General features: G+C 70.4%; 58 protein-coding genes and 1 pseudogene (1 of these 59 only partly in view). 31 read left to right on the forward strand and 28 right to left on the reverse strand.

The genetic code is table 11. From position 1 onward, the window contains the following. Positions 1-227: 227 nt before the first annotated feature. The 6 genes from ACFY2K_RS07870 to ACFY2K_RS07895 form a co-directional block, all read right to left on the reverse strand. Complete coding sequence (locus ACFY2K_RS07870) at positions 228-452, reverse strand: hypothetical protein (protein ID WP_387710203.1); 225 nt, start codon at positions 450-452, stop codon at positions 228-230. A gap of 81 nt (positions 453-533) precedes the next feature. After that, the gene (locus ACFY2K_RS07875; RefSeq protein ID WP_387710204.1) at positions 534-1,598 is read right to left on the reverse strand and encodes a DUF2637 domain-containing protein; all 1,065 of its coding nucleotides are present in this window, start codon (positions 1,596-1,598) and stop codon (positions 534-536) included. Then, complete coding sequence (locus ACFY2K_RS07880; protein WP_387710206.1) at positions 1,595-2,167, reverse strand: WhiB family transcriptional regulator; 573 nt, start codon at positions 2,165-2,167, stop codon at positions 1,595-1,597. The genes ACFY2K_RS07875 and ACFY2K_RS07880 overlap by 4 nt, the downstream gene beginning before the upstream one ends. Positions 2,168-2,277: 110 nt before the next feature. Then, positions 2,278-2,985, reverse strand: a complete 708-nt coding sequence (locus tag ACFY2K_RS07885; protein ID WP_387710208.1) for an ATP-binding protein — start codon at positions 2,983-2,985, stop codon at positions 2,278-2,280. Continuing rightward, positions 2,985-4,034 (reverse strand): hypothetical protein, encoded by a 1,050-nt coding sequence (locus ACFY2K_RS07890; protein ID WP_387710210.1) that lies wholly within the window; start codon positions 4,032-4,034, stop codon positions 2,985-2,987. The genes ACFY2K_RS07885 and ACFY2K_RS07890 overlap by 1 nt, the downstream gene beginning before the upstream one ends. A 1-nt stretch (position 4,035) precedes the next feature. After that, positions 4,036-4,350 carry a transcriptional regulator gene (locus tag ACFY2K_RS07895; protein WP_387710212.1) on the reverse strand — a complete coding sequence of 105 codons (315 nt, stop codon included), beginning with the start codon at positions 4,348-4,350 and terminating at the stop codon, positions 4,036-4,038. 556 nt (positions 4,351-4,906) lie between these two features. On the opposite strand from ACFY2K_RS07895, the gene ACFY2K_RS07900 reads away from it, so the two are divergent. Further along, positions 4,907-5,779 carry a helix-turn-helix domain-containing protein gene (locus tag ACFY2K_RS07900; protein WP_387710214.1) on the forward strand — a complete coding sequence of 291 codons (873 nt, stop codon included), beginning with the start codon at positions 4,907-4,909 and terminating at the stop codon, positions 5,777-5,779. A gap of 338 nt (positions 5,780-6,117) precedes the next feature. Here the strand turns inward: ACFY2K_RS07900 and ACFY2K_RS07905 are convergent, their stop codons facing one another. From ACFY2K_RS07905 to ACFY2K_RS07915, 3 genes are all read right to left on the reverse strand, one after another. After that, positions 6,118-6,741, reverse strand: coding sequence for an HAD-IA family hydrolase (locus tag ACFY2K_RS07905; RefSeq protein WP_387710216.1), 624 nt, complete (start codon positions 6,739-6,741; stop codon positions 6,118-6,120). Between the two features lie 279 nt (positions 6,742-7,020). Beyond that, positions 7,021-8,262 (reverse strand): MAB_1171c family putative transporter, encoded by a 1,242-nt coding sequence (locus ACFY2K_RS07910; protein ID WP_387710218.1) that lies wholly within the window; start codon positions 8,260-8,262, stop codon positions 7,021-7,023. A 149-nt stretch (positions 8,263-8,411) separates the two neighbouring features. Then, the gene (locus ACFY2K_RS07915) at positions 8,412-8,822 is read right to left on the reverse strand and encodes a hypothetical protein (protein ID WP_387710220.1); all 411 of its coding nucleotides are present in this window, start codon (positions 8,820-8,822) and stop codon (positions 8,412-8,414) included. A 573-nt stretch (positions 8,823-9,395) separates the two neighbouring features. Here ACFY2K_RS07915 and ACFY2K_RS07920 point away from each other — a divergent pair. Next, the gene (locus ACFY2K_RS07920; RefSeq protein ID WP_380639905.1) at positions 9,396-10,232 is read left to right on the forward strand and encodes a TrmH family RNA methyltransferase; all 837 of its coding nucleotides are present in this window, start codon (positions 9,396-9,398) and stop codon (positions 10,230-10,232) included. A gap of 7 nt (positions 10,233-10,239) precedes the next feature. Here ACFY2K_RS07920 and ACFY2K_RS07925 read toward each other — a convergent pair whose 3' ends face one another. Genes ACFY2K_RS07925 through ACFY2K_RS07965 form a run of 9 tightly spaced genes read right to left on the reverse strand, consistent with a single transcriptional unit; the run spans position 10,240 to position 18,796 of the window. Beyond that, positions 10,240-11,241 (reverse strand): glycosyltransferase, encoded by a 1,002-nt coding sequence (locus ACFY2K_RS07925; RefSeq protein WP_387710222.1) that lies wholly within the window; start codon positions 11,239-11,241, stop codon positions 10,240-10,242. Next, positions 11,238-12,089, reverse strand: a complete 852-nt coding sequence (locus ACFY2K_RS07930; protein WP_387710224.1) for a glycosyltransferase family 2 protein — start codon at positions 12,087-12,089, stop codon at positions 11,238-11,240. The genes ACFY2K_RS07925 and ACFY2K_RS07930 overlap by 4 nt, the downstream gene beginning before the upstream one ends. Beyond that, entirely contained in the window at positions 12,086-12,853 is a 768-nt protein-coding gene (locus tag ACFY2K_RS07935) for an HAD family hydrolase (protein ID WP_387710226.1), read from the reverse strand. The genes ACFY2K_RS07930 and ACFY2K_RS07935 overlap by 4 nt, the downstream gene beginning before the upstream one ends. Beyond that, positions 12,850-13,881 (reverse strand): NAD-dependent epimerase/dehydratase family protein, encoded by a 1,032-nt coding sequence (locus ACFY2K_RS07940; RefSeq protein WP_387710228.1) that lies wholly within the window; start codon positions 13,879-13,881, stop codon positions 12,850-12,852. The genes ACFY2K_RS07935 and ACFY2K_RS07940 overlap by 4 nt, the downstream gene beginning before the upstream one ends. Before the next feature lie 26 nt (positions 13,882-13,907). Continuing rightward, positions 13,908-15,110, reverse strand: a complete 1,203-nt coding sequence (locus ACFY2K_RS07945; protein WP_387710230.1) for a polysaccharide pyruvyl transferase family protein — start codon at positions 15,108-15,110, stop codon at positions 13,908-13,910. Positions 15,111-15,124: 14 nt separating this feature from the next. Continuing rightward, entirely contained in the window at positions 15,125-16,165 is a 1,041-nt protein-coding gene (locus ACFY2K_RS07950; RefSeq protein WP_387710232.1) for a hypothetical protein, read from the reverse strand. Further along, entirely contained in the window at positions 16,162-17,187 is a 1,026-nt protein-coding gene (locus ACFY2K_RS07955) for a glycosyltransferase family 2 protein (RefSeq protein WP_387710234.1), read from the reverse strand. The genes ACFY2K_RS07950 and ACFY2K_RS07955 overlap by 4 nt, the downstream gene beginning before the upstream one ends. After that, complete coding sequence (locus ACFY2K_RS07960) at positions 17,184-17,843, reverse strand: phytanoyl-CoA dioxygenase family protein (RefSeq protein ID WP_387710236.1); 660 nt, start codon at positions 17,841-17,843, stop codon at positions 17,184-17,186. The genes ACFY2K_RS07955 and ACFY2K_RS07960 overlap by 4 nt, the downstream gene beginning before the upstream one ends. Beyond that, on the reverse strand, positions 17,840-18,796 hold the full coding sequence (locus tag ACFY2K_RS07965) for a UDP-glucuronic acid decarboxylase family protein (RefSeq protein ID WP_387710238.1): 957 nt from the start codon (positions 18,794-18,796) through the stop codon (positions 17,840-17,842). The genes ACFY2K_RS07960 and ACFY2K_RS07965 overlap by 4 nt, the downstream gene beginning before the upstream one ends. A gap of 445 nt (positions 18,797-19,241) precedes the next feature. Between ACFY2K_RS07965 and ACFY2K_RS07970 the strand changes: the two genes are divergently transcribed. The 4 genes from ACFY2K_RS07970 (at position 19,242) to ACFY2K_RS07985 (ending at position 24,074) form a co-directional block, all read left to right on the forward strand. Next, entirely contained in the window at positions 19,242-20,540 is a 1,299-nt protein-coding gene (locus ACFY2K_RS07970) for a hypothetical protein (protein WP_387710239.1), read from the forward strand. Continuing rightward, on the forward strand, positions 20,537-21,250 hold the full coding sequence (locus tag ACFY2K_RS07975; RefSeq protein ID WP_387710241.1) for an SDR family NAD(P)-dependent oxidoreductase: 714 nt from the start codon (positions 20,537-20,539) through the stop codon (positions 21,248-21,250). The genes ACFY2K_RS07970 and ACFY2K_RS07975 overlap by 4 nt, the downstream gene beginning before the upstream one ends. Before the next feature lie 187 nt (positions 21,251-21,437). Then, on the forward strand, positions 21,438-23,204 hold the full coding sequence (gene argS / locus ACFY2K_RS07980; RefSeq protein ID WP_387710243.1) for an arginine--tRNA ligase: 1,767 nt from the start codon (positions 21,438-21,440) through the stop codon (positions 23,202-23,204). A 111-nt stretch (positions 23,205-23,315) separates the two neighbouring features. After that, positions 23,316-24,074: a methyltransferase domain-containing protein gene (locus tag ACFY2K_RS07985; RefSeq protein ID WP_387710245.1), complete on the forward strand. Its 759-nt coding sequence runs from the start codon at positions 23,316-23,318 to the stop codon at positions 24,072-24,074. Between the two features lie 116 nt (positions 24,075-24,190). Here the strand turns inward: ACFY2K_RS07985 and ACFY2K_RS07990 are convergent, their stop codons facing one another. The 8 genes from ACFY2K_RS07990 to ACFY2K_RS08025 form a co-directional block, all read right to left on the reverse strand. Next, on the reverse strand, positions 24,191-24,709 hold the full coding sequence (locus ACFY2K_RS07990) for a GNAT family N-acetyltransferase (protein ID WP_387710247.1): 519 nt from the start codon (positions 24,707-24,709) through the stop codon (positions 24,191-24,193). A gap of 349 nt (positions 24,710-25,058) precedes the next feature. Continuing rightward, the gene (locus ACFY2K_RS07995) at positions 25,059-25,778 is read right to left on the reverse strand and encodes a class I SAM-dependent methyltransferase (RefSeq protein WP_387710249.1); all 720 of its coding nucleotides are present in this window, start codon (positions 25,776-25,778) and stop codon (positions 25,059-25,061) included. Positions 25,779-25,830: 52 nt separating this feature from the next. Continuing rightward, positions 25,831-26,661, reverse strand: a complete 831-nt coding sequence (locus ACFY2K_RS08000) for a hypothetical protein (protein WP_387710251.1) — start codon at positions 26,659-26,661, stop codon at positions 25,831-25,833. Positions 26,662-26,664: 3 nt separating this feature from the next. After that, a complete protein-coding gene (locus tag ACFY2K_RS08005) occupies positions 26,665-27,510 on the reverse strand; it encodes a hypothetical protein (protein WP_387710255.1) in 846 nt (281 codons plus the stop codon). Then, positions 27,497-28,312: a hypothetical protein gene (locus ACFY2K_RS08010; protein WP_387710257.1), complete on the reverse strand. Its 816-nt coding sequence runs from the start codon at positions 28,310-28,312 to the stop codon at positions 27,497-27,499. The genes ACFY2K_RS08005 and ACFY2K_RS08010 overlap by 14 nt, the downstream gene beginning before the upstream one ends. A 19-nt stretch (positions 28,313-28,331) precedes the next feature. After that, a complete protein-coding gene (locus tag ACFY2K_RS08015) occupies positions 28,332-29,228 on the reverse strand; it encodes an aldo/keto reductase (protein WP_387710259.1) in 897 nt (298 codons plus the stop codon). After that, positions 29,225-30,412 carry a cupin domain-containing protein gene (locus ACFY2K_RS08020; protein WP_387710261.1) on the reverse strand — a complete coding sequence of 396 codons (1,188 nt, stop codon included), beginning with the start codon at positions 30,410-30,412 and terminating at the stop codon, positions 29,225-29,227. Before ACFY2K_RS08020 ends, ACFY2K_RS08015 begins: the two co-directional genes overlap by 4 nt. A gap of 9 nt (positions 30,413-30,421) precedes the next feature. Then, complete coding sequence (locus ACFY2K_RS08025) at positions 30,422-30,553, reverse strand: hypothetical protein (protein WP_387710263.1); 132 nt, start codon at positions 30,551-30,553, stop codon at positions 30,422-30,424. A 175-nt stretch (positions 30,554-30,728) separates the two neighbouring features. On the opposite strand from ACFY2K_RS08025, the pseudogene ACFY2K_RS08030 reads away from it, so the two are divergent. From ACFY2K_RS08030 to ACFY2K_RS08040, 3 genes and pseudogenes are all read left to right on the forward strand, one after another. Then, a pseudogene (locus tag ACFY2K_RS08030) lies at positions 30,729-30,905 on the forward strand (helix-turn-helix transcriptional regulator); the annotation flags it as partial. 132 nt (positions 30,906-31,037) lie between these two features. Beyond that, the gene (locus ACFY2K_RS08035) at positions 31,038-32,123 is read left to right on the forward strand and encodes a DNA-binding protein (protein ID WP_387710433.1); all 1,086 of its coding nucleotides are present in this window, start codon (positions 31,038-31,040) and stop codon (positions 32,121-32,123) included. 35 nt (positions 32,124-32,158) lie between these two features. Continuing rightward, a complete protein-coding gene (locus ACFY2K_RS08040) occupies positions 32,159-32,845 on the forward strand; it encodes a RibD family protein (protein ID WP_387710265.1) in 687 nt (228 codons plus the stop codon). Positions 32,846-32,945: 100 nt separating this feature from the next. Here ACFY2K_RS08040 and ACFY2K_RS08045 read toward each other — a convergent pair whose 3' ends face one another. After that, positions 32,946-33,671: a 5-formyltetrahydrofolate cyclo-ligase gene (locus ACFY2K_RS08045; protein WP_387710267.1), complete on the reverse strand. Its 726-nt coding sequence runs from the start codon at positions 33,669-33,671 to the stop codon at positions 32,946-32,948. Between the two features lie 21 nt (positions 33,672-33,692). Continuing rightward, a complete protein-coding gene (locus tag ACFY2K_RS08050) occupies positions 33,693-34,829 on the reverse strand; it encodes a helix-turn-helix domain-containing protein (protein WP_387710269.1) in 1,137 nt (378 codons plus the stop codon). Positions 34,830-35,148: 319 nt separating this feature from the next. Between ACFY2K_RS08050 and ACFY2K_RS08055 the strand changes: the two genes are divergently transcribed. The 22 genes from ACFY2K_RS08055 to ACFY2K_RS08160 form a co-directional block, all read left to right on the forward strand. Continuing rightward, positions 35,149-36,126 carry a hypothetical protein gene (locus tag ACFY2K_RS08055; protein WP_387710271.1) on the forward strand — a complete coding sequence of 326 codons (978 nt, stop codon included), beginning with the start codon at positions 35,149-35,151 and terminating at the stop codon, positions 36,124-36,126. A gap of 58 nt (positions 36,127-36,184) precedes the next feature. After that, positions 36,185-37,684, forward strand: coding sequence for an amino acid permease (locus tag ACFY2K_RS08060; protein ID WP_387710273.1), 1,500 nt, complete (start codon positions 36,185-36,187; stop codon positions 37,682-37,684). Then, a complete protein-coding gene (locus ACFY2K_RS08065; RefSeq protein ID WP_387710275.1) occupies positions 37,681-39,117 on the forward strand; it encodes a glutamine synthetase family protein in 1,437 nt (478 codons plus the stop codon). The genes ACFY2K_RS08060 and ACFY2K_RS08065 overlap by 4 nt, the downstream gene beginning before the upstream one ends. 96 nt (positions 39,118-39,213) lie before the next feature. Continuing rightward, positions 39,214-40,722, forward strand: a complete 1,509-nt coding sequence (locus tag ACFY2K_RS08070) for a glutamate ligase domain-containing protein (RefSeq protein WP_387710277.1) — start codon at positions 39,214-39,216, stop codon at positions 40,720-40,722. A 32-nt stretch (positions 40,723-40,754) separates the two neighbouring features. Further along, entirely contained in the window at positions 40,755-41,273 is a 519-nt protein-coding gene (locus ACFY2K_RS08075; protein ID WP_387710279.1) for a LuxR C-terminal-related transcriptional regulator, read from the forward strand. Continuing rightward, positions 41,270-41,515 (forward strand): hypothetical protein, encoded by a 246-nt coding sequence (locus ACFY2K_RS08080; RefSeq protein ID WP_387710281.1) that lies wholly within the window; start codon positions 41,270-41,272, stop codon positions 41,513-41,515. Before ACFY2K_RS08075 ends, ACFY2K_RS08080 begins: the two co-directional genes overlap by 4 nt. Positions 41,516-41,634: 119 nt before the next feature. Beyond that, positions 41,635-42,108: a hypothetical protein gene (locus ACFY2K_RS08085; RefSeq protein ID WP_387710283.1), complete on the forward strand. Its 474-nt coding sequence runs from the start codon at positions 41,635-41,637 to the stop codon at positions 42,106-42,108. A 31-nt stretch (positions 42,109-42,139) separates the two neighbouring features. Then, positions 42,140-44,035 (forward strand): glycoside hydrolase family 15 protein, encoded by a 1,896-nt coding sequence (locus tag ACFY2K_RS08090; RefSeq protein WP_387710285.1) that lies wholly within the window; start codon positions 42,140-42,142, stop codon positions 44,033-44,035. Positions 44,036-44,534: 499 nt separating this feature from the next. Further along, complete coding sequence (locus ACFY2K_RS08095) at positions 44,535-44,975, forward strand: NUDIX domain-containing protein (protein WP_387710287.1); 441 nt, start codon at positions 44,535-44,537, stop codon at positions 44,973-44,975. Next, on the forward strand, positions 44,972-45,556 hold the full coding sequence (locus tag ACFY2K_RS08100) for an AAA family ATPase (RefSeq protein WP_387710288.1): 585 nt from the start codon (positions 44,972-44,974) through the stop codon (positions 45,554-45,556). Before ACFY2K_RS08095 ends, ACFY2K_RS08100 begins: the two co-directional genes overlap by 4 nt. 64 nt (positions 45,557-45,620) lie before the next feature. Beyond that, positions 45,621-46,109 carry an NUDIX domain-containing protein gene (locus ACFY2K_RS08105; protein WP_387710290.1) on the forward strand — a complete coding sequence of 163 codons (489 nt, stop codon included), beginning with the start codon at positions 45,621-45,623 and terminating at the stop codon, positions 46,107-46,109. A 432-nt stretch (positions 46,110-46,541) separates the two neighbouring features. Further along, on the forward strand, positions 46,542-47,144 hold the full coding sequence (locus ACFY2K_RS08110) for an exonuclease domain-containing protein (RefSeq protein WP_387710292.1): 603 nt from the start codon (positions 46,542-46,544) through the stop codon (positions 47,142-47,144). Between the two features lie 119 nt (positions 47,145-47,263). Continuing rightward, positions 47,264-47,590: a MazG-like family protein gene (locus ACFY2K_RS08115; protein WP_387710294.1), complete on the forward strand. Its 327-nt coding sequence runs from the start codon at positions 47,264-47,266 to the stop codon at positions 47,588-47,590. Further along, entirely contained in the window at positions 47,587-49,545 is a 1,959-nt protein-coding gene (locus ACFY2K_RS08120; protein ID WP_387710295.1) for an ATP-binding cassette domain-containing protein, read from the forward strand. Before ACFY2K_RS08115 ends, ACFY2K_RS08120 begins: the two co-directional genes overlap by 4 nt. Next, positions 49,542-50,786 carry a methyltransferase, FxLD system gene (gene fxlM / locus ACFY2K_RS08125; RefSeq protein WP_387710297.1) on the forward strand — a complete coding sequence of 415 codons (1,245 nt, stop codon included), beginning with the start codon at positions 49,542-49,544 and terminating at the stop codon, positions 50,784-50,786. The genes ACFY2K_RS08120 and fxlM overlap by 4 nt, the downstream gene beginning before the upstream one ends. Further along, positions 50,783-51,154, forward strand: a complete 372-nt coding sequence (locus ACFY2K_RS08130) for a glutamate ligase domain-containing protein (protein WP_387710299.1) — start codon at positions 50,783-50,785, stop codon at positions 51,152-51,154. The genes fxlM and ACFY2K_RS08130 overlap by 4 nt, the downstream gene beginning before the upstream one ends. Continuing rightward, on the forward strand, positions 51,151-52,491 hold the full coding sequence (locus ACFY2K_RS08135) for an NUDIX domain-containing protein (RefSeq protein ID WP_387710301.1): 1,341 nt from the start codon (positions 51,151-51,153) through the stop codon (positions 52,489-52,491). The genes ACFY2K_RS08130 and ACFY2K_RS08135 overlap by 4 nt, the downstream gene beginning before the upstream one ends. 2 nt (positions 52,492-52,493) lie before the next feature. Then, positions 52,494-52,832, forward strand: a complete 339-nt coding sequence (locus ACFY2K_RS08140; RefSeq protein ID WP_387710303.1) for an HIT domain-containing protein — start codon at positions 52,494-52,496, stop codon at positions 52,830-52,832. A 35-nt stretch (positions 52,833-52,867) separates the two neighbouring features. Beyond that, entirely contained in the window at positions 52,868-53,380 is a 513-nt protein-coding gene (locus ACFY2K_RS08145; RefSeq protein ID WP_387710305.1) for an NUDIX domain-containing protein, read from the forward strand. Between the two features lie 36 nt (positions 53,381-53,416). Beyond that, the gene (locus ACFY2K_RS08150; RefSeq protein WP_387710306.1) at positions 53,417-54,397 is read left to right on the forward strand and encodes an endonuclease/exonuclease/phosphatase family protein; all 981 of its coding nucleotides are present in this window, start codon (positions 53,417-53,419) and stop codon (positions 54,395-54,397) included. Positions 54,398-54,405: 8 nt separating this feature from the next. Next, complete coding sequence (locus ACFY2K_RS08155) at positions 54,406-55,068, forward strand: 2'-5' RNA ligase family protein (RefSeq protein ID WP_387710307.1); 663 nt, start codon at positions 54,406-54,408, stop codon at positions 55,066-55,068. A gap of 67 nt (positions 55,069-55,135) precedes the next feature. Beyond that, a protein-coding gene (locus tag ACFY2K_RS08160) for a hypothetical protein (protein ID WP_387710309.1) crosses the window boundary here: on the forward strand, positions 55,136-55,719 show its 5' portion. 97 nt of this gene lie beyond the right edge of the window; 584 of the gene's 681 nt are visible here — the first part of the coding sequence; its start codon is at positions 55,136-55,138; the stop codon falls past the right edge of the window.

Below are 55,719 nucleotides of genomic sequence, written 5' to 3' on the forward strand. Positions count from 1 at the left end.
CTGTCTCCCCAGCCCCCCCCCCCCCCCCCCCGCCCGCGCGCCCCCCCCCCGGGGCCCCCCCCCGGGGGGGGGGGGGGGCCCCGGGGGGCCCCCCCCCGACCGGGATGCCACCGTCCCGTTCGGGGCGGTGGCGGGGTAAGCATGGCTTACCCCACAACTTGCTCCGCCAGGAGCCTGATCACGGTCACTCTCCGGTGCCTGCGTGGTGCCGTCCTGGTCGGAGGCGGTCACCTGCTGGCCTCGCTGTCGCGCTGGCGGATTTCGAGGAGGAGGTCCTCGACGAAGTCGAGGGCGAGGACGGGGTGGTGGAGGGTCCAGGGGCGGGAGTGCCGGCCGCGCTGGACGCTGCGGGCACCGTCCGGACCGGTTTCGACGCGGTGGACGTGGCCGCGCTGGGTGAGGACGGCGAGCCAGGAGTCCGCCTCGGCCCAGGTGGCGGGGGTGATGCGCATGGTGGGTGCTCCCGTTCGGCGGTTGGGCGGGTGGGTGACCGCCGGGGTGACCTGGTCGTCACCCCGGCGGTCAGTGGTAGGTCAGTTCCGGTCAGCGGTGACCGGCTGACCGTGCTGTTCGCGCAGCTGGGCCATCAGCTGGGTCAGGGTGTCGGAGGACAGGGGGATCTGCTGACCGCGGATCGCCTGCGCGACGACCTTGCGGGTCAGCTTGTCCTCCTGGCTGACCGCCTGCCGTGCGATCTTCAGCAGGTCCTCGGTGTCCAGGTCAGGGCGGCGGTCAGCGTCCCGGTCAGTGACCGGCGGGGCGGTGACCGGCGGCTTGACCGGCTGTCCGGTGGCCTTGGTGGGGCTGACCGGCGGGGCGGTGACCGGCGGCTCGACTGGCGGTCGGTCAGTGACCGGCTGGTCGGTGTCCGGGTGACCGCCCAGGTCAAAGGGCTTGGTCAGGCTGACCGCGCTGACCGGGGTCAGCTGTGGCTGCGGGGTCAGGTCGGTGACCGGGCGGCTGACCGTGGCGGTGACCGGGCGGTTGTCCGGCTGACCGGGGGCGGGATGACCGGCGCTGTCCTGACCGGCGGTCAGTGCCACCGGCCGCTCGGTCAGTCCGGTCTCCTCGGTGGTGACCTGGCCGGGGTCCGGGGTGACCTGACCCCGGTCAGTCTCGGCCTGTCGGTCAGCGTGGCCGTCCCGGTCGGTGGGGCTGACCGGTCCTCGGGCGATGAGGATGTAGAGGTGGACGGCCCCGGCCAGGGCGAGGGGAGCGATGGTGGACAGCACCGCGACCACCGTGTCGCCCAGCCGGAGGCCGGCGGTCGTGTTCTGCTCGTTCAGCCGGACTGCGTGCAGGGCGTTGGCCCACAGGCTCGTCCCGGTGGCCGCGCCGAAGAGCGTCCACACGTAGATCCGGGCCCTCAGCGGTGCGGTGCGCAGGACCAGCAGCGCGCGGACCCCGTAGGCGATGAAGCCGTCGACGATGATCGGGAAGAGGTAGGTGAGGAAGCCCCGGACGTGGATGGCGACGGCCATCTGCTGGAGGGCGGAGAAGCTCAGCGCGCAGCCGGAGGCGCCGAGGGCGATGACGACGGCCCGGTCCCAGGCGGTGACGTGGGCGGTGGTCGGGGTGGTCGCGGTGGTGGTGCTCATGCGGCCGTCCCGAAGTCGGCGCAGGTCAGCTGCGCGGTGCTGGTAGTGCCGTGGGCGGCCGAGGCGGCGCGGGTGGCTTCCTCGGCGATCTGGCGGTGGCGGATCGCGCGGCGGGTTTCGCGGTAGAGCTTGAGGGCGTGCTCCGGGCTGATCTTGAGGAGCCAGGCAAGGCGGTCGACGGGGACGCCCTGGCGGTACCCGGCGAGGACGACCGCGCGGCGCTCGGCCTTCGTGAGGGAGATGTCGCGCCCGGCGAGAGTGGCGTTGACGCGGCTGTAGTCGAGGCGGTCGTTGATCTTGGCGTGCAGGGGTTCGCGCTCCTCCTCGGTGTAGCCGCCCCGGATGCCATGGGTGTCGCCCGTCTCCAGGGCGGCGTCCAGGCAGACGCGGGCGACCGGGCACTGGGCGCACAGCGCCTTGGCGGTGGCGATCTTGTCGGCTTCTTCCGGCCCGGGGAAGAAGGTCTCCGGGTCGACGGGGTTGTACTCGGTCGGGGTGCAGACGGCCTGGTCCTGCCAGGTGTGGTCGCCGAGCGAGCGGTGGCGGGCAGGGCTGGTCGTGGTGGTCATGAGGAGTTGCTCCGATCGCTCTCCGCGCGCGAGGTCGGCGTCGGCGGAGAGGGCGCTGGGTCGGTGAAGGTCTGGCGGCGCGCCGTGGGGCGGCCGGGCTCGGCGGGCCGTCAGGCGGCGCGCTGGAGGCGTCTGCGGTCGACCAGCTCGAACTCGACCCGGGTGGTCATCTGAGCGAGCCGGGAGGTGACGCGATCACCGAGGTATGACTTGAGGTCGCTGATCTGCAGGTTCGTGGTGATCAGGGTCGGGAGCACGTGGTTGTACCGGCGGTTGATCAGCCGGTACGTCTGCTCTTCGACGAACTCCGAGCTCTTGGCAGCGCCGAGGTCATCGAGAATCAGCAGCGGCACCCGGCTGTAGGCGGCGAGGACCCGCTCGGCGTCGGTGTCCGAGCTGGGCCGAAGCTCCGCGTAGAGGTCGGCGGCGGTGGTGGCGCGCCAGCGCACGCCGATGCCGGCCTGTACCAGGGCGCGGACCGCGCCGTACGCCTCGTGGGTCTTGCCCGCGCCGACGACTCCGGCCATCAGCAGGCTGGGGCCGGTGGCGACCTGGCGGCGGGCGCCGGTGCTCGGAGCGGTGGCCTGGGCGGCGACCTGCCGCACCCAGGCCAGGACCTGCGGGTGCGTGGCGAGCGCGTCGCGGTAGCGCGGCGGCAGCCCGGCCGACAGCGCCTCCTCCGCCGAGTAGGGCTCCGGCTCGTCCGGCAGGGCGTCGACCGTGGCCTGGTCGATGCCCCGGGCGGCGAGGATGCGGGCCATCCGGTCGAGCACCGAGGGGGCGTCGGCGAGGGTCTGCGGGTCGCGGTGGGTGCGCATCACAGCTCCTCGGCGTAGGCGGTGGCAGCGTCGACCGGGTTGGTCCACGCCTGGTGGGCAGGCACGTTAGGCCGGAATCCCGGCCGCGCCAAACCGGCGCCTCGTGCGTTCATGGCGTCGTTGACCAGGCTCGGCAGCCGGGAGGGGTGGCCCTGGATCTCGGCGAAGCGCCGCAGCCCGGCGCGGACGTGATCGGCTGCGATGCCCTCGTCCAGCAGGGTCTTGACGACCTTGCCGAGGTGGCCGATCACGCTGCCCGGCGGTCGCTCGGCGCAGGCGGCGACGTACTCGCCGACCAGCTGGCCTGCCGAGACGGTGTCCGCGTCGGGCGCCTGGCGCCCCGTAGGGAAAGAAGATCCAGGATCCAAGATCCTAGATCCAGGCGCCGAGGGCTCCGGGAGGCTTCGGCGAGCCTTCGGGGAGGCTTCGCCGAAGGCCGCCTGACCTGCGGCTTTCTGTGAGGCCGGGACCGGCTGCGGCTCGGCGTCGATCGTCGGGGCGACTGCTCCGGCGGCGGCGGGAACCGTCAGCGCGGCGAGCGCAGGGATGGGCTCGTTCGGCTGCTGGAGGGCGGCCCGAGTGTTCGCCGAGGTTTCGGCGAACACTCGGGGAGCGTTCGCGGCAGCCTCGGCTGCTGTTGCCGGGGCGGCGGCGAGGGCCGCCCGCTGGATGCAGGGGCCCTTGCAGACGCCGCACCGCTCCGGCTCGCAGTGCGGGCAGGCCGGCAGACGGCTCAGCGACGGCTTGTCGATCTTCTGGTGGTTGCGCCAGGTCGGGTAGTGGAAGTACCGCCGCCCGTCGCAGCCGGTGTATCGGCAGACCGCTCCAGCAGTGGCGAGCTGCCGCAGGTGGTCCTCGACGTCTGCGCGGCTGATCTCCTCGCGCATCGGCCAGACGAGGCCGTAGACGATCGCCGCGTTGTCGCGGTGGCGCCCGTGGTCGTCGGCGTGGTTGGTCATCCCGAGAAAGGTGACCATGGCCGGGATCGACACCTCGGCCAGCGTCTCGGAGACCCAGGTCTCCGGCTTGACCGATCGGATGCGGGCCATGTCAGCGGCCCCGGACCGCGGTGACAGCGAGCTGCCCGGTGGCGAGGTCGAGGCTGTGCGGGCGCGTCCAGTTCGCCTCCGGCCAGGTCCGCTGCACCCAGCGGGCGGCGACCTTGGTGGTGGTGCGGCTCAGCTCGAGCTGCTCGCCGTGCTCGTCGATCGCCACCGTGTAGGGGTGGGGCCACTGGCGCTTGGGGTCGGCGAGGCTGACGTGGACGCTGACCGCGCCGGGGATCATGTCCGCGAGCTGGACGCCGAGCCGCTGCTGGCTCGGGCTGGGCGCCGCGTAGCGGGCTTCCCCTGAAAGGCTGGGCATGCGATACTCCTGGATTCGTAGGAGCGCGCGCGGCGGTCTCTCGTGCAAAAGAAGTCCCGCCGCTCGCGAGTTGTGATTCGGCACTCTTCGGGGTGCCGGCCCGGCGTCCAGGAGTTGGTAGCTCCCGGGCGCCGGTCTCATTTCGCCGTGATTCGTGCAGGGCTCGCCCTCTGCGGCACTGCGTTCCCCCTCTGCTCGTTCCGTCCCCTAGGGCGCCGCCCGGCGGGGACGACGAACATACGTAGACACCTGCGGCAAGTCCATCCCTTACGCCGCAGAGCACTACGGGTCGGACATGGCTCGCGACGGCTGGTATCGGGAGTCGTTCCACGACCGGTCGGCGCCGCCTCGATGCCGAATCCAACGGCACGTTGCGCAAGCGACCGCAACAAGGCAGCATGCACACGGGTCGCCAGAGGCTGGCACCATGGAGAGGCGGAGCCCTCCGGCGGTGCGATACAGAAACGTACGTTAGTTGTGCAGATGTATCAAGCCTGGACTACAGTGGTCTCAACACCGCCCCGACCTGCCCGCTCATCACCCCGCAGGAGTTCATGTGCCACGTCAGTTCGACGGCAGACGCGTACGCGCTGTCCGGCGGGGCAAGAACCTCAACCAGGATGAGTTGGGTGCCAAGGTGGGCGTCAGCGGCCCCACCGTCGCGCGATGGGAGAACGGCGAGGACCACCCCAAGGGTGAGAAACTCCCCGTGATTGCAGCGGCGCTCGACCAGCCGCTCGACGTTCTCTTCCCCTACGACGGCCCGGCGGACCTGCAGCTCCTGCGATGCGATGCCGGCCTCAGCGTGGCGCAGGCCGCCGCGATCATCGGCACGAGCCGCGCGCCGGTGAGCAACGCGGAGTCCGGTCGGCGCAGGCTCAGCGATGCCTACGTGCTACCGCTCGCCGGGGCGTACGGGGTGACCGAGGCGGTCTTGCTGGCCGCGCAGGACTGCTCGTTCGGTCTTCGGCCCGCGGCCTCCCGTGACGAGCAGGCGTCGGCACCCCGCACCATCGGCGAGAAGATCAACTATCTCCTGCAGCACGGGTACGCGGACCAGGAGGCACCTTCCGACGAGGATCTCGCGCGCGCCGTGAATGCTCACGCGGGCGAGACACTCGTTGTAGTCGAGGACATCGTCGCCCTCCGCACGGGCGCCACGACCGACGCTTCCGACGTAGTGCGCGCGGGCCTGGCCGAGGCGCTACAGGTCGACGTCGCTCTCTTCCAGGACGATGCCGAAGTCAGCGCGGAGGCCCGTGAATTCCTGGAGGCGCTCCGCTTCCTCAGCTCGATCCAACGGGGACAGATCCTCGGTCTGGCTGCACGCGGTAACGGCGGGGGCCTGTCCACCGAGATGATGGCCACGATCAACAATCTCGTCGGGGAGCTGAAGCACAAGCTGCCCGAGGTGCAAGACGGGGACTGACGCCGAGCTGCACCCGCCCACGCCGGGCGACCCCGGAGCACCCCCCACGCGCGTGCGCCGTCGGCGCCCTCCGAGTACCTCGGTCGGGCTCCCGCCTCGCCATGCCGACCAACGGGCGCGACCCCGCTGAGCCCTGCAGCAGTACGCGGACAACGGGCTGGTCCCGGAAACGAACATGCCGCCCGATCATCATCCGGGCGGCGCGTTCCAACACGGCGATCGATGCTGCTGCGGCACCAGCGCTGACAAGCAGCGAAGGGACTGCGGCTCTGCCCCGGCAGGGGAGAGCAGCAGTCCCTTCGCTGTTCTTGGCCTCGGGCCTCCGAGGCGCTGGCCTACTACGCGGTAAGGTCCACGCCGAGCAGGTCAGAGAGAGTGGCGACCGTCCGCGTGGGGTCCTGGTTGTGCACCCCTGCGAGGCCGAGCTGCTCCGCTGCCTGCACGTACGCTTCGGTGTCGTCGACGAAGATGCACTGCTCGGCCGGCAGGTCCATGAGCTTGAGCGTGATCTCGAAGAGCGCCGGGTCGGGCTTGCGCATCAGGTGCTGCTCAGAGATCACCACGACGTCGTACAGCCGCTCAAGCTCGTAGCCGTCGTACAGGTCCCAGGGGGCGAGTCCCACACTGTTGGACAGGATGCCCACCTTGATCCCCGCGCGCCTCGCCGCAGCAGCCGCGTTGATCAGCCGCGGCTCGGGGCGAAGGTCACCGAAGATGCGGCCCATCAGGTTGTCGCTCGGGACGCCCAACATCTTGCCGGCGAACTCGTTCCACTCGGTCTGGCTCACCGCGCCGCGCTCCAGGTCGGAGGTGATCCGGACGCCCGTCTCGTCCTTGTACAGGGCCGTGAGGCAGGCGCCCTGCGGAAGGCCCTCTCGCTGCTCGAACGCCAGCACGGCGGGCAGGAGCGGGGTGGTGAGCACTCCGCCGAAATCGAGGATGAGGCCAGTGCGGTTGGACATGCGGGAACTCCATTGATTGCTGAGAATTCGGACGCCCATCCAGAGAGGAGGGCGTCACGACCCCGGCTACATATGGTGACGACAGCAACTGTGCGTCGCAGGCCAGGGTGCACCTACGGGCGGATCAAGACCTATCAGTCCGCAAAACCCACGGTACCAAATCAGCCCGCGCAGCGGATCGTGCTAAATCTCACTCGCTGGCTCGATATCAAGATCGCCACGTCCCGACCCAGCGCGCCGATACGGGGGCTACCCCGGGGAATAAATCTGCGGCATGCATCAAACGGGCGACTGATCCGCTTCGAACTCCACTCTTGCCGCGTACACGAGAAGCTCCTGCGCCTGATCCTCGGAGATATCCGAATAGGCCGCGCTGACGCGTGCGAGCCACGCCGCTTCACTTTCAGTATCAACGAAGGGCTTCTCTCGCAGTGGGGCTGAGGCGTCTACCCTTGCTGGTGTTGCGTCAACGGCCTTGAGCGCGGCCTTAATCCAGTACGCCTCTGCAGCTGGTTCGGGATTGGAATACGAGGCGGTAACATCCTCTGCCGCGAATACCAGATCTCGTGGAGCGTAATAGCGAAGCCGCTCACATGCGTCGGCAATATCCTGGGTCCACCGGTCGAGGCGGACGTCGATGGGGACGCGCTGCAAGAGTTCCGTGAGGCGCCTCCCCGGTGGATAAAGGCTCGTCCCCGGAAACGCCTCCGCCAGGTCGAACCAGAGCGGATAGATCCTGTTCAGGGTCCGCCACGTCTTCCACCGTGCCGCCACCGCACGGGTGGTGGGAATGCTCGCGCCCACCGCGACGATCAGGAAAAGCAGGTCCATCCATATCGATTCGGCGTCTACGGCAAACCTCACTGCTGAGGGGCTCAAAGGGAAGGCCACCGCGACCCACAGGAGGCCGGGACGGGCCAGTGAATGAACCAACCCCATCCACATCGCGATCCCCATCAAGCCCAGCCCGATTCGCATGCTCGTGCACTCAGCCTGTCGCGCCGCCCTCGTCCACTGGTAACCGCAAACCGCGGCCGTGACAAGCGGAAAGAAGTAGAACACGGTCATGTAGACCGCGACTCCCCACTGTCCAGCGTGGTCGATGAGGAAATCTTGGCTTTGCACCCTTCGGTCCACCACGGTGAAAAATAGAACCGTGAGCAGGGTGACGCCTACAGCCCCCGCTTTATAGGATGCGCGAGCGATCCAGCGGGAGACTGCTACGTGACGGGGCACAACTGCCTCCGTGCTCTTCCCGTAGCTGGTGGCGACGTAGGTCAGGGCTGCGATGGTCGCTGCAGTGCTGGCGAAGTGTCTCAGCAGGGCGTCCAGGTCCACCACTGGAATGCGATCTACGGCGTCCATTACTGCCGGTGTATAGAGCCACAGGGCTACAGCGAATCCTGCATAGCCACCCCAGAGCGCCCGGCGGTGAAAGTCGCCATAGCGAACTGCAGGGAATCGCCATACGGCGATTGCGGTCATCACTATCGCAGTCAGGTACTTAGAGTAGTCGAACATGTAACCAGTGGTTATCTATGCAGGCTACGTCTTTTTGCCGCCCGGGAGGTCGGCTGACGGCAGCCTTAATTGCCAGCAGGTGGACTGTTTGATGCGTGGTGAGTCGTGGGGCCGTAATTTTCGCCTCGGCGGTCGCTGTACAATCGCGGCTAACGTCTGAACCGCGGCGGAGCAACTGGGTGGGCGAGCGAGGATTCCAGGAGACTGACCATGTCATCTCCCGCGATCGGCTGACGGCGCGCCAGCCGCTTTATCAGTGAAGCCGAAAGCTCGGCCTGCTTCTCCTCGGGGCTGTCAAAATCTACGCGCCCCTGGACCAGAGTCGACGGGAAACGGCGGATCACTTCCTGGCGGATACGTTCAGGGACGTATCGCTCAACCTCGGCGGCCGTCAGGGTGGTCCCGTGGTCCAGCCATTCGTGCGCGAGCTCATGGAGGATGATGTGCTCGGTTTGATTTCGGCTTGAGCGGCGACGATAGAGAATGATTGTGAACTCCGGCGCTTTGACTCGGAGGCCACATGCAGTGCCCAGTCCCCCATTGGGGTCATCCAGTGGCACTAGCCGAATCTGGCGACCCAGCGCTCCCTCCATATTTCGCACCAGCGCCTCGACACTGAAAGGAGCGGGGGTAGGGAGGTCGGCGAGCAGTTTCTCGCATTCCTTCACAAGTGCGCGCCGTGAAGGGTCTCTGCGCCAACGCATAGTCGCTCCATTGAAATGCCACTGATGTTCACCGCCAGCCCCATCCCGATACTCGTACGCGAGGCGCTAGTAGCCAGGAGCCTGTGTTTGAGGTGCGCGGCGGCCGGTCGATCGGCGGCCACGCTTAATCGTACAAGGAGGGAAGTGTGATACATCCGGACTGGTGTGTTGTGAACGTCACCCAAGCGCAATAGTGATTCTCGTAACTGATTCCAAGATCGAAACTGGGCAGCGGCGCCGTAGTTGATCTTTCGGGGGCCCTGCCAGCGCCGCCGGTGGCGGGGTCGCCGAAGGTGCCAAGGTGCAGCTGCCTCGGCGGTAACTGAAACGGGCTGACACATGGTGCCGGTGTAGGCTTGCGAGCTGCGCTGGTGCGGACTCCGCCATGGTCGGAACGCATCGTGGAAGTCGGCTCACCTTGGAGGACAGGTGCCAGCGGTACAGCGGATCACCTCTCGCAACGCCCGGTTCCAGCAGTGGGAAGCGCTGCTCACCAACCGGAAGAAGCGGAGCCAGCTGCGCGAGTTCCTGGTCCAGGGGGTTCGGCCGATCTCGCTGGCCGTGGAGTACGGCTGGCCGATCACCGCGCTGCTCTACGACGACCGGCGGAAGCTGTCGGGCTGGGCGCAGGAGCTGCTTCGGACGACCCGGGCCGAGCGGATCGTGATGGCGCCGGAGCTGCTGGCGGAGCTGGGCGAGAAGACCGAGGGCGCGCCCGAGGTGATCGCGGTAGTCGGCATGCCGGCTGACGACCTGGGACGGATCGAGGTCGGGCCGGACTTCCTCGGTGTCCTCTTCGACCGGCCGACCACGCCGGGCAACATCGGGAGCATCATCCGGTCAGCGGACGCCTTCGGCGCGCACGGGATGATCGTTTCGGGCCATGCTGCCGACGTCTACGACCCGAAGGCCGTACGGGCGACCACGGGCAGCCTGTTCTCGCTGCCGTCCGTCCGGGTGCCAGGGCCGAACGAGGTGATGGCCTGGGTGGAGCACCAGCGCGCCGCCGGTCACCCGCTGGTCCTGGTGGGCACGGACGAGAAGGGCGACGCCGATGTCTTCGACTTCGACCTGACCCAGCCGGTGCTGCTGCTGGTGGGCAACGAGACGACCGGGTTGTCCAGCACGTGGCGGGAGCTGTGCGACTTCACGGTGAGCATCCCGATGACGGGGGCGGCAAGTTCGCTGAACGCGGCGAACGCTGCGACCGCAGTGCTGTACGAGGCTTCCCGGCAGCGGATCGCGGCCGGGAAGCGTTCGCGCTGATCTCGGGTCAGGTCCAGGTGCCGCCTGCGGCGGCGCGGCGGTAGACCTCCAGGTACTTCGCGACGACCACGTGGTGGCCCCAGCGCTCGACCGCGGTGGCGCGAAGCTGTTCCGGGGCCGGGAGGCTGGCAAGGATCTTGGCGGCCTCCTCCCCGGTGGGCGTCTGCTCGACCGGTAGGGCGATGCCGACGTGCGGGGCGATCTCGGCGAGGCACCCGTTATCGGTGGCGATGACTGGGGTTCCGCTGGCGGCGGCCTCGGCGACGACGGTGGCCCCGGGCTCGATCCACTCGCCTCCGAAGGGGCCGCCGAAGGGCTGGGAGAGGACGAGCAGGGCCCGGGCGGCGGCGAGGAGTTCGGTGCGGTGGCTGCCTCCGACCTCTCCGATGTACTCCGCGGTGCCGGGGTAGTCGGTGAGGATGCCGTGCAGGTAGTCCGGCTCCCAGGCCGGTCCGGCGAGTTTCAGCGGGAGGCCGGCGGCCTGGGCGAAGGCGGCGGCGTCCCGCGCGCCCTTGTGGGCGGAGACCCGGCCGAGGAACAGCAGGAAGTCGTCCTTCTTCTCGCGGTAGGTGCAGCGGTCGGGGTTGACCGGGAGCCGGATGATGGGCGCCTCCGCGGACCCGGCGGCGCGGCGCTGGGCGTGGGAGAGGTAGACGCCGTTCGCTCGGTGCTCGGGCACGCCGTTGAGGTGATGGGTACGCACTGCCGGCCAGGACGGCTCGGCGGGCAGCAACTGGCCGTTGGTGTGATCGTGCACGACGTCCGGGCGGAACTCGCTGAGCGCGGCCAGGGTGGTGTCGAAGGTGGTGGCGTCAGAGACGGTCAGACCCGGCCGGGGGGTGGTGCCGGGGGCACCGACGAGGAGGATCTGGCACCCGGCTTCGAGGAGCCCGTCGATGAGGGTGGCGACCACCCACTGGATGCCGCCGTATCCCTGTGGCGGGATGGTGATCCACTGGGTGGTGTCCTGTCCGTACCGGTGGGGCGGGTTGAGCATGGCGATCTTCACGAGTGCCTCCCGGCCCGGTCGAGGAGTTCGCGGCCGATACCGGTCAGCACCGCCGTGGTGTAGAGGAGGGCGAGGGCGGCGCTCCGGACGCCCCGGCCACCGGACCGGTTGCGGTTCCACTCCTTATGCAGGCCACCTCGGGCGGTGCCCCGGCGAACCTCGCTGCGGCCTTGCCAATAGGCGCGGCGGGTGAGGTATCCGGGCCGGAGCCGTTGAGCGGGTATCAGGTGATGGACCTGCGTGGTGTCGAGGACGGTAGCGGTGGCGCCCAGGGCCGCGAGCCGGCGGACGAACGTGGTGTCCTCGGCGGAGGCGAGGCTGGTGCCGACGCGGCCGAGGTGGTCGTCGAAGGCGACTCCGAGCAGGCGGGCGTGGTCGCGGTCGAGGGCGAAGCAACCGCCCCAAATGCTGGCGGGCCGGGCGGGGTGGTGAGAGCCGAGGTAGTGCAGCTGACCGCTGGTCAGCCACCAGGGCGCCCGGCGGCCCTGGAGGTCGGCGGTGATCCGGGTACCGGCCACATGGGCTCCCGCTTCCAGTTCAGCGCGGAGGTCGTCGATCGCGGCGACGGTGGGGACGATGTCGTCGTCGAGGAACACGACGTGCCGGGTCAGCGACTCTTTCAGCACGAGGTTGCGGCTGCAGGACAGGCCGATCGTGCCGCGGTTGAACAGCAGCGCCGCTCGGGTGGTGGTCTGGGTGAGCGAGTGCGCGGTGGCGGCGTCCACGGTGGTGTCGACGACGGCCAGGAGCCGGTCGTCGGGGCCGAGGACGTGATCGAGCCGGAGGAGGGCGGCCCGCAGCTGCCTGGGGCGGTTACTGCAGACCGCCAGGGTCAGGGGCAAGGTCACCTGCTGGGCTCCTTCGTGGTGGGGCGCCGCCGGCCGGTGAGCTGCTCGGCAAGGTCGGCGAGGTCCAGCAGGTGGAGGCTGTGCTCCGCGGCGGGGTGCTGGCGGTTCTCCAGGCGTTCGGCCCGTACGGCAATGTAAGCGGTGACGAGGGCCGGGTCGGTGCCGGGCGGGGCGGTCCAGCCGGTGGGCGGGGCGACGAGGGCGGTGGGGATGCCGAGTTGCTGGGCGGGCGCGGCGTCGTGGTCGGGGCGGTCGCCGACCATCAGGGTGGTGGCGGGCTGCCATCCGAGCCGGTCCATCGCCCAGCGGAGGAGCCCAGGGTCGGGCTTGGCGACGCCGACCGCGGAGTCGAGGGCGATCAGAGCCAGGCTGTCGGCCACTCCGGTGTCGCGCAGGACCTCCTCGCACTCGGGCGGCTGGTTGGCCACGATGCACACGGGGCGGTCGGAGTAGAGGGCATCGAAGGCGTCGAAGGAGCCGGGGATCAGCTGGACATGGTCGTGCCAGGTGCGGCGGACCTGGTTCCAGCTGTGGGCGCCGGCCGGGGTGAAGAGGCCGGGGCCGGCGGTGGTGTCGGCCTTGTGGAGGTAGAAGCGGCGCATATCGGCGGTGAAGCGCTCGATGGTCAGCGTCGGGTCGTCTTCGCCAGCGCGTTCCAGGACGCCTTGCAGCCAGGCGAGTTCGAACGGCTCGTCGTAGTAAAGGACGCCGCCGACGTCCGTGGCGATGGTCTCGGCCGGGGGCAGGGTGATGGTCCGGTTCACGGCTGGGTGTCCTCTCGGGAGGTGGCTGTGGCGTTGGTGTACCACTCGGGCTGGGTGTCGGCGCCGACTTCGAGGGTGAGCGTGCTGCAGGGGTTGACGGGGCCGTGGTTCCTGGCCCAGGCGGCGGTGGCGGCCAGGCCCTCGGCGAGCGGGGTGTCCTTCCAACCGCCGAGCAGCAGGCGAGCGAGTTCGCTGCTGGTGTAGGCGGCGTGGACCTCCTCGCGGGTGGCCAGGTGGAGGATCGGGTGGTCCGGGACGCCCATCGCCGTGCGCACTGCGTGTGCCATCTCCAGGACGGTACAGGGCTGTTGGCTGCCGATGTTGATCGCCCGGTTCCAGTGACGAGGCGTGTCGGCGGCGTCGAGGAAGCAGCCGACGATGTCGTGGACGTAGGTGAAGGAGCGGCGCTGGCTGCCGTCGCCGTACACGGTGATCGGCTCGCCGCGCATGATCTGGTTGAGGAAGATCGCCACCGCGTTGCGCAGGGGGTCTGCCATGTTCTGCCGCTCGCCGTAGACGTTGTGCATCCGCAGGGCGGTGAACGGCAACCCTTGGAGGTGTGCGGTGATGGCGAGTTCGCGCTCGATGGTGAGCTTGGCGTTGCCGTAGCTGTCGGCGGGCTGCGGGTGGTCGTCCTCGTGCATCGGGACGCGGCCGGTGCCGTAGACGGCGACGGAGGAGGCGTAGGAGAAGTACCGGACGTTGGTGCGCAGGGCAGCGTTGATCAGGTGGATGCTGCCGAGGACGTTGACCTCGTAGTTGTGGGCCTTGACGGCGTGGCTGATGCCCTCGGCGGCGAACGCGGCCAGGTGGAAGACGCTGTCGAAGGTGTGGCCTGCGAACAGCTCGTCCACGGCGGCGCGGTCGGCGATGGAGCCGGTGACGAGGGTCGCGCCGTGGGGGACGTTCTCTCGCTTGCCGCCGTCGAGGTTGTCGAGGACGACGACGTCATGTCCGGCGGCCAGGAGGCGGTCGGTGAGGTGTGAGCCGATGAATCCGGCGCCGCCGGTCACCAGGTGCAGGGCCATGCTGTGCTCCGATCGGGTTGGCGTGGTCAGGACTTGAGGAGTGCGCGCACGCGGGCGAGGTCGGCTGCGGCGAGTGCCGTGATGGCCGGGAGCCTGGTGGCCAGGTGGTCGCGGAGCTTGTCGATGTCCAGGCTGGCGAGCTGCTCGGCGCCGGCCGGGTCGGTGGTGAACGCGGCGACGTCGCGGTGGATGTCCGTGGCCGGGATGTCGGGTCCGTAGGTGTCGGCGAGGACGCCGTGGAACTTCGGGCTGTGGCCGATGGCGACGGCGGGAGTGCCGCTGGACAGGGCGCCGATCGAGGCGTGCAGGCGCTCGGAGACGACCAGTTCGGCGCCACCGAGGACCGCCTTGTAGTCGCCGGCCCCGGTGCCGTCACGGTCCAGGACGTGCACGGGTGACTCGGACAGGCGGTCGGCGATCTGCCGGGCCAGGATGCGGTCGTCGTTGTGCGCTCGGGAGTCGTGGCAGTGCGGGACGAGCACCAGCGGTCGGCGGCGTACACGCCACAGGGTGTCGGCGAGGCGGGTCAGCGCCTCCAGGTGGTCAGCGTCACTGATGGTGCTGTAGCGGGTGACGCCGCGGCTCGGCACCAGGCACACGTACGGCTGGTGGCTGGCCAGGCCGGAGTCGGCGAGCAGTTGCTCGGCGCGTTGCGGGGAGGAGGGCTGGAGGAGGAAGGCGGGGTCGGCGGACAGCACCACCCGCGCTGCGGGGAGGCCGAGTTGGTCGGTGAGGTAGCTCATGCTGGTGGTCTCGCGGACGGTCAGCAGGTCGAGCCTCTTGGCGGTGGCAGTGAACGCCGCGGTCTCGGCGGGGTCGGTGAAGGGGCCGATGGACTGGCCGATCATCGCGGTGGGGACGCCGAGCTGCTGGGCGCGGTCGAGGACCGCGAGGTAGGAGGTGGAGACGCCGTAGTCGGAGGTGTGTAGGTCGCCGCCGGTGGCGAGGACCAGGTCGGCGTGCTGGAGGAGGCGCTGCTCGCGGGCGCGGCGGTTCGGGTCCGTCTCGACCGGGCGCATCGTGGCCCAGGAGCGGGAGACGACGAACGGGTCGGCGGTGCAGTTCGCTCCGGTGCCCCTGAGCGCTTCGGCGTCGAGGTCGGGGGTCTGGGTGAGCACGGTGACGGTGGTGTCCGGTGCCGTGGTCAGTTCGGTGGCGAGTGAGCGGGCAAGCGCCTCGACTCCGCGGCTCTCGCAGCTGGTGATCCCGGTGATCAGGATGTTGGGCACGGTGGTTCTCCCGGCTAGTTGGTGAAGGCGAGGAGTTGGCCCAGGACGCGCCGGTAGTTGAAGCGGCGGCGCAGGTCGTCCTGGAGGCGGCCCAGGCGGCGGCGGTTGGCGGTGGCGTCGCGCAGCAGCCGGGCGAGGTCCTCGGCGGGGTGGTCGCCGAGGAGGAAGGGGGCGATGTTCTCGCCGTAGAAGTCGGTGGTGTAGGCGAGTTCGGGCGGCAGGGCTGGCATGGTGCCGGCCGCGATGGTCTCGAACATACGGGGGGTGAGTAGGTGTTGACGGGCGAGCAGGGGACGGGCCAGGACCGGGGTGATCTCGGCCTTGGCCATTTGGGTCAGGACCGTGCCGAAGGGAACGGGGCCGGTGACGTGGACCCCGCGTTCGGCCAGCCATCTGGGCTGGTTGGTTGTGGCGGCGAGGTGGTCGGGGTGGGGGTCGCCGGTCCACCAGCGGCCGGCCACCCGCAGGCGGGTCAGCGGTGGGCGGGCCGTCCGGGCGGCTTCGATGAGGCGGGCCAGGGCGTCCCATCGCCACCAGTTCGCGCCGACGTACTGCATCTCGTATGGCAGTTGCGCGGGGGCGTGCTCGGGTCGACGTACCGGCTTGGGCATCCCGAAGTAGGGGAAGAACCGGGCGCCGTCCGGGAGGGGGCCCAGTCGAGGTTGGAGGACGAGGTCGCTGAGGTGCTGGTACAGCTGCTGCCACTGCTCGTGGCCGTAGGTTCCGGCGGAGTCGTCGGCGGCGAGCACGGTGTGCTCACCCCAGTGGGCGTCTGGGTCGAGGACGATCCGGCGCTCGCGGGGGAAGCGCTCGCACAGCTCCAGGCGCTTCTCGTCGAGGAACTGGCGCCCTTCGAAGACCAGGACGAGGTGGGTGCCCCAGTGGAGGTCGTCGACGACCGGCAGCAGCAGGGGGACCTGCTCGTCCATCCGGCACAGGGGACCGGCGAGGGCGACCTCGCAGTCGAGCGCGGGCGCAGCCGTCACGTACTCGGCGATCATGTGGGCTGACCCGGCCTGCCAGTGGAAGTCCCCGGCGATCAGCAGCCTGGTCACGGTGCCCCCTTACTGCGGGCACCCGGGTGGGTAGCGCGCAGGCTGCGGTGGGTCCGGCGGCGACGGGCGATGGTCGGGGCGAGCCGCAGCAGCCACCAGGTGGCGGCTGCCGTCTCCGCCCACCCGCGCAAGGGGGTGGTGGTGCCGCCAACGGAACGGCCGAGCAGGTCCTCGCGAAGCCATCGCCCGGCCAGGCTCACTGCGGCCGGCCAGCTCCAGGTGATGTCGGTGAAGAGGAAGTAGTACCGGTTGCGGCGCATCTGCACCCGGCGGTAGGTGCTCGCTCCAGTCCCGCCTCCGCCGAAGTGCTGGATGCCGAGGCCGAGGTTGAGCGCGACGCGCCAGCCCGCCCAGCGGGCCCGGCGGCACAGGTCGGTCTCCTCGTAGTAGGTGTGGAAGACGCGGTCGAACAGCCCAACGGAACGCAGGAGTTCAGCGCGGACGAAGAACGCGGCGCCCTGGACGTAGGCGTGCTCCAGCGTGTCGGGGGCGCGGCCTGCGGCGGGCCCGGCCGGCGAGGGGCGGCCGGGCCGGTCTGCGGCGAAGCCGTCCGCCTCCCCGCAGCGCTCGGCGGTGCGCGACCAATCGTTGTACTCGTCCAGGACGACTGGCCCGTCTTCGCTGTAGGAGTACTGCATGGGGCCGCAGATGCCGTACTCGGGCCAGCGCTCCATGAAGTCGGTCAGCTGCTGGATCAGGTCCGGCGGGGTGCGGGTGTCCGGGTTGACGAGGAAGACGAAGTCGGCGCCGTCCGCCAGCGCCGCGCGCATGCCGACGTTGTTGGCCTGGGCGAAGCCGAGGTTGCTGTCGTTCTGGATGATCCGCGTCTGCGGGTGGTTGTCGCGGACGAGTTCGGTGCTGCGGTCGGTGGAGGCGTTGTCGACGTACCAGACGGCGAGGTCGAGGTCGGGGGTGTTGCTGGAGAGCAGGGTGGACAGGCAGGCGGGCAGCCACCGGGACTCGTTGGTGCCGACCGTGATGGTGGCGACCTTCGGGCGGCGCGCGGGTGCGGGGCTGGTCACGATGACTCCGTGTCGGCGGGGACGAATTCGATGACGATGCTGCGGCGGGGGCGGGCTGAGGAGTTGGGGCGCGACGCGTGGACGACCCGTACGTCGTGCGCAGCGACGTCGCCGGCCTTCGCGGCCACCGGCAGGACCGGCCCGGCGTCGCGGACCTGGTCGATATCCGCCTCGTCGTCGCGGAGGTGGCTGCCGGGGACGAACTCCAGGCAGCCGTTGTCGGCGTCCGAGTCGTCCAGAAACAGGCTCAGGTTGATCGCGGTGCCTGGGGCGACGTCGGTGCGGTCGCGGTGCCAGGGCACGGCGGCGGCCACGTGCGGCATCTTGACGATCATCGCGATGACCCGGGCCGTGGCCGGGCGGCCGAGCAGCGTCTCGGCGAGGTGGTGGAGCGGGCCGGTGGCGAACAGGCCGGCCGCGAGCGGGGCGCCGGGCTGACGCTGGAGGTTGTGGACGCGGTAGAGCACCGGGGCGCTCTCGCCCTCGCGGGTGAAGTGCCAGAAGTCCTCCGCTCGGTGGCCGTCCTCGAAGGAGGCCACCAGGGCGTCGGCCTCCGCGCGCAGCCGCTCCAGCAGCGCGTCGGTGACCACGGCGGGGACCACCGTGAATCCGCGCGTCCGCAGTCGGTCGAGCCTGGTGGCCGCCGGGGCGCTCACCGCACCGCTCCGGAGGTCAGCTGGCGGGTGAACCAGGCGATGGTGGCGGCCAGGCCGTCCTCGGCCGTGGTCCGGGGCTCCCACCCGAACGCCTCGCGGGCCACGGTGGTGTCGGGACGGCGGCGCACCGGATCGTCCTGCGGCAGATCGACGAACTCGATGCCGGCGGTGGAGCCGGTAAGGCCGAGGACGAGCTGGGCGATGTCCAGCACGGTGCGCTCGTCCTCGGTGCCCAGGTTGACCGGCCCCGGGTGGCTGTTCTCAGCGACGGCCAGCAGCCCGGCTACGGTGTCGTCGACGTAGCAGAGCGAGCGGCTCTGGCTGCCATCCCCGGCGACCTGGAGGGGCTGCCCGGCCAGGGCCCGGGTGACGAAGGCCGGCACAGCGCGGCCGTCGTCGGTGCGCATTCGGGGGCCGTAGGTGTTGAAGATCCGCGTGATCGCGGTGTTGGTGCCGTACTCGCGGCGGTAGGCGGCGGTGGCGGCCTCGGCGAAGCGCTTGGCCTCGTCGTAGACGCTGCGCGGGCCGATCGGGTTGACGTTGCCCCAGTACGACTCGGTCTGCGGGTGTTGGTGGGGGTCGCCGTACACCTCGGAGGTGGAGGCGAGGACGAACCGGGCGCCGCGTTCCTTGGCCAGCTCCAGCGCGTTCAGCGTGCCGATGGAGCCGACCGACAGGGTCGGGATGGGGTAGCGCAGATAGTCGGCGGGGGAAGCCGGGGAGGCCAGGTGGAACACCACGTCCACCTCGTCGGCGACGGCGAGCTTGTCGTTGACGTCCTGCTCGATCAGCTCGAAGTGCTCCGTGCCGCGCAGGTGCTCGATGTTGCTGCGGCTGCCGGTCAGGAAGTTGTCCACGCAGACGACGGCGAACCCAGTGCGGGTCAGCGCGTCGCACAGGTGGGAGCCGATGAATCCGGCCCCGCCCGTCACGACGGCGGTCCTTCGGGACATGAGGCTCCTCAAGGGGTTGGGCACGTCGGCCTCGCCCGGCGGCGCGGCGGCGCACGGCGGACGGATCGGTGTGCGGGTGAGCGGGTGAGCGAGTTCGAGCACGGCTGGCGTGCCGTGCTCTCGGCAATCAGTGCGAGTGGTCCGTCTACGCGACGTCTTCTCGCTGCCGGCCGGGTCATCAGGTGGTCCCCGCCGCACCCCGGGTGCCCAGCCGTAGACCAGCGGCCGGGCACCCTTCAGGGGGAGCACTAGCTAACTCCCGCCCAACTCCCCTTGTGAAGAGCACTTTTGTCGTCTCCGTGTCGTATTCCGACCCCAGCCGCCCCAGGAGAAACATCAGCACACAGTTGTCAAACGGCTACAATCCGGTGAACAAATCAGGGAGTTGCTGATGGGTCGATCAAACGGCTTACGCGCAGATATACGGCTGGTCCACCCGCTCAGCGTGGTCCGGGACGAGCAGGGCTGGACCTTCCAGGACGTCGTCGACATCGTCGCCAAGTCCACCAAGCGGTCGGCCGACCGCCGCAAGGCGTGGAAGTGGGAGAACTGGGGTGTCGAGCCGGACGCCGAGAGCCAGGAGTCCCTCGCGGCGGCGCTCGGCGTGCCACTGCGGGAGGTGCACCGGCTCGGCTGGCCGGGGTGGCTGCCGGACGGTGGGCCGGTTCGCACGGATTTCCCCTGGACCACGGCGGGGACGCTCGATGCACTGGACGACACTCTGGAGCACGCGATGCCCGACCGGCGCGGATTCATGAAGCTCGGCGGACAGGCACTCACCCTTCTCGCCAACCAGTGGCTTACCCAGGAGCCTGGCGCCCTGGCTGCCGCGCTGGCCGGCGGCAAGGTTGACGACCGGCTCCTCGAAGATCTGGAGGGCGGGCTCCCCCGGCTGCGACGGCTGGAGGCCGCCCTCGGCGGACAACGAGCCCGCCGCCTCCTCCACACCGAGCTGGCCACGGTCACCAACCTCCTCAAGGAGTCGTCCTACACCGAGAAGGTCGGCCAACGCCTTCTTCGCCTCGACGCCGAGCTCGCCCGCCTCGCCGGCTTCGCCAGCTTCGACGCCGGACTCGATAGCGCCGCCCAGCGCTACTGGACCACCGGACTGCGAGCCGCCCACGCCGCCGATGACCGAGCATTGGGCGCCAACATCCTCAAATCGCTCAGCCTCCAGTGCTACGACCACGGCCTCACCGGCGCCGCGCTCGCGCTCGCAAGCGCCGCCGTCGAAGGCGCCGGTGACGTCACCCCCAGAACCCGGGCCATGCTGCTGCTGCGACAGGCCCGCGCCGAAGCCGCCTGCAACAACCGAGCCGCCTGCGAACGTCTGCTATCCGAAGCCGAAACCTTGATGGCCCGCTCCGCCACCACCGACGACGACCCAGCCTGGACTGGCTACTTCGACACAGCGGACTTCTATGCCCAGACCGCCACCTGCTACGCGGACCTGCGCCTCCCCTGGCACGCCGAGACCTACTTCACCACCGCGCTGGATCTCATGCCCTCCTCCAAGGCACGCGACCTGGCCACCTACACGATCCAGAGCGCCCGCACCCACATCGCCCTAGGCCACGCCGACCACGCCGTCCATCTCCTGGAAACTGCTCTCGAGTTAGCCGCCGACGCCCCATCCCAGCGCAACACGGCTCGAGCGCTCGCAGCCCGAGCCGAACTCCCGATGGCCAAGAAGCACCCGAAAGTCCAGCGCCTCGACCAACTGCTCGCCACACTGTCCGCATGACCACACACCGCGACCAGCGAGTCGCCCTCGTCTCCGGCGGAAACCGCGGACTCGGACTCGCCATCGCCGCCCGACTCGCTGAACACGGCATGCACGTCGTCCTCGGCGTGCGCGACCGCCTCGCCGGTCGCGAGGCCGAGGCCGCCCTCGCCACCAAGGGGCTCTTCGTGCACTCCCACGAACTGGACGTGACCGACCCGGCGAGCGTCGCCCGCGCCGTCGCCGACACAGCCGCCCCGCTCGGACGCCTCGACGTGCTCGTCAACAACGCCGCCGTTGCCGTCGACCGCGGCCAGGCCGCCTCCGCACCGGACTTCGAACGAGTCCGCGCGACCATCGACACCAACCTGCTCGGTGCCTGGCGCCTCGCCGCAGCCGCCGTGCCGGAGATGCGCAAGAACGGCTACGGCCGGATCGTCAACATCACCAGCCACCTCGGCTCCCAGAGCAACATGGGTACCGGAAACGTGAGTTACCGCGTCTCCAAGGCCGGACTCAACGCGCTCACCCAGATCTTCGCCGCCGAACTCACCGACACCGGCATCCTCGTCAACGCCGTCTCCCCCGGCAAGACCAACACCCGCATGGCCTACGGCGAGACCGACCGCACGCCCGAGGAGGCGGCCGACACCCCGTTCTGGCTCGCCACCCTCCCTGACGACGGCCCCACCGGCGGTCTCTTCTACGAGCGCAAGCCCCTCGACTGGTGAGCGCCGCCCGGATCGACCCCCCGTCACGTGAGTCGACGGGTCGGTCACCGCGTGGAGAACCTCACCAGCGCGGCGGCTTCGTGACGGCCTGTGGGCGCGAAAAGCTGTGGACCGGATCACGGTCGGTGCCTCTACGATTCCGGAAAGTTGGCGACGGACTGCCCGTGCGCACCGGAGAGGGAAACCCGTGACCGAGGTACTTGCAGCGTTCAGCCTTGTCGAGCATGCCGTCTCGGCCGCCATGGCCCGGGTTCTGCCTCGCGAGCTGTCGAAGCGAGACCCTCTCGTCCGCCCCTCCGAGCACGCGGACTTCCAGTCGAACGCCGCTCTGTCGCTGGCCAAGGACGCCGGGATGCCGCCCCGGGAGCTGGCGCATGCGCTCCAGCAAGAGCTGTGCGGCAGCGGCGCGGTGTCGTCGACCGTGTCCGGTCCGGGGTTCCTGAACCTGGCTGTGGCCGACGCGCAGCTGTGGGGCCTGGTCGAGGCCCGGCTCGCGGACCATCGGCTCGGCCTCGGCCTGCCGCTGGCCAGCACGCGGACGGTCGTCGACTACTCGGCGCCGAACATCGCCAAGGAGATGCACGTCGGTCACCTGCGCACGACCGTGATCGGTGACTGCCTCGTCCGGGTGCTGATGTTCCTGGGCGGCGACGTCGTCCGGCAGAACCACCTAGGTGACTGGGGCACGCAGTTCGGCATGCTGATCCAGTACATCGACGAGCACCCCGAGGCGCAGTGGCGGGGCGGCACGGCGGAGCCCGGCGCGGGCGAGCAGGTCTCGGTGCTCGACAGCCTCTACCGGGCCGCGCGTCAGACGTTCGACGCCGACCCCGCGTTCGTCGAGCGGGCGCGGCAGCGGGTGGTGGCGCTCCAGTCCGGCGACGAGGCGACGCTGGCCGTGTGGCGCGAGCTGGTCGAGGTGTCCACAGCAGCCTTCCAGCAGCTGTACGACCGGCTCGGGGTGCTGCTCACCGAGCCGGACTGCGCTGGGGAGTCGACGTACAACCCGTTCCTCGACGAGGTCGTCGCGGAGCTGGTCGAGGCCGGCATCGCGGTGGACAGCGACGGCGCGCTGTGCGTGTTCTTCGAGAACGTCACGGGCCCGGAGGGCGAGCCGGTGCCGCTGATCGTCCGCAAGAAGGACGGCGGCTACGGGTACGCCGCCACCGACCTGGCCACCATCCGATACCGCATCCGGAAGCTCGAAGCGGACCGGATCCTGTACGTCGTCGACGCGCGGCAGGCGCTGCACTTCCAGATGGTCTTCGACACCGCTCGGCGGGCCGGGTGGCTCACCGACGACGTCGAGGCCGTCCACGTGCCGTTCGGGACCGTGATGGGCCCCGGCGGCACCCCGTTCAAGACCCGCTCCGGCGGCACCGTGCGGCTCTCCGAGCTGCTGGACGCAGCCGTCGCGGGCGCCCGCGAGGCGATGGCCGGCAAGGCGCACGACCTGACCGGCGACGCGCTGGAGCGGGTGATCGAGGCTGCCGGGATCGGCGCGGTCAAGTACGCCGACCTGTCCACCTCCCGGGCGAAGAACTACGTCTTCGACACCGCCCAGATGGTCTCGCTCCAGGGCAACACCGGCGTCTACATGCAGTACGCCCACGCCCGGGTCCGCACCATCCTCGGCAAGGCCCCCAAGGATGCCCTGGAACAGCCGATCGACACCACGCTGCCGCTCCACTCTGCGGAGCGGGCGCTGATCCTGCTGCTGGACGGCTTCGACGCGACCGTCCGCGAGGTCGCCCAGGAGCTGGAGCCGCACCGGCTGTGCGGACACCTGTTCGCGCTGGCGAAGGCCCTCACCGACTTCTACGGGGCCTGCCCGGTCCTGAAGGCGGAGACGCCGGCCCGCCGTGCGAACCGGTTGGCCCTGTGCCGGCTGACCGCAGGGACGCTGGCCCTCGGCCTGGACCTGCTCGGTCTCCAGGCGCCGGACCGGATGTAGTGGCAACTACCACCGCGCCAGCACAACGCCACCCGGGGCCGGTGCCCCTGGCGGATGCTGACCAAGTGCACGGCCGCATCCGTGCATTGCGGTCCGGACAGGAGGTGCCCGATGTCCGAACCCGATGAACCCGTTCACGCCGTCCTCGCAGAGCTGTCGCAGGTGCCCGCGGACGGGACGCTGGTCGATCTCGGCTGCGGCACCGGGCCGACGCTCGCCGCGACGTCCCGCCGCCACCCGCGGGCCCGCCTCGTCGGTCTGGACCGCTCAGCGGCAGCGCTCTCGACCACTCGAACCCACCTGACCGGCCACTGCGGAGGCTTACAGCTCATCCAGGCAGACCTTCGGCAGCCCCTCCCCCTGACGGATGCCTGTGCTGACGCGGTCGTGTCCTACAACGTGCTCGAGTGCCTCACCGACCCTGCGGCGCTCGTTCGCGAGGCAGTTCGGCTACTCAAGCCCGAGGGCACGCTGGTGCTCGCGCACGTCGACTTCGACTCGATCATGGTCGCCGGTCCGCCCGCTGACCTGGACCGGCGGGTGTGCCACGCCTTCACCGACGACCGCCAGCCGTGGATGGACCACGCGAACGGCCGCATCGGTCGCGCTCTGCCTGGCCTGGTCGCAGCCGCCGGGCTGACCCTGCACCGCACCGAGACGCTCACGGCCACCTCGACGGTGCTCACGGGCCACGCCGAACGTCGACTGGCCGACATGCGCAGAGCACTGCTGAGCTCGGCTGCACGCGGCACGACGACGGTCACCGCAGCCGAGGTCACGGACTGGCACGCGGCCGTGCAAGCCGCGGCGCGCGATCGGCGGTTCTTCTTCTCCGAGTCGGTAGTGGTGACCGTGGGCCGGCGGACCTGAACTCTCCCGGCCCACCAGCCAGCGGTGCCTAGTCCTGGCGGTCGGGCGCTCGCCGAGCGCCGGGGCCGCGCACGTCGGTGCCTGCGGCGCTCGGCATCTACCTGCGATGTGACAACTCACTTGGAACGCAGGTCGAGTGTGTATCGCAGCTCGGGAATCGTGAAGCCCCTGATGGTTTCTTCTCGAGCGATGCCGTCGGTGCACCAGCCGTGCCGTTCATAGAACCTTCGGGCGCGGGCATTGCCGGTGAGCACCCACAGAGTCGCCTTGTCGAACCCGCTGCGGTGCAGGGCTTCGTGAGCTGCTCGGACGAGGTTGGATGCCAGGCCGTTCCCCCACTGTTGCGGTGCCACGTTCAGCGCCCAGAGCTCTCCCGCACCGTCCGCGTCCGCGTCGCGTCCAGGACCGACGTGCGCGAAGCCCAGTGGAGCTCCGCTCACCTCGGCGACCAAGATGGTCTCTCTCGGGTCCCGATCCCTACTCAAGGTCCGTTGCCACGTTGCCGTGCGACGCTCCAGAGTCGTCGCATCGAGGAGGCCCTGCGGCATGAGGTCGGCGTACCCGACAAGCCAAGCATCAAGGTGCACTCGGGCCAGTGCCGGACCGTCGTCGGCGACCGCTTCTCGGATCAGCATGTTGAAGTCCTTCCGCTCTGGGTCCCGCCCCTGGGTGAGGCCAGCGATGCGCTTCAGCGGTGCCCGGCCGCCATCAGATGGAGATGATCGATCACCGAGTCCGTGTCCGTCAGATCAGTAAGGACCACGTGGGCGCCAGCGTCTCGCAACTGGTCGACGCTGTGCACGCCCGTGGCGACAGCGATGATCTCCGTATCGTTGCTACGAGCCACCAGGCACGATGACGTTAGGCCCAAAGGCCCTACTGCCGTATTCACGAAGACGGCGAGTTCGACACCGATATGGGCAGCACGCCGCCAATCAGGGCTCTGGAGGGCGCGTGCCCGAGCGCGGGCAGCGATTTGCTTACTCAAGCGTTGGCCAGCCACAGACCCTTGTACTGGATCTTCGGGTGCCGGTGGTCTCGTGTGGTGGTACCGGCCGGGGTGTAGCCGCAGGACCGCAGCAGGTCCGCCGTTGTGGCTTGGTCTCGTTCCTCGTTGTAGACGCCGATGATCAATCGGCCGCCCGGGGCGACGACATGGTCCAGCAGATGGGCTACGTACGCTCCACGCAGGTCCGCCGGCACGTAGTCCACGCCGGTGCGGACGGCGTCGAAGCGATGCGGAGGCTTCCAGCCCATCGCGTTGGCGGTCCAGATTCGACGCGCCCACTTCGGGCAGCGGGTTCGGGCGAGGTCGGCGAGGGCGGTGGAGATCTCCACCCCGTAGGGCTCGATGATGATCCCGACTTCGGCCGCCCAGTCGGTCAGGCTTTCCATCAGGTGGCCGTTGGCGCATCCGATGTCGAGGAACGTCCCACCGTGGGGCGGGAGCAGGTTGACGAGCAGGCTGCGGGCTTCTCGCCAGCGGGTCTCGTCGCCGCTGTGGCCGGACTGGGCCCGCGGGTTGTCGCCGTTGAGGTAGGCCGGTTCGATGACGCCCAGGACGGCGGCGTGCCACTCGGTGGCCGTGATCTCGCCCGCCTGGTACGCGTCGTCGATAGGTGCCAGATCGCTCCAGCCTCGCTCCTTCGCGCTCGCGATGTCCTCGGCGTCGCGGCCGACCGGACGGCGCGTGTTGGGGTCCATGCGTGCTCCTTCCCAGTTCGCTGACGTTGGCGCCTTGCAGGCAGGGTGTCGTTCAGTCCCCTTGAAGAGCGTGGATCAGCCGCGCGACCTCCCGGTGCGCCGGCCCCGTTCGCGGGTCGTTCGGACCGGCGTGCGGTCCGACGATCTTCGCCAGCACGAACAGCTGCATCACCATCCCGTCGCGGCTCTCAAGGTCTGCCCGGCGCTCCCTGCGTACCCGGTCCGCGAGCGCCGGTACGGCGAGGGAGGCGGCGTACAACGACGCTGAGTCGAGTCCGCGTGGCGCCATTCCCCAGTCCTCCCAGTCGAACATGCAGAACTCACCAGGGCCGGTGACGTTCGCCCAGTTCAGGTCAGCGTGAGCAGGGCACCACTGCTCCACCCGAGTTTCGTGCGCTCCGGGGAAGGCGGCCTTGATTGTGTCGTCGACCAGCTGCTGCGTGATTTGCTCGGTGTCCGGGGCCGCCACCCGGGCCGTGTGCTGAGCGGCCAACACTGCCAGCGAGGCGTTCAGCGAGCGCCACCAATCGTCCGGCAGCTCCGGGTCGACGGTCACCACCGCAGCTCCGACCGGGAGTTCGGGCAGCAGCGAGGTCTCGTCCACGTGCCAGACCGCCCGGCCGTCCGGGTCATGCCATGTCGTCGACCCGTACCAGCGTGGCATCGCCACGCCGGGCAACACCGCTGCGGCTTCGAATCCGCCCCAGCCCTGTTCCCGTGCCCGCGCCCAGGGGCGGCGTTCGACCCGGGTCCAGCTGCCTCGGTCGGTGCTGGCTCCGACCGTCCGGCGCTTGCGCACCACGCTGCGTCGGTCCAGCCTCGTGCCGAGGCGCTGCTCCACCTGGTCCAGGACGTGATCGACGGGCTCCTGCCGAAGGTCCATGGTCTACCGGACGAGGCCAGCGGCGGTGCCCTGCGGCGGCGTGACACCGGTCAGCTCACGTGCCCGGTCAGCGAGGAGAGGGGCGAGTTCCGGGTAGTACCCGCGGTCAACGGCCTGGAGCATCTCCGCAATAGCGATGAGCTGACCGACGTGTCCGGCCGGGGTGTCGAGGATGTCGGCGAACTCCGTGCGGATGCGGTCCGCGACGGCGGGGACGAGGAGGCTGTTGGCGTGGAGCATGCCGGGGTCGAACCCGATCGGGACCAAGCCCCAGCGTTCCCAGTCGAGGATGGTCAGGGTGGGGCCGGTGAGATTGCCCCAGTGGAAGTCGCCGTGCCCGGTGACCCGCTCGATCGTCCCGGGGGAGGAAATGCCGAGGTACTGGGGGAAGGCGCTCTCGATCCAGATGTCCCGGACGGTGGTCCGCACTCCCTCGGCGGTGGCCAGGCTCTCGGTTGCGGTTCGGAGGCTGTGCCACCAGGAATCGGGGAGGCCGGGGTCTGTGGTCAGGTCAGGCCGCATTGACACCACCGGGTCAGCGGCGTAGTCGATCAGGTCGGCCTGGTACCCATGCCCCCCTTGCGTCCAGTCGAGGATGCTGTGGAGGCGCGGCCGGGGGACGTCTGGGGGGACGAGGGCGTCAGCACCGACGATGCCGTGCCCCTGCATGCGCGTGCGGGTCGGCGAGGTGGCTGCGACGCGCAGCCACCTCGTGCCGGCGCGACGCCCGATGGTGCAGCCCGCAAATCCCCAGACGGGGCTGCCGGTACAGGTCACGCTCAGGTGAGCGGCTGCGGTAGCGTGCGCCGCCTCCATGCGCATGCGGGTCGCGTCGTCAAGCAACTGCACGGCTCACGCTCCTGAGCCCTTCCAACTGCTTTCGAAGCGGCGCCTCGAGTTCGAGGTTGTCGCCGCGGGTGTTGGACTGCAGCAGCTCGGTGATCACCACGAGTTGAGCGAAGTGGCCGCACCTCGAGTCCAACAGGTGGCTGAAGCGTTGGCGGATCTCTGCGGCGGTTGCGGGGACCAGGAGGCTGTATGAGTACAGGAGGGCCACGTCGTAACCAGCCGGCGCGATGCCCCAGCCTTCCCAGTCGAGGATGGTGAGCTTGGGTGCGGTGAGATTCGCCCAGTGAAGGTCGCCATGGGCGGTGCTCCAGGCCGGGACTCTGGTGTCGACCGGGAATCCGAGGAACTGCGGCATCGCCCTGTCCAGGTACTGCTGGCGAACCGCGACACGATCAGTGGAGACCGCGGTGATGGAGCCAACAGCAGCGCCGAGTTCCTCCCACCACCCGCTGCCGAGGTCGGGCGCTTCCCGCAGTACCGGTCCGTAAGGAGCGATGACGGGGGCGTCGACCCTGTCGTACAACTCGGCGAGGTAACCGTATCCGCCGTCCGTCCAGGTCCGCCGCTCGCGTAGCCGAGGGCGGGGAACCGCTGAAGGCATCGTTCGCTCTGCCTCGAGCGGCCCCTCCCAGAGCTTGCCGCCGGCCTTGCTCTCCGGGGCCTCCACCAGGCGCAGCCATGCGTTGCCGGTGGCCGAGGTCACCGGACCGCTGAGGGTGCGGCCTTGCCAGCCCCAGGTCTCACCGGAGTCGGCTGCCGCCACGTTCAGCATCGTGGCGGCAGCCGAGAGCATGTCGCGCATCCGATTGGCGGTGGCGGGCTCAGGTTCCGAGTACATCGACGACCCTTCGCAGAACGTCAGGCGACAGCGGGGGACCGTCGACGGCTTCGGCGGCCTGTGCCCAGTGTTCCGTGTTGCCGGTCGACAGCAGTACTCGATTCACTCCTGGGGCTGATGCGGTGACGGCCAGCGCCGCCTGGGCCGTGGTGCTGCCCGGACGGATCAGGGTGGCCAGTTCCGGGCGGATCATGTCGGGGATCTCACCGCCGTGGAGTGGGGCGGAGGCGAACACTTGGATTCCCGCTGCCTGGGCGTCGACCAATACTCCGCGCCCGTCGAGCGCCTGCGCGACCGGTGCGAGGTGGACGACCGATACGGGCAGCTGCACCGCTCGAAAGCGGTGCTGCCGGCCGCCGACCTTGGTGGCGAGGTCGAGCAGCGTGGGCAGGTCGAAGATTCCCCTGGTGAACCCCGTCCACGTGGAGACTCCGTACTCGGGAATGCCGTGCTGATCGCACGCCGCTTCGAGAGCGGCGAACGCCTGGTAGAGCCCATCACGAGCGTCGGCGTTCCCGAGCGCGTGCTCGGGGTTGTGGAGGAAGACCAGGTCGGGCGTGCGCCCGAGCATGCGCCCGCTGCGGGTTACCTGCCAGGTGATGTAGCCCGGGGAGAGGCAGTGCCCGTGTTCGGCTTCAGCGGAGGTCAGGGCTCCGGAACGGATGCCGGCGCGTTTGGCGTTCTCCGGGATGAAGCCGACCTTCGTGGAGACCCGGACGGCGGGACGCTCGGCGAGAACGGTGGCGAGCTCCGCCTCAGCTCGGCCGACCGCGTAGTTGGGCGCGGTATCCACCCAGGTGGCCCCCTGTGCGGTCGCCAGTCGTGCGGCGGTGGCGACATCGCGGCACCGGTAGGTTCCGAGGGTCAGTTCGGCAGTCAAGCCGTGCCTCCGATCGACGCGGCCTGGCCGTCGACGAGTTCGGCCACGATGCCGGCGGCCTGCTCGATGCTGATTCCTGCGGCTTTGGCGAGGTCGCCGAGCCGGTGCCGGGAACGGTCGGCGAGCAGCGCGAGCATCGGCTGGGCTCGTGACGAGAAGGTCCACTCCTCGCCGCCGGCGGTCAGTCGGACCCTGTCATTGGGCGCAGTGGACAGTAGGTGGCGCGTGGTCACCAGGTGCACGTGGAGATCGGGGTCCGGAGGCACGATGGCGATGTGCGGCAGCGACGGCGCCAGCCTCGCGCGTTCGGTGGCGTCCCGCGACGCGGCGAACCGGGCGATCAGATCGTTGCTCTCCAGCTCCGCAGCGATGAGCTTCCCGATGCCGCTGAGGAAGGCCCGCTGTTCCTGGGGGGTGCCGAACCGCGGGAGGTCCGCCCGAACCGCTTCGTCGGCGCGCAGGATCTCCGACAGCCAGGTGATCAGGTCAGCGCCTGTGGTGCTCTGCAGACCGCAGGTGATGTGGAGCGAGTGCTGTCCCTCCGAGGCCGCGACGGCGTGCCACCAGCCGCGCGGCAGATAGAGCACGTCGCCGGCGTTCAGCACCAGGTCGGCGATGGGCTCCTCGGTGGGCGCCTCGGGGACGTCGACGTCCCGGTGCATCGGAGCCGCCCTGGTCGGTCCATAGATGCGCCAGCGCTTGGCGCCGTCGAGTTGGACGACCACGACGTCGTGGTCGTCCCAGTGGACTCCGAACCCCTCGGTGCCGGTCCACGAGGCGTACAGGTTGGTCTGCACGCCCGTGCGCAGCCACGATTCGAGCTGGCCGGCTAGACGCCCGACGCCCGGGTGGAGTTCATCGACGGCATCGAGAACGAGGGTGGCTCCCTCGCCGAGGCACTTGTGCAGTTCGGCGGGCTGCAGCTGGTGCCAGACGGTGCTGCGGCGGGTGACGATGGGCCGCGAGTAGGTGTGCGTGGGCAGCTGCTCGCCGTTGGCCGCGAGGCGGAAGCGGGGAGTTTCGAAGCGGTGGTGGGTCAGGATGCTGTTGAGGTCGTCCCAGCTCATCAGCCCTGCGAGTGACGCGGCGTCGCCGCGCGTGACCTTGAAGCTGCGGCCGAGGGTCTGGGCGAGGAACTCCTCCCCGCCCAGACGCTCGGCCACCGAGAAGAGCTCGGTGGCCATGTGCAGCCGTCAGTCGTTGGTGTCGGTACGGCCGGTGGAGCCGCCGTCCGAGGGCTGCTCGTCGCGCGAACGCGCCGCGGCGACCTTCGTACGGGAGACGAGCAGGCCGTCGTCGTCGACGGCCGTCATGGTGATCTCCATGCGATTGGCCTTTCGTCCTTGGTGCACCGGGCTTTCCGGCGGACACCAGGGAACCGCTGCGCGCCGCGCACGAACAGAGCAGAATTGGTGCACTGGTGGGGCATCCGTGGGGTAAACCGCCTGCTGACTAGGCAACTTCGCGCCGGATCGGTTCAGCGCATCGAGGGGATGGGTGATGGGGGTACGGCGCGGGCGGTTCATCGAGCTTCGCGTGAAGTCAGGTTTCACCCAGGAGTCCCTGGCTGAGGCCATGGACGTCGATCGCTCAACGGTCGGACGGTGGGAGCGGGGCAAAGCCTCGCCACAGCCGTGGCAGCTGGCGAAGTTGGCCGGGCTGCTGGGAGTCGGGCGGGACGAGCTCGCTACTGCCCTGTCGACCTCATCGGCCACTTCTTCGGCTGGTCCAGCTTCGGCGGACGTTAGCAGCCGGGTCGGCTGGACTCAGCGACCCGAGGGCATCGCGCTTCCGCCGAGTGCCGCAGGCATGGCGATCGAGGCCGCCACAATGCCGCGAATGAACGGCGGGGTCCGAGTCGGCTGCCGGACAGCCGATGGGAGGATCATCTTCGTGACGATGCCACGCCAGGCCCTGGCGCAGGGCGTGTCCGCCACCTCCGGGGTGACCCGTCTGTCGGGGCTCGCAGTGCCCGAGGTCCAGGTCCAGCCGCCGACGCCCGCGCTGGACCTTCACCCGGTCGAAGGTTTGCGGTCGCTCCGCAGGTCATTGGTCGAGTGCGACAACGTCCTGGGACCGCGCGAGGTCATTGCCACCGCGCAGGAGCACATCCAGCTCATTCAACAGCTTCGACTGGACGCCGGTAGCCAGGATCGGCAGGCTCTGCTCCAAGTCCTCGCAGAGTATGCGGAGTTCTGCAGCTGGCTTCACCAGGACGGCGGGGACCATCGCGCTGCCCAATACTGGGCCGACCGCGCCTTCGACTGGGCAAACGCCTGCGGCGACCACGACCTGACCGCCTACATCGCCGCCAGGAAGGCCCAGCTGGCGGGCGACATGATGGAGTCCGTCGATGCCGTCGACCTCGCGGACTACGCCCAGCGCCTGGCCCGGCCGGGAAGCCGACTGAGCGCCATGGGCGCCGTCTACGGGGCCCATGGTCATGCCCTCCTCGGCGACGAGCGGACCGCCCAAAACACCTTCGACCACGCGCTCGCCCTCCTGGCCGATCCGTCCGAAGCACCGGTCGGACGCGGCCGGTGGCTCAACGCCGCGTACGTGGAGGCCCAGCGCGCCAGGTCTCTGTCACTCCTCGGCCGCCACCACGAAGCAGTGGCCGGCTTCGAGCAGGCCATCCGCTCTCTGCCCCCCAACTTCCGCCGAGACCGCGGCGTTTACCTCGCTCGCTCTGCCATCTCCCAGCTCGCCGCCAACGGCCCGGAACAGGCCGCCGCGGCCGGCCAGGCCGCGCTGGCCATCGCCGCAACTACTGGATCCGCCCGGATCTTCAACGAACTTGCAGCCCTCGACGCGCTGTTGCAGCGGTGCCGCGGCGTACCCGAGGTGGACCAGTTCCGCCATGCCCTCGACAGCGTCCTGCTGCATGAAGTGTGATCACCACAAAGCCCGCATCACCGAGAGAACGGACCATGATGGCCGCCCGCCCCTTCGTCCTGCTCAGCGTCGCCACTTCCATCGACGGCTACATCGACGACGCCTCGCCCGAGCGTCTCCTGCTGTCGAACCCCGCCGACTTCGACCGCGTCGACCAAGTCCGCGCCGACTCCGATGCCATCCTCATCGGTGGCAACACACTTCGCAGCGACAACCCCCGGTTGCTCGTGAACAGCGAGCAGCGCCGAGCCGCGCGTATCGCCGCCGGCAAGCCGGAGTACCCGCTCAAGGTGACCATCAGCGCCAGCGGCGACCTGAGCCGGGACCTCAAGTTCTGGCACTTCGGCGACAAGAAGGTCGTGTACACCACCGACTCCGCAGCCGCCAAGCTCCGCGAGGAACTCGACGGCCTCGCCGACGTCGTCAGCACCGGCGAGAACGTTGACTTCGGAGCACTGCTCGATGACCTTGCCACCCGCGGTGTCGAGCGGCTGATGGTCGAAGGCGGCGGACAGATCCACACCCAGTTCCTCTCGCAGGGCTTGGCCGACGAGGTCCACCTCGCTGTCGCACCGCTCCTCGTCGGCGACGCTGCCGCACCCCGCTTCCTCCACGCGGCCAGCTACCCCGGCGGAAGCACCCGGCGGATGGGTCTGCTTGGCGCGGAGACGATCGGCGACGTCGTTCTCCTGCGCTTCGCCCCCAAGCACGAGTCCGCCTGAGCGAACTCCTTCCGGTGGTCAGCACAGTCGGCTGGCCTGCTGACCACCGGGCCGCCGCTCCCATCCACTTGTACCCCCGCCCGGCGAGGACACCCGATCTTCAGCTGCGGTCCGTCAATCGCCGGGCGAGGGCCGGGATCGCGGCGATCTTCTCCGCAGGAAGGTCGTCCCACCGGATCCGGGCGGGTAGGCGCGGTCCCGGACACGTGATCACTGCATCTGGCGTGACGATGACGTCGACTCGAACGTCGTGCGGCTCCGTTGGGACTTCTTCGACCACCTGGAGCCGGTGCACAGTCGTGACGAAGACCGTACTCGGGCCGATCAGTCCGGCTTCGGTCAGGAGAGCAGCCTCGATGTCCGAGTAGCCCGCGCCCTTGCCGATCCGAGCGCCCGTCCGGTCGACCGCCACGCTGCCTAGGACGACCATGTCCACGGGCTCAAGCACATCGACGTCCACCGCGCTGGTAAGAGCAGGCACTTCCTTGCGGTTGGCAGCGACTGCGGGGGCAACCGTGAGCTTCCGCGGGTCCAAGACGTAGAACGGGGCGGTCGCGGCCAGGCGGGGAACGGCCATGTAGACCACCTTTCCTTGGCTCAGCGCGATGGCGCGGACCGGTTCCTGCGCCGTGTCCGGCACGACTTTGATGATCTTCGCTGAGTGCCATGCCGGTAGGTCGGCGAGCCGGCGAGCCGCCGCCTCTGCGCCGCGAAATGACGGAATCCGTCCGTACGCGGTGTCGTCCTCGACCGCCGCAGCGGCATCCAGCTCGGCCCAAACCCGCTCGCGAAGTGCGGCCTTGTCTCGCTCCCGGCTCACTGTCACGGGGTGCATCGTCTCCTTCGGTCAGGGTGCCGCCATCAAGGACAGCAGCCGGTCGTGGAGTTCCATGACCTGGATCTCCTGCCGCCAGGGTTTCAGCTCCCGGGCAGCGGCGAACACTAGGTTCATTCCCCCGCCGCCACGAGTCTGCTCGAGTTCATCGACGGCCTGGTCGAGCACTTCGAGAGCACCGTCGATCTGCCGCTGCCGGATGAGGGCCAGCCCGAGGTTGCCCAGCACGATCGTCCGCGACTTCTGCCGGCGGCCCAGGCTCCTGGCGGCGGCCTCCAGTTCGTCCTGTGCGCGCCGGAGCTGGCCGAGTTCGAGATAGCACGAGCCGGCAAGCCGGCCGACCTGGTCCAGAGAGGCGAGCTCGGCGGCGGGGCCGCCGCCGCTGTGCGCCAGCTGGTCCTGAGCGAGACCGATACTCCTCTCGCACTCCAGTCTGTCCCCCAGCATGGCGTGCGCCTCACCAACGTGCAGAAGCGCCAGCCCAGCCAGAGCCGGGCTGGCCGACGCTGCTCGTCTCGCCGCCGCTTCAGCGAGCGCGAGACCGGTCGGTGCGTCCTTCGTTCCGTACAGGTCAACAAAGCTCGACCGCAGGAGCGCATGGCTCTCCAGGACAGGGTCGCGCAGGCTGCGGGCGATAGTGGCGGCCTGGGAGTAGTACGCCCGGGCGCCGCCGTGGTCGCGGCGCTGCGAGGCGTCCCAGACCAACTTTCCCATCAGGGTGGCAGTCTCCGCCTGGAGCGTCAGCACGTCCCGTTGTTGTGGACCGGTCCGGAGCCGGCGGGCCAGCTGGTCGAGCCGGGCGAAGTGCTGGCCGGCCTCGGCAAGCAGGCTCGATGAGGGAACGCGATCGTACCGGCGTTCGAGATCCAGAAATACGAGCCGCAGCTCCTCTGATGATGCAGCGCTGTGATCACCGACCCCAACCCTCGACGCCTGGTCGTCCAACCGCCCGCCGAAGAGCGCTTCGAGTTCCGCGGCGGTGCGCTGGAGTGCTTTGCCGAGCGCGGGAAGTTGCCAAGGCTGCGGCGCCACTTTGCCGGTCTCCCATCGGTGCACCGTCGAGCGGTCAACGCCGAGCCGCTCGGCCAGCGCCTCCTGGGTGAAGCCCGCCGCCCGGCGCCACTGGACGAACAGCCCGCCCCGCTTCATCCCGCACTCCAGAAGTTTGTCTGCCTAACAGGTCGCAGCTCACGGACCGATTTCCCGCACGGATGCCACACGATGCAACAAATCTGCACTGTTGCGGCGCCGCTGTCTGCTGTTCCGTATGACCCGCACAGAACATTGACCGCCCAGCCCGGGTGGTGGGCCCCGGTGGCGCGGCCTCCCAAGCACACGCACAGGCTCCCACGCCCCTCCGCCTGACTGCCGTTTCCTGCCGGATGCCCTACGGGAGCTGACGGGACCTAGACCCACCGCAGGCTCTCGCTCACACATCCGCCATGTCCATGCCTGGAAGGACGGTCCCATGATCGCCGCGTATCCGGCTCGGCCGGTGTATCACCCCGCCGGACTCGACGGTGCGCTCCGGACTGCGGTGGACGATTTGCGGGCCGGACGCTGGATGTCGACGCAGCGGCTCCTTGCCGCAACGACACCGGACGCGAGTCTCCGGACTTCTCGGACTCAGGTGCTGGCACTGGTCGCGGCTCGTTCGACCGTGCTCACCGAGTGGGGACGCGAGGAACCAGACGACCCGGGCCTTGCCATCCTGCGGACCAGGGTCTTGGTCGAGCATGCCCTTGCCGCAGCCGAGGCCGGCTCACCGGAGGCCGAGCGCTTGGAGCAAGTAGCCCGCGAGTCGTGCTGGGCCGCAGCCCAGGCGGTGCGCTCGGACCCTGTGCCCTGGGTGTGCCTACTGGCTCTGGCTGTGCTGGACCGAGCCAGGCACCGGCCAGAGCACCGGCAAGGCTCGTCGGACCCGATGCTTCCGCCCGGACCGTGGGGGCTGCTCGATGAGGTGCTCAGGCGCGATCCGGGCAACCGAGAGGCCCATCACCGCATGCTCCGCTACTGGCACAAGGTTTACCGGCCGGCGGCGACCGACTTTGTGAACGTCGTCATGCCGATGGCTCCGGCCGGATCGCCGCTCGCCGCCCTGCCGCTGTACCTGTCGGTCGACTACTACCGCAACAAGCCCACGCGCAACGCGGTCGTGCTTCGGCAGTGGCTCCGAGAGCCCCATTTCTCCCGTGCTCAGCGTGCCTACGAGAGCTGGTCCGTGGCGGAGCCGGGGTCGTGGCCGGTCGTCGACCTCAGCTACCTCGCCCACGCGTTGTGGGCATCGGCCCAGATGGCCGCAGCCGTCGAAGTATTCAGCACTCTCGGCCAGTTCGCGTCCAAGACACCGTGGACCCATGTCGCCGACTCCCCCGACCAAGCGGAGGCTCTGCTGCTCACCGCTCGGGAGCAGGCCCTCGCCGGCCGCGCGACCGCCCTGGCCTGATTTCCCGGCGACCCACCCTTCCTCCTATTCCGTTCTCTCCCGCACGGAGGTTGTCTCGATGTCCCCCGCCCAGACTGCACCGCCGACCGATGAGGAACGGCTCCGCCAACTCGGCTACCAACCCAAACTACGCCGGAGGATGGGCGAGTTCGGCAACTTCGCCAGCTCCTTCTCGGTTATCAGCATCCTGTCTGGCTGCATGACGATGCTCGCGTTCGGCCTGAACACCGGCGGACCGGCGGTGATCATCTGGGGCTGGGTCGGCGTCGGCTGCCTGGTCATGTTCGTCGGCCTGGCGCTCGCCGAGGTGACCTCGGCATACCCGACGTCCGGTGCGCTCTACTTCATGGCCCACCAGCTGGGCGGCCCACGGTGGGGCTGGATGACCGGCTGGCTCAACCTGCTCGGCCTGGTTGGCGGCATCTGCGGCATCGACTACGGTGCGGCGTCTTTCGTCGGCGCGTTCCTCAACATGCAGTTCGGGTACTCGCCGACGCCTGCCGGGCTGTTCGGGATCTTCGCCGCGATTCTGCTGCTCCACGCGGTGCTGAACCTGCGGGGCGTGAGGCTGGTGTCCGTGCTCAACGGCATCTCGGTGTGGTGGCACATCGGCGGCGTCGTGCTGATCGTCGGAGCGCTCGCGCTCGTGCCCGACCAACACCGGGACGTCAGCTGGGTGGTCGGGCACTTCGTCAACAACACCGGTTGGAGCAACCCGATCTACGTGAGCGCGGTCGGGCTGCTGCTCGCCCAGTACACCTTCTCGGGCTACGACGCCTCCGCGCACATGAGCGAGGAGACCACCAAGGCGTCCGTGTCCGCGCCCCGCGGGATCGTCCGCTCGATCTGGGTGAGCTGGATCGCCGGTGCCGTCCTGCTGGCGGGCATGCTGTTCGCCATCCAGGACTACGACGGTGTCCTCGGCTCGCCCACGGGCGTGCCGCCCGCGCAGATCTTCATCGACGCGCTCGGGACGACCGGGGCGAAGGTGCTCTTGGTCGTGGTGATCGTGGCGCAGGTGTTCTGCGGCAACGCGGAGACGGCGGCGGCGTCGAGGATGGTGTTCGCGTTCTCCCGGGACGGCGCGCTTCCCGGATCGGCTCTGTGGAGCCGGGTGTCGGAGCGTACCGGGACGCCGGTGGCCGGGGTGTGGCTGTCGCTCGTGGCGGCGCTGGTGCTCGCGCTGCCGTCGCTGTACAGCGCGACCGCGTACGGCGCGGTGACCGCCGTCAACGTCGTGGGCATGACCCCGGCGTACGCGGTGCCGATCTACCTCCGGCTGCGCAAGGGCCGCCGATTCAAGTCCGGTCCGTGGAACCTGGGCCGCCGGGGGCCGGTGATCGGGTGGATCGCGGTCGGCTGGGTGGCCGTGGTGAGCGTGCTGGTGTGCCTGCCGCAGTCCTCGCCGGTGACGGTCGACACCTTCAACTACGCCCCCGTGGCGCTCGGGGTGGTGCTGCTGCTGGCCTGGGCGTGGTGGCTCAAGGCCGGGCGCTCGTACGCGCCGCCGGTCCAGCAGTCGGCCGAGCTGGTCGAGCTGACCGAGGAGGTCGTGTGACCAGCCGCCGACGCCCGGGCCGTACGGCAACGATGCGGGCCGCCCGGTACCGCACCGCCGGCAACTCTCCGGTGGCGCCCGCCCCGACCGGACCACTGCACCAGCTGGTGGACGCCTTCGGCATCATGACGGTGCTGCTCGCGGCCGTCGACGTGCAGGGCCGCCTCAAGGGCAAGGAGTGCGACGCGGCCTCGCTGGTGCAGCGGCTGCGCTCGGGTGGGCTCTCGCCGGAGATGTGCGGGTACGTGCTCGGTACCGACCTCGGGATGACTCCGCCGCAGTCCGGGGTGTTCTCGTGGGAGTCCGGCTTCGAGGACGTAGCGCTGCTGCCCGACAACCAGCATGCCCGCGTCCTGCCCTGGCTTCCGTCCACCGCCCTGGTGCTCGCGGAGCCGATCAGCGTGGGCCTGCCGCACCCGCTCGCCCCGGTCACCGTGCTCGACGAGCAGCAGCAGCGCCTCGCCGGCCTCGGGCTGACGGCAAAGGTAGGGGTGGAGACGGAGTTCGTCCTCTTCGAGGGCGCCGCCCGGGACGCGGCGGCGGCCGGCTTCCGCGGACTTCGCCCCGCCGTCTGGGACAACCGCGACTACGCCCTCGACCAGCCCTTGCCGGTACGGGAGTTCAGCAGGCGCCTGCGGCAGGTCCTCGCCGACGCCGGCCTTCCCGTCGAGGCGGTGAAAGGCGAGGGCGCACGGGGCCAGGTCGAAGTCACCTTCCCCTACGGGGCGGTGACGGCGGCGTGCGAGCAGCACGTGCTGTTCAAACACGCCGCGAAGACGGTCGCGGCCGAGCAGGGCATGACGGCGTCGTTCATGGCGGCCTTGCCGGGCGGGGTGGGCAGCGGCATGCACCTGCACGTCTCGCTGCACGACGTCGACGACCAGTCGGTCTTGCTGGCCGGTCCCGATCACGGCAGCGGCCTGTCGGAGGTGGGCGAGCAGGCAGTGGGCGGACTGCTGACGGCGCTAACCGTTCTCGGCCCGCTGTGGGCGCCGTACGTCAACAGCTACAAGCGCCTGCGGGACCACTCCTTTGCCCCCACTCGCCTCACCTGGGGGCGGGACAACAGGTCGTGTGCGGTTCGGGTGGTCGGTCACGGTCGCAGCCTGCGTCTGGAGGTGCGGTTGCCCGGTGCCGACGCCAACCCCTACCTGGCGTTGGCAGCGGTCCTGGCCGGAATCCGGCACGGCATCGAGGCCGGGCTCAAGCCCCCTGCTGCCACCTGCGGCGACGCCTACCTGGGCCGCGAGGCCGAGCCCGTGCCGCAGTCACTGGCCGAGGCCGTTTCCGCGTTCGAGACCAGCCCGCTGGCCGGCGAGCTGCTCGACGAGCACGTCGTCGCCCACCTGGCCGCCGTCGCCCACCTGGACCTGGACCACCACGCCGCAGCCGTGACCGATGCCGAGCTGGAGCGCGGTCTCACCCAGGCATGAGCCCCGGGCCGGTCGCGGCGCCCAACCCCCGAGGCCCGCGACCGGCCCGGTTCCAACCTCGCCCCTTGTTCCCGATCCTGCCGAGGAATCCCTCCCGTGGACACCACCATTTGCCCCCCAACCCGTACGAGCCCACAGCCCATTGGGGCCGATCTGCTGACCCGGGCCCACCTGGTCGACGCCACCGCAACCGGCATGGAGGGCCTCGCGCTGTGGCTGGCCACGCGCCAGCTGGACGTCACCGCCAGCATCCCCCACGCCGAGCAGGACAGCCCGGCCGCCGCCCGGCTGCGCACGGCCGGCGTGAAGCTCGCGGTCGGCTTCGACGCCGAGCACGTCCAGGCCGACCGGACCGCTGTGGTGTGGTCCGGTGCGACGGGCGGCCCGCTCCCGGAACTCGGCCAGGGCCAGGCCCTGGGGCTACCGGTACTCACCCGCGCGCTCGCCCTCTCCACGCTGACCGGGGACTGCGGCGAGCCGCTGGTGGCCGTCTACGGCAGCCACGACACCGCCACCGCGGCGGCGGCCCTGGCCGCCGTCCTCGACGACGGCCGCACCTCCTGGATTCTCACCGCTGCGGCCCGAGGCGGCGTTCCAGGACAGGGCCTCGGCGGCGAGCGCCTGGTCGTGGACCTCGGCCCAGACGCCGGCACGCACGAGGCGGCTTCCCGCAGCCGCCTCCCGCACGGCCCACGGCCCGTCCACATGGCGTCCCCGGTCGTGGCACTGATCACCACCGCCGCGATGAACGCCCCGCACTTCGCGGACACCCTCGAGGCTCTGGACGCCGCCACTACCCTCGCCCGTTCATCCGGCACGGTGGTACTGCCGCTGTGGGACAAGGGCGCCAAGATCGTGCACGAGCGGCTCAGCGACCGCCCCGGCCCCGCCGTGGTCACGGTCGGCCTGGAGGAGAACGCCGACGTGTGGGTCCTCCCGCCCCGCTGGCTCGGCACCGAGTACCTCCTGACCCTCCACCACCAGGGCGAGCGGCACCAGTTCACCGTGCCGGTCGCCGGCCGACACCACGCCCTGGCGGTGTGCGCTGCCATCGCCACCGCCCTCGTCGTCGGGGAGGACTCGCAAGCCGTCGCCCAGCGCGCCGGCGGCTTCCGCGGGGCCGAGCGGTCGCTGGCTACGCTCGGTGTCCAGGCCGGCGTCACCGTCGTGGACTCCCGTGCCCGGCACCCGCGCGAGATCGCGCAGGACGTAACGGCCGCCCGGATGCTCACCGAGGGCTCGGTGGTCGTCGTTCTGGAACCGGACGGCGTCGCCCGCACCAGCGCGCACGCCGCCGAAATCGGCGCTGCCCTCGGCGACGCCGATCACGCGGTGCTGCTGCCGGTCAGCACCCCGCTGACCGAGGACACCGGACCCGACCCGCTGGATGCCGTCGAGCAGGCCGCTCTTCAAAAGCTCGGACAGGCAGCGGTCCACCGCATCCACCTCGGGCCGGACGAACCCGCCCCGGAACAGCAGATCTTCGAGATGACCGCCGAGGGCGACCTCGTCCTGGTCATCGGCACCGGCCAGGCCGAGCGGCTCGGTCCGAGGCTGCTGTTCCACCTCGCTGCCCCCGCCATGCCCATCCCTCAGCAACTGTGACCCGCCCGCACCATCCCGCTGGAGACTACGCCGTGGCCATCGGCCCCCTGCCCGCCCTCACCGCCTCCGAGCGCCAGCTGATCGTCCTGGTCGCCGCCGGCGCCAGTCACGACCAGATCGCCGCCGACCCCGAGACGAGGCTGCAACCGGACGACGTCCGCAGCGCGATCGAAGCGCTGCTCGTCACCACCGGCACCCGCACCGTGCTGCACCTCGCCGCCTGGGCCACCGCCCACCGGATCGTCACCCAGCCGGTGCACCCCAGCGGCGCGCTGACCATCAACCCCCAGCTGGCCCCGCGGTTGTTGCAGATCCTGCGCGGCTGGGCGGGCGGGCGCAGCACGCCCGAGCTGACCGCCGACTTCGGCATCGCGCCGAGCACGATGCGCACCTACTCCAAGAACTTGCTCAGCCAGCTGAACGTCGACTCGCAGCCCCAGGCCGTCGTTGTCGGCGTCCTCGCCCAGCTGGTCCCTCTGAACAGCATCGACCCCGCCTGGCCAGCCGGACCGCTCGCCCCGGCCGCCGAGCCGCGGGCGGTGGCCCCGTGAGCGGTCACCGCGGCATCGGGCGCGTCGGTCTCGCCGCGCTCTGCTTCCTACTCGGCGTTCTGATCGGAGGCGGCGCCATCTACCTGCTGGAGCACCGCGCCGCCCTCAAGCAGCCGCTTTACCTGGGCACCTTCGCCGTCGTCGCCCTGTGCACCCTCGGCGTGGCCGACCGCTTGTTGGGCCACCGCCCGCCGCCTCCGAACGACCGGGATCGTCCCGGCGAGCGCCGCCGGTCCGGCTGAACAGCACAACCGCAGTACCCATGGCGGCCGTTCGGGCCAGGGCCGCACCCCTTCGACCTCAGAGAACAGATGATCATCCTCACCGTCCTCCACGGACCTACTTCCTCCGGCGGTGCCCGGTGAACCTTCGATACGTCGAGGCACCGCAGCCGTACGAGCCGGACGGCCGCCCAGCGGTGTTCCTCGCCGGAGCAACCGTTGGCTGCCCGGACTGGCAGAGCGACGCGGTCGACCTGTTCGCGGCTGCGGGCTTCGACGGCACGGTGCTCAACCCTCGACCGTCGCGCAATCCGGCCACCGACATCTACCTCGCGTGGCAGCCGTTCGGCTGGCAGGACCGCAACATCCGGCGCACCGACGTCGTCCTGTTCTGGAACCCGATCGGGCACGTGCGCGTGCACGACTGCTACGAGGCCGGTCTGTTCTCCCCGTACGGCGGGACGGTGGTCGTCGGCTGCGACCCGGGCGACCCCGTTCAACAGGCCAACCGCGTGCTACTCGCGAGCCTCATGCCGTGGCTGCCGGTAGCCGACACGCTCGCCGACACCGTCGCCGCCGCCCTCGCCACGCTCGCAGCCCCCGCTCTCCGCTGACCACCCACCCACCAGCCCACGTCAGGACCCCATGCGCACCACCACCGCCCCTCCCCGGATCGAGGACCACGCTCTCCTCGGCAACACCGCGTCCGCCGCCCTGGTCCGCCCGGACGGCTCCATCAACTGGGCCTGCCTGCCCGGCTTCGACTCGCCGGCGGTGTTCGCCTCGCTGCTCGGCGACGCCGAGCATGGCCTGTGGCGGGTCGGCCCGGCCGTGTACGACGGCGCGCCGCCCCCCGCTGCCGACCGCCGCCACTACGTGGGCAACTCCCTGGTCCTGCGCCAGGAGTGGGACACGCCCACCGGTACCGTCGCGGTCACCGACTTCATGCCGGCGCCCACAGTCAGCGACGACGCTGAGCCGAGGATCTTCCGGATCGTCGAAGGCATCAGCGGCGCGGTCCACGTCGCCAGCCTGTTCCGCCCCCGCCCCGGCTACGGCGCCACCCGGCCACGCGTCGAGCGGATCTCCCGCGGAACCCAGCGGCTGTGGGTAGTCGCCCACCCGGACTCGTACTGGCTCGACGGCCCCCAGCACACCGCCAACGGGCGGGGCATGTGCCGGGCCGACTTCACCGTCCACGCCGGCCAGATCGTCGTGCTCACCCTCACCTGGGCTCCCTCTCACCGTCCCGCACCCGTGCCACCCGACGCCTTCTCCGAGCTCGACGCCACCGCGGAGTTCTGGGAGCACTGGGCAGCCGGCTGCACCTACCGCGGCCCGGACCGCGAGGCGGTGGTGCGCTCCGCCCTCACCCTCAAGGCGCTCTGCCATCCGGGCGGCGGTGTCGTCGCCGCGCCCACCACCTCCCTGCCCGAGCAGCTCGGCGGAGAACGGAACTGGGACTACCGGTACGTCTGGCTGCGCGACAGCGCGCTGACCACCGCCGCACTGCTGCGACTCGGCTTCCTCGAGGAAGCCCGCCAGTGGCGCAACTGGCTGGTCGACACCGTCAACCCCGAGCGACTCCAGCCGATCTACCGCGTCAACGGCGACGCCGACCTCGACGAGGAGACCCTCGACCACCTGCCCGGCTACGACGGCTCCCGGCCGGTACGCATCGGCAACAGCGCCGCCGACCAGCTCCAGCTCGACGTCTACGGCGAACTCGCCGACACCCTGCTGCTCGCCGAGGACGCCGGCCTCCCCCCGTCCACGCAATGCGACGCCCTGCTCCTGGCGCTCGCCGAACAGCTGGAGCAGCGCTGGCACGAGCCCGACGAGGGCATCTGGGAAATCCGCGGTCCCGCACGGCATTTCACCCACTCCAAGGTCATGTGCTGGGTCGCCGTGGACCGGACCCTGCGACTGCTGGAACGCCGGAGCACCACCGCCCCTACCGTCCTCGTCCGCCTCGCCCGCCTGCGCGAGGAGATCCACACCGACGTCTGCACGCGCGGCTTCAACCCCGAGACGGGCACCTTCACCCAGTCCTATGGCAGCCGGGCCCTCGACGCCTCACTGCTGCTCCTGCCCCTGGTCGGCTTCCTGCCGCCGGACGACAAACGCGTCATCCGCACCGTCGAAGCCGTCCAGCGCGAACTCACCGAGCACGGGCTGGTCCTGCGCTACGCCACCCGCGGGGATACCGACAGCAACGTGGACGGGCTCGCCGGCCACGAGGGCGCCTTCCTGGCCTGCTCGTTCTGGCTGGCCGAGAGCCTGGCCGTCATCGGCCGGCACGCCGAAGCCCGCGAGCTGGTCGACCGGCTGCTCGCCCTGCGCAGCGATCTCGGGCTCCTCGCCGAGGAGTACGACCCCCTCGCCCGGCGGCAGCTCGGGAACTACCCGCAGGGGTTCTCCCACTGGAGCCTGGCGGACGCGGCAGTCCGCCTGGCCGCCAGGCTACAAGCCCAGTGCCCGGTGCTCCCCGGTCCGCGCGCCGTCATCGAGCAGGCGCTTCCCGCCACCGTGGTGGCGTAGTGGGCGACAGCGAGCTGCGTCCGGTGAACGTGGCCAGGGCCCGGGCCTTCCGCGGAGAGGCAACTGAACGACCCATGCCGCCGAGTTCCTCGGGCAGCCGCCGAACACCCTGGCCACCCGGACGCCGCGAGCCTCCGGCAGTACGAGAGCCTCGGAAGCACCCACGACACCGCGCGCCTCCAGAGCCGGATCACCGCGCCGGCGGAGGTGTGAACGCCTTCCTCCCGCCGAGTACGGCGCGATTGTCAGTAACCCATGGCACACTGCCCTGTTCGACCAGCAATCGCCCTACCAGTATGACGAGTTGGGGCCATTCACCGGATCGTGTGGCTTCTGCCGCGACACGCCGACGCGGCCCCGCCGGGCCACCTACGGTGGGACACCTGCCTACGCACTCACGTACGACGAACGATCACTAGTTTGATCGCAGCTTCGCCATGCCCTGAACCGGACGCGCTCCCCGCGCTGGTTCCCTCGCACCCTGGGAAGGAGACGTCCCGTGCCGCACACGCTGGTTGTGGGAGTCCACCTGGTCCTGATCGAGAACGGCCAAGTGCTGCTCGGACAGCGCGCCAACACCACCTTCGCCGCCCAGCACTGGCACGCTCCGGCCGGCCACCTCGAAGCGGGAGAGTCTGTCCTGGCTGGCATGGCTCGCGAGGCCGACGAGGAACTCGGCATCACTATCCGGGAGGAGGACCTCGACCTGGTGCACACCCTCCACCACCTCGACGCCGACGACGGTGCTGGCCGCCTCCAGCTGTTCTTCGCCCCGCGCGTGTACACCGGCACGATCACCAACCGCGAGCCGGACAAGTGCGCCGCTCTCCGCTTCTGGCCGTTGGACGGGCTTCCGGAGCCGATGGTCGGCTACACCGCGGACGCGCTCGCGCAGATCGCCGCCGGCCGCCCGCTGTCCGTCATCGGATGGTCGGCATGAGCGCCACGAGCCACCCGGGGTTCCCGGGGGCCGGGGTGCCTGCGGGGAGCGCGGAGACCCGGCTCGTGGTCGTTCGGGGTAACTCGGCGTCGGGCAAGTCGTCGGTGGCGGCGGGCATCCGGGACCGGTTCGGCCGGGGCCTGGCCGTGGTCGCGCAGGACAACCTCCGGCGCATCGTGCTGCGCGAGCGGGACCGGCCCGGGGGCGCGAACATCGGCCTGATCGACACCGTGGCACGGTACGCGCTGGACGCCGGCTACCACGTCGTCATCGAAGGCATCCTGTACGCCGATCACTACGGCGAAATGCTCACGCGCCTTGTGGGCGACCATCGCGGCGTCACCCGCTGCTACTACCTCGACATCCCGATCGACGAGACGCTGGTCCGGCACGCCTCGAAGGCCGATCGCGAGTATCTGGTGGCCGTCACCGAGCGGGAACTGCGCGACTGGTACCGCGAGCACGACGTTCTGCCGGGCGGCATCGAGACCGTCATCGGCAGCGACAGCACCCTCCACGACACGGTCGACCGCATCATGCGCGAGACCGCGCTCTCGGAGTTGCCCGCGCGTGACACCTAGAAGCAGTTGCTCGACCGTCGTGTCCGCGCCATTGCCCCCTCCCACTTCAACCAGGAGCCCCCTGATGCACGAGACGAGCAGGCTGTCGGTCTGCGTCATCGCCCACGATCTGAACACCGACCGGATCGCCACCCTCCTCTACGGCAAGCGCAGTTTCACCCCCGGACCCGCGTGGTCGATCCCCGGCGGGAAGGTCGACCCCGGGGAGGAGATCCCCGACGCCGCCGCCCGGGAGCTGCGTGAGGAAGCCGGGCTCATCGCCCGTCCGTGCGACCTGCGTCTGGTGCACACCATCCAGGCCAAGGAGGGCTGGGACGGGCGCGGCGGGTTCGTGCTGTTCGTCTTCGCCACCAGCGAGTTCACGGGCGAGCTGGCCAACGTCGAGCCGGACAAGCACCTGGAGGTGCGCTGGCACCCCGCCGCCGACGTCCTGCCCAGCCCGATGTTCCCAACCTCCAAGGCCGCGGTGGAGGCGTACCTGGCCGGCGGCCCCGCGTTCTCCACCCACGGATTCGACCCCGCCTCCGGACAACGGCAGCTCGTCGAGACGTGACCGGCGCCCTTCGGCACCATGCCGGGCGAGTGCGCCCGCCCGGCATGGTGTCGGCCAGGTCGGCCCTGCCCGGTCCGCACTGGTCGCCCCACGGCTACGCCGAACCCGGACGGCACTGGCGCCCCCGACCATCGCGTTCGCCTCTACCTCGACCACGGTCGCCTCATCGAACAGGACACCCACGCGGAGCTGATGGCCCAGGAACCGGCCTCCCGCTACCGCGCCTCCCACCTCCTCCAGGGCCGCCAGTACACCACCAACATCCCCGGCCAACACCTCACCTCCGACGTCCCTGCACGCCAAGCCAACTGACCGCCAAGACCACTTCGTGACATCGTCGCCGCGCTCGCGCTGCTGGCCGCCGCCCTTCCCGGCGACCAATGGGCGGCCAAACGGTCACCGCCTGCCTGGCCGCCAGCCGATAGGGAACGCATGGATTACAGCACTTGGCCCCCCATCATCGTCGTGGACGTGGAGGGCAACGGCGCCCAGCCGCCGGACCTGGTCGAGCTCGCCGCCATCCCCGTGGTGGACGGCAGCCTGGTGCCCTCCTCCGCCCGCTCCACCCTGATCCGACCGCCGCACCCCATCACCCCCCTTTCCGTGCGGATACACGGCATCACGAACCAGGACGCCGCCTCCGCCCCGACCTGGCCACAGATCGGAGCCCGGGTGCGCGCCGGCCTGGAGGGCGCGTGGATCGCCGCGCACAACGCCCACGTGGACTACGCCGTGCTGCTGCGGCATCTGCCGGGGTGGCAGCCGGCCGGGGTGCTGGACACCCTGCGCCTGGCGCGCGCGACCTACCCCAAGGCCGCCGGGTACGGCCTGGATGCGCTGATCGAGCTGTGCGGCATCGACCTGTCGGCCGTCCCCGGGAAGCGCCACCGAGCCGCCTTCGACGCCCACGCAGCCGCCCTGCTGCTGATCCACCTCGCCGGGCACCACGCCACCTGGACCGCCCTGCTGACCGCCGCTGTCCCACCCGGCCTGCCCGGCCACCCCCAGCCGCAGGAGGACGCGACCTTGTGGTGAGCGGCCCGGCCCGAATCGAAAACGTGGTCTTCGGGGTCTTCGACCCGGGCTCGCCGAGAACCGCCGGGAACCTCCCGGCGCTTGGATGCGAAATCGAACAGGGAGCAGGATCAACCCCCATGGAAGAGCTGCTGCAAGTCGCCAACTTGGTTGCTAATAAGCTGAATTCACGCTTCAAGGACGATCCCGAAAAGCTCCGGATGCTGCAAGGGCTCAAGGTCCAGGAGGAGGCCGGAGAACTCGCCCAGGCCATCATCGGAGCGCTCGGACTCAATCCGAACAAAGGCCACTCCCACACCTGGGACCACGTGCGCGCCGAGGCGTGCGACACCGCCCTCACCGCCCTCGTCACGCTCTGCATGCTCGGCGGCGACCCCGAATGGTTCCTCACCGAGCACCTGCGCACCATCCGCACCAAGGCCGAGGGCTGGGAGGGCACCGCTTGAGCACCACGCAGCAGCTCGACCTCACGGCCGAGGACGAGGCCGAGATGATGGAGTACCGCCCGCCCGAGAGCGACGCCGAACTCATCTCCGGCCGCAAGGCCAGCGTGCTGGCCACCGCCCGCGCCCTGCCCCGCCTGGTCCTCCTCGCGCTGCGCCTCGGCCGCCAGGCCGACCCGGGCTCCCTCACGATCATGCTGGTGTGCGCGGTCGTCGCCTCGACGGCGAGCGCCTTCGGCCTGCTGGCCACCACCGGCATGATCACCCACCTGCTGGCCAGCACCGGTTCGATCAGCCAGCGCCTCTCCGACTCCCTGCCCTCGATCATCGTGCTGGCCGCGATGGCCGCGACCGGCTCGCTGCTGGACATCGTCGGCGGCTGGGTGTCCGACCGGCTCGGCCCCAAGATCAACCGCCTGGCCGAGATGGAGCTGATCGAGGCCGCGACGCGCGCCGAGCTGTCCGCCTACGACGACCCGAAGTTCCACGCCGCCTGGGACGCCGGGGACCGAGGCGCGGTCTCCACCCGCGACCTCGTCTCCCAGGTCCGCGACCTGATCACCCACGCCGCCTCGCTGGCCGCCGCCGCCGTGGTGATCGCCACGATCCACCCCCTGCTGCTGCCCCTGCTCGTCCTGGCCGTCCTGCCCCAGGCGCTGGCCCGCACCGCCGCCGCGACCTCCCTTCACCGCGCGATGCTCGCCATCTACGGACCGCTGCGCGCCGCCGCCGTACTGCGCTGGTACCTGTGCGACCGCCGCTCGGCCGCCGAGGTCCGCTCCAACACCTTCGTCCCGTTCCTGCTGCGCCACCATGCCCGCGCGGTGAAGAAGATCAGCGCCACCACCGACGAGGCCGCCGCCCGCTCCGCCCGCCTGAACCTGTACGGGTCGGTGGTGTCCGGCATCGGCGCCGCTCTGGTGTGGGGTGGGCTGGCCTGGCTCCTGGCCACGGGCCGGGTCTCCCTTGCCGCCGCCGGAACCGCCGTCATCGCCCTGCGGGCGGCCTCGGCGAGCCTACGCAACGCGGCGAGCTACGCGGCGGCCGTCCACCGCACTGGCTTGTGGGTCGGCGACTGGAGCAGCTTCATCGAGCTGGCCGGCGCCCAGCGCCGCGACCGCGGCACCCAGGCCCCGCCGGAGGAGACCGCCGTGATCGAGGCCCGGGGCGTCACCTACACCTACCCCGGCTCCGACAAGCAGGCCCTGCGCGGCGTGGACTTCCGCGTCAGGCGCGGAGAGATCGTCGCCGTGGTCGGGGTGAACGGCGCCGCGAAGTCCACCCTGATGCGGCTGCTGTGCGGCCTGACGCTGCCCGCGGACGGCGCGGTGACGTGGGACGGGCGCGACACCCGCGACATGGACCCGGACCTGCTGTGGGGGCACACCGCTTTCGTCCAGCAGGACTTCTCCCACTGGCCGCTCACCGCCCGGCAGAACATCACGCTCGGCCAGCCCACCAGCCGGGGCGACGCCGCCGTGATGGAGGCCGCCGCAGCCACCGGCGCCGACGAGGTGATCGCCGAACTCGACCGGGGACTCGACACCCTCGTGTCGCGGGAGTTCTGGGGAGGCACCGACCTGTCCGAGGGCCAGTGGCAGCGCATGGTCACCGCCGCCGCGTTCCACCGGCAGTCCGACCTGCTCATCCTGGACGAGCCGACCAGCGCCATGGACCCGAGGGCCGAACACCGGATCTTCAACGGCCTGGCCGGCATCGCCAAGGACCGCGCCACCGTGTTGGTCACCCACAACCTGGAGAACACCCGGGTCGCGCACCGCGTCGTCGTCCTTGACCACGGGCGCGTCATCCAGGAAGGCACCTTCGACGAACTCGCCTCCACGCCGGGCATGTTCGCCGACCTCCGGGCGCTGCAGCACGACCGCAGCGGCGTGCCCGCGCAGAGGCCGCCACTGACCGAGACCCCCGAGACGACCAGCGAGGAGCAGACCGCGTGAGCGACCAGCACACCGCCTCCCGGCCAAGCACCGCCGAGGAGCTTCGCCACCAGCTCGCCGATCGGCTGCTCGCCGATGGGAAGATCCGCACCAGCGCGGTGGAGGCGGCGATGCGCACCGTGCCGCGCGAGCTGTTCGTCCCCGGCGTCCCCCTCACCACCGCCTACGCCGACGACATCGTGTCCATCAAGACCGACGAGGCCGGGACCTCGATCAGCGCGGCGTCCCAACCGCGGATCGTGGCCATGATGCTGGAGCAGCTCAAGGTCGAGCCCGGCCACCGGGTACTGGAGCTGGGGGCGGGCACCGGCTACAACGCGGCCCTGCTGGCCCACCTGACCGGACCGGCCGGACGGGTCGTCACCATCGACGTCGATGACGACCTGGTCCGCGGTGCCCGCGCCAACCTCGCCCAGGCGGGCGTCACCGGTGTGGACGTCGTCCTGGGCGACGGCCGGCTCGGCCACCCCAGCGAGGCGCCGTTCGACAGGATCACCGCCACCGTAGGCGCCTTCGAAGTCCCTCGGGCCTGGCTGGACCAGCTCAACCCCGCCGGCCGTCTCCTCGTCCCGGTGCGCCTGGCCGGGGCCGTGTCGCGGACCGTCCCCTTCGTCAGCGACGGCCACGGCGGCTGGGTCGGCGACGGCAGCGAGATGGCGGGCTTCATGCCGCTGCGCGACCCCGGCACCACCCCGGCCGCCTCCAGCGCCATCGACCTGACCGGCACCGGCGCGGCCACCCTCCAGCCCAACCGGGACAACCTCCACGCCACCGACCCGGCCGCCCTGACCGGGGTCTTGAACACCCGGCACACCACCGTGCCCACCGGGGTTTTCGTCGGCCGCCAGGAGTCGTTCGAGCAGCTGTACCTGTGGCTCGCCTGCCGCCTGGCCAACCCGCCGATGTGGCTGCGGTCCTCCAAGGACGCGGTCCCGGGCCTGCCCGCCCAGACGATGGCCACCGCCGCAGGCGGCTCCCTCGCCCACCTCGGCTACCACCTCACCGAGGACGGCGGCGACCGGTTCGAACTCGACTTCCACGGCTACGGCCCCGGCGGCGCCGACCTCGCCGCCCAGCTCGCCGCCGAAGCCGCGCTGTGGGACCACCGCTTCCGCAACCACCCCGCCACCATCGCCATCCCGGCCATGGTGCCGACCGCCGACCCGGACCGGGGCCGCTTCGTCCTGGCCCGCCCCACCACCCCGATGACCGTCACCTGGAACACCGAGGACCACCGTTGAACGAACAGCGCAGGACGATCGCCGTGCTCGGCGAGATGGCCGAACTCGGACAGGACGCCGTCGAAGGGCACCGCGCTGTCGGACGGGACGCCGGAGAACTCGGCGTGGACCTGGTCCTCGCTGTCGGCGGCGCGCTGGCCGAGCAACTGGCGCTCGCCGCCGGTGCGGCGGGCGTGGAGACCGTCGCGATCGTGCGCGACAACGCCACCGCCGCCGCCTGGCTCCAGAGCGAGGTGCGCCCCGGCGACGTCGTCCTCGTGAAGGGCTCGCGCGCCGGGATGCTCTGGCAGGTCGCCGAGACCCTGGCCGGGCAGCAGGTCACAGCCTGGGGCGACTGGAACCGTGCGAAGGAGGAGACCACCGCATGATCTCGTACAAGCTGCTCGCCGAACAGGCCCTGGCCGAGGGCATCCAGAAGGTCGCGGCCGGAACGGTCGTCCGCGACCCGCAGGGCCGCCTCCTCATGCTGCGCCGCAAGCAGGACGACGTGCTACCCGGCCTGTGGGACTACCCGGCCGGCGGGCTGAACGACGGCGAGGACCCCCGGGACGGTGCGATCCGGGAGCTGGCCGAGGAGACCGGCATCCACTGCCCCGACATCGAGTACGTGCGGGCCCTGGACTTCGTCAACACCCGAGGCCGCCTGACCCGCCAGTTCGTCTTCACCTGCACCGTCCCGGACGAGACCGCGGTGACCCTCTCCGAGCACGACGCCTTCGGCTGGTTCCGCCCGGACGAGCTGCCGCCGACCAGCGACGGCTACCGCGAGGTGATCGCCTGGCTCACCCACCGCCTCGCCGCGGGGTGGAAGCCCGCCAGCCGGTACCTGGGCACGATCGACCGGCCGATGACGTGGGCCTGCTTCCTGGTACGCGACCACGAGGGCCGCGTCCTCGGGATGCGCAACTCCGTGGACACCGAACGCTGGGACTGGCCCGGCGGGAACTCCGAGCCCGGCGAGTCGCCGTTCGACACCGCGCTGCGCGAGGCCCGCGAGGAGATCGGCCTCGACCTGCTCGCCGAGAACCCGGACCCGGTCGGCCGGCAGCGGCTGATCGCCGTCATCCACCAGCAGGCCGACCATATCCGACCCGTGCCGTCGATCGGCTGGGTCTTCGACGGCGGCACGCTCACCGAGGAGCAGCAGGCCCGCATCGTCCTCGACCCGGCCGAGCACTGCGAGCACCGCTTCGAGACGGACTACACCTGGCGTCACTTCATGACGCCCAAGGAGTACCGGGACCTGCTTCAGGTGCTGCGCGCCGCCCGCTCCGGCCGGGTGCTCTACATCGAGCGTCCGACCCCGGAGCACCAGGACTTCGAGGGCATCGTGGTGTTCGTCACCACTCCGGACGGCGAGCTGCTGGTGCACCACCGGGACGAGAAGGAGGGCATCGCCTGGCCGGGCTACCGGACCCCGATCGGCGGGTGGCGTGAGGACGACGAGACGCCGCCCGAGACCGCGACCCGGGAGGTGTTCGAGGAAGCCGGGATCACCATCACCGACGTCCGGGAGCTGCCCGGCCCCCGCCACGAGCGCGTCTCGGCGATGACCCGCGTCCTGCACGCGGTGTACACCGGCCCGAAGGACGCGATCCGGCTCGGTGACGAAGGGGTGGGCATCGCCTGGGTGCCGTTCTCCGAGGTCGCCGCACTCAAGACCCCGCCGTACGTCGCCCACTACCTCGACCTGATCGGAGCCTGAGCATGTCCGACTTCTACTGCGAGCAGGTGCTCAACGGCCTCACGTCGGTGGACACCGTCCAGGAGACGGACTCGGTCCTGGCCTTCCACCACACCAAGCCCAGCTACCCGGTTCACATCGTGGTGATCCCCAAGCAGCACGTCCCCTCGCTCGAAGACCTGGGCGCCGGCGGCGAGGAGCTGCTGACGGAGGTGATGCGGGTTGTCCGGGAGGTGGCCGCCCTGGTCCGGGCCGAGCACGGCGCCGCGTGCGTCGTGACGAACCTCGGCGACTACCAGGAGTCCAAGCACCTCCACGTGCATGTCCTCTACCGAGGAGACCTGCCCGAGGGCCTGGCCTGAACCCGGCTGCACCGACGAACAGGAGATCGTCCACGATGCCGCAGTGGATTCCCCCCGCCGACTACCTGAAGACGATGCCGCAGGCGCTCCACGGCTGCGCCGTGTTCCTTACGGACCAGAGCAACCGGGTCCTGCTGCTCCACGAAGCCCCGGACGAGCAGCGGGATGCATTCGGCGCCGAGCCACGCTGGCTGTTCCCCGGTGGCCGCCTCGACCACGGCGAGAGCCCGCTGAGGGCCGCGGCCCGCGAGACCCGGGAGGAGACCGGCCTCGACCTCACCGGCATCCTGCGCCCCCTGGCGACGGACTTTCGCGACCCGACCGAGCATCGGCCGGCCGTAACGGACTACCACTTCGACGGAGGCTGGCTCACCGCCGCCCAGGCCGAAGCGATCCGGCTGTCCGACGAGCACGACAGCTACGCCTTCCGCAGCCTCACCGACTGGCAACCGATCCTGCCGCCCAACCGCTACGACCTGCTGTCTTCGCTCACCCAGGCCCGCGCGGAGAGCCGCCAGCTCGTCCTGCACAACGGGCGTCCGATGTAGCACCCGTGACACCACCTCCTACCCGAGGAGCCGACCTTGGTCCGCATCGCCAACTTCAACGCCTACAAGCTCAAACTCACCGACCGCGACACCGATGGCTGGAGAGCCCGCGTCAATGCCATTCAGGAGGTGGCACCCGACATCCTGACCCTCCAAGAGGTCCTCGTCGACGAGGAACTGAAGGAAGGCGAGACGGACCTTGACCGCGCGCAGCGGTGGCGGGCCGAGGCCGGCGAGATCATCGGATCCCTCGCGGCCGACTGCGGCCTGACCGCCACGACGATACGTGTGGACGGAACGCCTGGTGGCATCGCGATGGCGAACAACGCGGACCGGGGCTGGTACACCGCCGTCCTCTGGAACCTGGACGCCGCGCGCGCGGTCCCCGGTGGGTTCCGCCCGTTCGGCGCACCGGACTTCTGGCACGGTTGTGCCACCGTGCTGCTCGATGTCGGCGCGGCCGAGCCCGTCCTCGTCGCGAGCTACCACGGTGACCCGTTCCGGCCCGACTTCCGCGCGAACGAGGCTCTGCGGCTCAAGGGGATCTTCCGCCGCACCGGCGGGGCGAAGCCGGGCATCCTGGCGGGCGACTTCAACGCGATCTCCGCCGCGACCACCATTCCCGGCGGCACGCAGTTCTACGACCCCGAGCCGTACCTCGATCAGGACCACGACGACCTGGAGTACCAGCTTCAGCCCGGGACGGCCGGAGGCAGCCAGCTGGCCGATCGGCGCCAGACCGCAGCGCTGCTGCGCGGCGGCTACATGGTCGACGCCGCCGCCCACCTGGCGGCACCGTGGCAGCCAACCGTCGGCTACTGGGCCGACGGGCAAGGCGATCCGGACCCGTGGGGCGAGCGCCGCATCGACCTGATCCTCGCGACCCGGCCGGTCGCCCCCGCCCTGGTCCACTACCGCGCCCACGTCAGCCCGGCCAGCGAGGCGGCGGCCGACCACCGCCCCGTCTACGCCGACCTGGACGTCAGCGCCATCGCGGCACCGCAGGGGGCGCGGTGAGGAAGTTCATGACCACCAGCCGCTGGTGGGGACGCCAGGACGGGCCGGCTGAGGACTGGGTGCGCCCACACGTCCTGTGGCTGCCCCAGGACCAGCCGCAGGTGCTCGAGTACTTCGCCCGGCTGCGCGAGATCACCGAGCAGTACCCGGACGTGATCGCACCGATCGCCGACGACGACCTGCACATGACGATCCAGAAGATCCACCCGCTGACCACCACCGGCGCGCGGGTCGACGAGGCGATGCTCGCGAGCGCCGCCACCGCCGTCCAGAAGGAACTCGCCGACCTGGAGCCGTTCACCATCGAAATCGGCCCGGCCCGCGCCTCCGGCTCCGCCGGCCTCGTGGACATCTGGCCGGAGCACGGCCCGGACCGGCTGTACCGGCGTGTGCGAGCCGGACTCACCGCCGCCGGTCTGGAACTCCCGCCCGCCGAGACGCGCTTCTGGTGCCACATGTCGTGCGGCTACGGTGTCCAGGACACCGACACCCCCGAACTCGCCGCCCGCTCGGACCGCCTCGCCTCCGACCTCGGCCGCCGCATCCGGCCGGGAATCCGCACCAACGCCACCGTCTCCAGCGTGTGGCTGGTGTGGGAACGCCAGCACCCCGCCCCGGTCCCCCGCTACACCTTCGAGCGCGTTCACCAGCTGCACCTCGGCCAGTCCTGACCAGCAGCAGCAACGCCGAGCCGCCCGCGCGGAACGGCCGCCGCCCCAATGTGACGGAGAAGCGATCGTGGAGAAGTTCGTTCCGAAGTTCCAGGGCGCGCCGTGGCCCGACGGCGCCCACGTCCTGCACGTCTACGCCGTTCCGAACCTGCAGGCCGACCTGCCCCTGGCCCGGCTGGTCAACGAGTGCCGCAGCGCGATGAACCCCTACCCGATCACCCCGATCGGCGACGACACGCTGCACTGCACCATCGAGATGGTCGCCGACACCACCGCCGACAAGATCACCCCGGAGGAACGCGACGACCTTGTCGCCGCCCTGCACACGCACCTGGCCTTCACCGGCCCGCTGGAGGTCACGGCCGGCTCCCCGATCGCCAACCGGGCCGGGGCCTTCCTGGACCTCTCGCCCGACGAGAGGCTGGTCGACCTGCGCGAGCAGGTCCGCGACGCGATCCGCGAGGTCCGCGGGCCCGGCGCGCTGCTCCACGACGGCGGCCGGCACCACATCTCGCTCGGCTATGCCTGGGCCGAGGCGTCCTCCGACGCGCTGCAGACGGCCCTGCGGAGGATCTCGCCCAGCCACGTCACCGTTCGCTTCAGCGCTCTCCACCTGCTCGACGTGAAGTTCCAGCAGGTCCCGCGTCCGGG

Origin of the sequence: Kitasatospora sp. NPDC001309 (assembly GCF_042896295.1) — a bacterium.
GTDB lineage: Bacteria > Actinomycetota > Actinomycetes > Streptomycetales > Streptomycetaceae > Kitasatospora.

Bases quoted from the DNA above. Each gene is read 5' to 3' on its own strand.
- ACFY2K_RS08140 (WP_387710303.1), top strand. From the start codon at position 52,494: ATGTCCGACTTCTACTGCGAGCAGGTGCTCAACGGCCTCACGTCGGTG.
- ACFY2K_RS08090 (WP_387710285.1), top strand. From the start codon at position 42,140: ATGCGCACCACCACCGCCCCTCCCCGGATCGAGGACCACGCTCTCCTC.
- ACFY2K_RS07965 (WP_387710238.1), bottom strand. From the start codon at position 18,796: ATGTCCCGAAGGACCGCCGTCGTGACGGGCGGGGCCGGATTCATCGGC.
- ACFY2K_RS08105 (WP_387710290.1), top strand. From the start codon at position 45,621: ATGCACGAGACGAGCAGGCTGTCGGTCTGCGTCATCGCCCACGATCTG.
- ACFY2K_RS07875 (WP_387710204.1), bottom strand. From the start codon at position 1,598: ATGAGCACCACCACCGCGACCACCCCGACCACCGCCCACGTCACCGCC.
- ACFY2K_RS08010 (WP_387710257.1), bottom strand. From the start codon at position 28,312: ATGCGCGACATGCTCTCGGCTGCCGCCACGATGCTGAACGTGGCGGCA.
- ACFY2K_RS08155 (WP_387710307.1), top strand. From the start codon at position 54,406: ATGACCACCAGCCGCTGGTGGGGACGCCAGGACGGGCCGGCTGAGGAC.
- ACFY2K_RS07885 (WP_387710208.1), bottom strand. From the start codon at position 2,985: ATGCGCACCCACCGCGACCCGCAGACCCTCGCCGACGCCCCCTCGGTG.
- ACFY2K_RS08050 (WP_387710269.1), bottom strand. From the start codon at position 34,829: ATGAAGCGGGGCGGGCTGTTCGTCCAGTGGCGCCGGGCGGCGGGCTTC.
- ACFY2K_RS07985 (WP_387710245.1), top strand. From the start codon at position 23,316: ATGTCCGAACCCGATGAACCCGTTCACGCCGTCCTCGCAGAGCTGTCG.
- ACFY2K_RS07905 (WP_387710216.1), bottom strand. From the start codon at position 6,741: ATGTCCAACCGCACTGGCCTCATCCTCGATTTCGGCGGAGTGCTCACC.
- ACFY2K_RS08000 (WP_387710251.1), bottom strand. From the start codon at position 26,661: ATGGACCTTCGGCAGGAGCCCGTCGATCACGTCCTGGACCAGGTGGAG.
- ACFY2K_RS08100 (WP_387710288.1), top strand. From the start codon at position 44,972: ATGAGCGCCACGAGCCACCCGGGGTTCCCGGGGGCCGGGGTGCCTGCG.
- ACFY2K_RS08135 (WP_387710301.1), top strand. From the start codon at position 51,151: ATGATCTCGTACAAGCTGCTCGCCGAACAGGCCCTGGCCGAGGGCATC.
- ACFY2K_RS08060 (WP_387710273.1), top strand. From the start codon at position 36,185: ATGTCCCCCGCCCAGACTGCACCGCCGACCGATGAGGAACGGCTCCGC.
- ACFY2K_RS08110 (WP_387710292.1), top strand. From the start codon at position 46,542: ATGGATTACAGCACTTGGCCCCCCATCATCGTCGTGGACGTGGAGGGC.
- ACFY2K_RS08055 (WP_387710271.1), top strand. From the start codon at position 35,149: ATGATCGCCGCGTATCCGGCTCGGCCGGTGTATCACCCCGCCGGACTC.
- ACFY2K_RS07940 (WP_387710228.1), bottom strand. From the start codon at position 13,881: ATGGCCCTGCACCTGGTGACCGGCGGCGCCGGATTCATCGGCTCACAC.
- ACFY2K_RS07880 (WP_387710206.1), bottom strand. From the start codon at position 2,167: ATGACCACCACGACCAGCCCTGCCCGCCACCGCTCGCTCGGCGACCAC.
- ACFY2K_RS08020 (WP_387710261.1), bottom strand. From the start codon at position 30,412: ATGGCCACCGAGCTCTTCTCGGTGGCCGAGCGTCTGGGCGGGGAGGAG.
- ACFY2K_RS07910 (WP_387710218.1), bottom strand. From the start codon at position 8,262: ATGTTCGACTACTCTAAGTACCTGACTGCGATAGTGATGACCGCAATC.
- ACFY2K_RS07975 (WP_387710241.1), top strand. From the start codon at position 20,537: ATGACCACACACCGCGACCAGCGAGTCGCCCTCGTCTCCGGCGGAAAC.
- ACFY2K_RS08145 (WP_387710305.1), top strand. From the start codon at position 52,868: ATGCCGCAGTGGATTCCCCCCGCCGACTACCTGAAGACGATGCCGCAG.
- ACFY2K_RS07990 (WP_387710247.1), bottom strand. From the start codon at position 24,709: ATGCTGATCCGAGAAGCGGTCGCCGACGACGGTCCGGCACTGGCCCGA.
- ACFY2K_RS08115 (WP_387710294.1), top strand. From the start codon at position 47,264: ATGGAAGAGCTGCTGCAAGTCGCCAACTTGGTTGCTAATAAGCTGAAT.
- ACFY2K_RS07890 (WP_387710210.1), bottom strand. From the start codon at position 4,034: ATGGCCCGCATCCGATCGGTCAAGCCGGAGACCTGGGTCTCCGAGACG.
- ACFY2K_RS07895 (WP_387710212.1), bottom strand. From the start codon at position 4,350: ATGCCCAGCCTTTCAGGGGAAGCCCGCTACGCGGCGCCCAGCCCGAGC.
- ACFY2K_RS08035 (WP_387710433.1), top strand. From the start codon at position 31,038: ATGGCGATCGAGGCCGCCACAATGCCGCGAATGAACGGCGGGGTCCGA.
- ACFY2K_RS08040 (WP_387710265.1), top strand. From the start codon at position 32,159: ATGATGGCCGCCCGCCCCTTCGTCCTGCTCAGCGTCGCCACTTCCATC.
- ACFY2K_RS08025 (WP_387710263.1), bottom strand. From the start codon at position 30,553: ATGGAGATCACCATGACGGCCGTCGACGACGACGGCCTGCTCGTCTCC.
- ACFY2K_RS07870 (WP_387710203.1), bottom strand. From the start codon at position 452: ATGCGCATCACCCCCGCCACCTGGGCCGAGGCGGACTCCTGGCTCGCC.
- ACFY2K_RS07995 (WP_387710249.1), bottom strand. From the start codon at position 25,778: ATGGACCCCAACACGCGCCGTCCGGTCGGCCGCGACGCCGAGGACATC.